At 65.9% G+C, this 57,671-nt stretch carries 44 protein-coding genes (1 of these 44 running past the window's edge); 32 read left to right on the top strand and 12 right to left on the bottom strand.

Annotated elements, in window-relative coordinates; translation table 11 throughout:
- The 4 genes from thrC to BMX93_RS07095 form a co-directional block, all read left to right on the top strand.
- Positions 1-676 carry the 3' portion of a threonine synthase gene (thrC, locus tag BMX93_RS07110; protein ID WP_091969514.1) on the top strand. 803 nt of this gene lie to the left of the window's left edge, so only the last 676 of its 1,479 coding nucleotides appear in the window; the start codon falls outside the window, past its left edge; the stop codon is at positions 674-676.
- Positions 673-1,794, top strand: a complete 1,122-nt coding sequence (locus tag BMX93_RS07105) for a 6-phosphofructokinase (RefSeq protein WP_091969512.1) — start codon at positions 673-675, stop codon at positions 1,792-1,794. The genes thrC and BMX93_RS07105 overlap by 4 nt, the downstream gene beginning before the upstream one ends.
- A gap of 7 nt (positions 1,795-1,801) precedes the next feature.
- Positions 1,802-2,542, top strand: coding sequence for an HAD family hydrolase (locus BMX93_RS07100; RefSeq protein ID WP_177170109.1), 741 nt, complete (start codon positions 1,802-1,804; stop codon positions 2,540-2,542).
- 117 nt (positions 2,543-2,659) lie between these two features.
- Positions 2,660-3,238: a P-loop NTPase family protein gene (locus BMX93_RS07095; protein WP_091969568.1), complete on the top strand. Its 579-nt coding sequence runs from the start codon at positions 2,660-2,662 to the stop codon at positions 3,236-3,238.
- Positions 3,239-3,296: 58 nt separating this feature from the next.
- Here BMX93_RS07095 and valS read toward each other — a convergent pair whose 3' ends face one another.
- Entirely contained in the window at positions 3,297-5,894 is a 2,598-nt protein-coding gene (gene valS / locus BMX93_RS07090; protein WP_245725777.1) for a valine--tRNA ligase, read from the bottom strand.
- A gap of 52 nt (positions 5,895-5,946) precedes the next feature.
- Positions 5,947-6,762 carry a DsbA family protein gene (locus BMX93_RS07085; RefSeq protein ID WP_091969505.1) on the bottom strand — a complete coding sequence of 272 codons (816 nt, stop codon included), beginning with the start codon at positions 6,760-6,762 and terminating at the stop codon, positions 5,947-5,949.
- Positions 6,763-6,954: 192 nt separating this feature from the next.
- Between BMX93_RS07085 and BMX93_RS07080 the strand changes: the two genes are divergently transcribed.
- The 4 genes from BMX93_RS07080 (at position 6,955) to BMX93_RS07065 (ending at position 12,306) form a co-directional block, all read left to right on the top strand.
- A complete protein-coding gene (locus BMX93_RS07080) occupies positions 6,955-8,409 on the top strand; it encodes a bifunctional folylpolyglutamate synthase/dihydrofolate synthase (RefSeq protein WP_245725776.1) in 1,455 nt (484 codons plus the stop codon).
- 89 nt (positions 8,410-8,498) lie between these two features.
- Positions 8,499-8,915 carry a nucleoside-diphosphate kinase gene (gene ndk, locus BMX93_RS07075; protein ID WP_091969503.1) on the top strand — a complete coding sequence of 139 codons (417 nt, stop codon included), beginning with the start codon at positions 8,499-8,501 and terminating at the stop codon, positions 8,913-8,915.
- Positions 8,916-9,106: 191 nt separating this feature from the next.
- Positions 9,107-10,366 carry a CPBP family intramembrane glutamic endopeptidase gene (locus BMX93_RS07070; protein ID WP_177170108.1) on the top strand — a complete coding sequence of 420 codons (1,260 nt, stop codon included), beginning with the start codon at positions 9,107-9,109 and terminating at the stop codon, positions 10,364-10,366.
- Positions 10,363-12,306: a TIGR03960 family B12-binding radical SAM protein gene (locus BMX93_RS07065; RefSeq protein ID WP_091969499.1), complete on the top strand. Its 1,944-nt coding sequence runs from the start codon at positions 10,363-10,365 to the stop codon at positions 12,304-12,306. The genes BMX93_RS07070 and BMX93_RS07065 overlap by 4 nt, the downstream gene beginning before the upstream one ends.
- Positions 12,307-12,334: 28 nt before the next feature.
- On the opposite strand, the gene BMX93_RS07060 is transcribed toward BMX93_RS07065, so the two are convergent.
- Positions 12,335-13,429: a calcium:cation antiporter gene (locus BMX93_RS07060; protein WP_342735561.1), complete on the bottom strand. Its 1,095-nt coding sequence runs from the start codon at positions 13,427-13,429 to the stop codon at positions 12,335-12,337.
- Positions 13,426-14,655 carry a TerC family protein gene (locus tag BMX93_RS07055; RefSeq protein WP_091969484.1) on the bottom strand — a complete coding sequence of 410 codons (1,230 nt, stop codon included), beginning with the start codon at positions 14,653-14,655 and terminating at the stop codon, positions 13,426-13,428. The genes BMX93_RS07060 and BMX93_RS07055 overlap by 4 nt, the downstream gene beginning before the upstream one ends.
- Positions 14,656-14,757: 102 nt before the next feature.
- Between BMX93_RS07055 and BMX93_RS07050 the strand changes: the two genes are divergently transcribed.
- The 11 genes from BMX93_RS07050 (at position 14,758) to BMX93_RS07000 (ending at position 26,225) form a co-directional block, all read left to right on the top strand.
- Positions 14,758-15,234 (top strand): MarR family winged helix-turn-helix transcriptional regulator, encoded by a 477-nt coding sequence (locus BMX93_RS07050; protein WP_091969482.1) that lies wholly within the window; start codon positions 14,758-14,760, stop codon positions 15,232-15,234.
- Positions 15,235-15,243: 9 nt separating this feature from the next.
- Complete coding sequence (locus BMX93_RS07045; RefSeq protein ID WP_091969479.1) at positions 15,244-16,062, top strand: TIGR03936 family radical SAM-associated protein; 819 nt, start codon at positions 15,244-15,246, stop codon at positions 16,060-16,062.
- Positions 16,063-16,303: 241 nt separating this feature from the next.
- The gene (locus BMX93_RS07040) at positions 16,304-19,162 is read left to right on the top strand and encodes an Rne/Rng family ribonuclease (protein WP_091969477.1); all 2,859 of its coding nucleotides are present in this window, start codon (positions 16,304-16,306) and stop codon (positions 19,160-19,162) included.
- Positions 19,163-19,469: 307 nt separating this feature from the next.
- Positions 19,470-19,778 carry a 50S ribosomal protein L21 gene (gene rplU / locus BMX93_RS07035; RefSeq protein WP_091969475.1) on the top strand — a complete coding sequence of 103 codons (309 nt, stop codon included), beginning with the start codon at positions 19,470-19,472 and terminating at the stop codon, positions 19,776-19,778.
- A gap of 10 nt (positions 19,779-19,788) precedes the next feature.
- Entirely contained in the window at positions 19,789-20,076 is a 288-nt protein-coding gene (rpmA, locus tag BMX93_RS07030; protein ID WP_091969473.1) for a 50S ribosomal protein L27, read from the top strand.
- Between the two features lie 209 nt (positions 20,077-20,285).
- Positions 20,286-21,929 (top strand): GTPase ObgE, encoded by a 1,644-nt coding sequence (obgE, locus tag BMX93_RS07025; protein WP_091969471.1) that lies wholly within the window; start codon positions 20,286-20,288, stop codon positions 21,927-21,929.
- Complete coding sequence (gene proB, locus BMX93_RS07020; protein WP_425438769.1) at positions 21,913-23,076, top strand: glutamate 5-kinase; 1,164 nt, start codon at positions 21,913-21,915, stop codon at positions 23,074-23,076. Before obgE ends, proB begins: the two co-directional genes overlap by 17 nt.
- A 52-nt stretch (positions 23,077-23,128) precedes the next feature.
- Positions 23,129-24,370 (top strand): glutamate-5-semialdehyde dehydrogenase, encoded by a 1,242-nt coding sequence (locus tag BMX93_RS07015; protein WP_091969468.1) that lies wholly within the window; start codon positions 23,129-23,131, stop codon positions 24,368-24,370.
- Positions 24,371-24,415: 45 nt separating this feature from the next.
- Positions 24,416-25,216 (top strand): nicotinate-nucleotide adenylyltransferase, encoded by an 801-nt coding sequence (nadD, locus tag BMX93_RS07010; RefSeq protein WP_281245648.1) that lies wholly within the window; start codon positions 24,416-24,418, stop codon positions 25,214-25,216.
- Positions 25,216-25,596 carry a ribosome silencing factor gene (gene rsfS / locus BMX93_RS07005; protein ID WP_091969466.1) on the top strand — a complete coding sequence of 127 codons (381 nt, stop codon included), beginning with the start codon at positions 25,216-25,218 and terminating at the stop codon, positions 25,594-25,596. Before nadD ends, rsfS begins: the two co-directional genes overlap by 1 nt.
- Positions 25,593-26,225: a histidine phosphatase family protein gene (locus BMX93_RS07000; RefSeq protein WP_218139258.1), complete on the top strand. Its 633-nt coding sequence runs from the start codon at positions 25,593-25,595 to the stop codon at positions 26,223-26,225. The genes rsfS and BMX93_RS07000 overlap by 4 nt, the downstream gene beginning before the upstream one ends.
- Positions 26,226-26,237: 12 nt before the next feature.
- Here BMX93_RS07000 and BMX93_RS06995 read toward each other — a convergent pair whose 3' ends face one another.
- The 4 genes from BMX93_RS06995 to BMX93_RS06980 form a co-directional block, all read right to left on the bottom strand.
- Positions 26,238-27,077, bottom strand: a complete 840-nt coding sequence (locus BMX93_RS06995) for a transglutaminase family protein (RefSeq protein WP_091969464.1) — start codon at positions 27,075-27,077, stop codon at positions 26,238-26,240.
- Between the two features lie 3 nt (positions 27,078-27,080).
- Positions 27,081-28,004: an alpha-E domain-containing protein gene (locus BMX93_RS06990; RefSeq protein WP_218139257.1), complete on the bottom strand. Its 924-nt coding sequence runs from the start codon at positions 28,002-28,004 to the stop codon at positions 27,081-27,083.
- Entirely contained in the window at positions 28,001-29,590 is a 1,590-nt protein-coding gene (locus BMX93_RS06985) for a circularly permuted type 2 ATP-grasp protein (protein ID WP_091969561.1), read from the bottom strand. Before BMX93_RS06985 ends, BMX93_RS06990 begins: the two co-directional genes overlap by 4 nt.
- Positions 29,591-29,782: 192 nt before the next feature.
- Entirely contained in the window at positions 29,783-31,567 is a 1,785-nt protein-coding gene (locus BMX93_RS06980) for an SLC13 family permease (protein ID WP_091969463.1), read from the bottom strand.
- Positions 31,568-31,898: 331 nt separating this feature from the next.
- On the opposite strand from BMX93_RS06980, the gene BMX93_RS06975 reads away from it, so the two are divergent.
- Together BMX93_RS06975 and BMX93_RS06970 are read left to right on the top strand one after the other, a co-directional pair.
- Positions 31,899-33,314 carry an MFS transporter gene (locus tag BMX93_RS06975; protein WP_245725775.1) on the top strand — a complete coding sequence of 472 codons (1,416 nt, stop codon included), beginning with the start codon at positions 31,899-31,901 and terminating at the stop codon, positions 33,312-33,314.
- A 148-nt stretch (positions 33,315-33,462) separates the two neighbouring features.
- Positions 33,463-34,200: an HAD-IIA family hydrolase gene (locus BMX93_RS06970; protein WP_218139260.1), complete on the top strand. Its 738-nt coding sequence runs from the start codon at positions 33,463-33,465 to the stop codon at positions 34,198-34,200.
- An 86-nt stretch (positions 34,201-34,286) separates the two neighbouring features.
- Here the strand turns inward: BMX93_RS06970 and BMX93_RS06965 are convergent, their stop codons facing one another.
- Together BMX93_RS06965 and BMX93_RS06960 are read right to left on the bottom strand one after the other, a co-directional pair.
- A complete protein-coding gene (locus BMX93_RS06965; protein WP_091969447.1) occupies positions 34,287-36,833 on the bottom strand; it encodes a glycogen/starch/alpha-glucan phosphorylase in 2,547 nt (848 codons plus the stop codon).
- A gap of 108 nt (positions 36,834-36,941) precedes the next feature.
- On the bottom strand, positions 36,942-37,721 hold the full coding sequence (locus BMX93_RS06960; protein WP_218139256.1) for an SDR family NAD(P)-dependent oxidoreductase: 780 nt from the start codon (positions 37,719-37,721) through the stop codon (positions 36,942-36,944).
- Between the two features lie 236 nt (positions 37,722-37,957).
- On the opposite strand from BMX93_RS06960, the gene ppk2 reads away from it, so the two are divergent.
- Positions 37,958-38,878: a polyphosphate kinase 2 gene (gene ppk2, locus BMX93_RS06955; RefSeq protein ID WP_091969445.1), complete on the top strand. Its 921-nt coding sequence runs from the start codon at positions 37,958-37,960 to the stop codon at positions 38,876-38,878.
- A 4-nt stretch (positions 38,879-38,882) separates the two neighbouring features.
- Here the strand turns inward: ppk2 and BMX93_RS06950 are convergent, their stop codons facing one another.
- Complete coding sequence (locus tag BMX93_RS06950) at positions 38,883-39,869, bottom strand: LysR family transcriptional regulator (RefSeq protein ID WP_091969443.1); 987 nt, start codon at positions 39,867-39,869, stop codon at positions 38,883-38,885.
- Between the two features lie 65 nt (positions 39,870-39,934).
- Here BMX93_RS06950 and BMX93_RS06945 point away from each other — a divergent pair, with 65 nt between their 5' ends.
- The 8 genes from BMX93_RS06945 (at position 39,935) to BMX93_RS06910 (ending at position 50,775) form a co-directional block, all read left to right on the top strand.
- Positions 39,935-40,426 carry a CidA/LrgA family protein gene (locus BMX93_RS06945; protein WP_091969441.1) on the top strand — a complete coding sequence of 164 codons (492 nt, stop codon included), beginning with the start codon at positions 39,935-39,937 and terminating at the stop codon, positions 40,424-40,426.
- Positions 40,427-40,431: 5 nt separating this feature from the next.
- A complete protein-coding gene (locus BMX93_RS06940; RefSeq protein WP_218139254.1) occupies positions 40,432-41,121 on the top strand; it encodes an LrgB family protein in 690 nt (229 codons plus the stop codon).
- A 448-nt stretch (positions 41,122-41,569) separates the two neighbouring features.
- Positions 41,570-42,481, top strand: coding sequence for an ABC transporter permease (locus BMX93_RS06935; protein ID WP_218139253.1), 912 nt, complete (start codon positions 41,570-41,572; stop codon positions 42,479-42,481).
- 9 nt (positions 42,482-42,490) lie between these two features.
- Complete coding sequence (locus tag BMX93_RS06930; protein ID WP_218139252.1) at positions 42,491-43,513, top strand: carbohydrate ABC transporter permease; 1,023 nt, start codon at positions 42,491-42,493, stop codon at positions 43,511-43,513.
- A gap of 47 nt (positions 43,514-43,560) precedes the next feature.
- Entirely contained in the window at positions 43,561-45,309 is a 1,749-nt protein-coding gene (locus tag BMX93_RS06925; protein WP_091969435.1) for an extracellular solute-binding protein, read from the top strand.
- A gap of 82 nt (positions 45,310-45,391) precedes the next feature.
- On the top strand, positions 45,392-46,036 hold the full coding sequence (locus tag BMX93_RS06920; protein ID WP_091969433.1) for a YesL family protein: 645 nt from the start codon (positions 45,392-45,394) through the stop codon (positions 46,034-46,036).
- A 97-nt stretch (positions 46,037-46,133) separates the two neighbouring features.
- Positions 46,134-49,625, top strand: a complete 3,492-nt coding sequence (locus BMX93_RS06915; RefSeq protein WP_091969431.1) for a hypothetical protein — start codon at positions 46,134-46,136, stop codon at positions 49,623-49,625.
- A 64-nt stretch (positions 49,626-49,689) separates the two neighbouring features.
- On the top strand, positions 49,690-50,775 hold the full coding sequence (locus BMX93_RS06910; RefSeq protein WP_091969429.1) for a LacI family DNA-binding transcriptional regulator: 1,086 nt from the start codon (positions 49,690-49,692) through the stop codon (positions 50,773-50,775).
- Positions 50,776-50,943: 168 nt separating this feature from the next.
- Here the strand turns inward: BMX93_RS06910 and BMX93_RS06905 are convergent, their stop codons facing one another.
- Positions 50,944-54,228, bottom strand: coding sequence for a carbohydrate binding domain-containing protein (locus BMX93_RS06905; protein WP_143052842.1), 3,285 nt, complete (start codon positions 54,226-54,228; stop codon positions 50,944-50,946).
- A 493-nt stretch (positions 54,229-54,721) separates the two neighbouring features.
- Here BMX93_RS06905 and BMX93_RS06900 point away from each other — a divergent pair, with 493 nt between their 5' ends.
- Both BMX93_RS06900 and BMX93_RS06895 read left to right on the top strand, forming a co-directional pair.
- Positions 54,722-56,794 carry an MDR family MFS transporter gene (locus tag BMX93_RS06900; protein WP_218139251.1) on the top strand — a complete coding sequence of 691 codons (2,073 nt, stop codon included), beginning with the start codon at positions 54,722-54,724 and terminating at the stop codon, positions 56,792-56,794.
- A gap of 7 nt (positions 56,795-56,801) precedes the next feature.
- Positions 56,802-57,470 carry a TetR/AcrR family transcriptional regulator gene (locus BMX93_RS06895; protein WP_091969554.1) on the top strand — a complete coding sequence of 223 codons (669 nt, stop codon included), beginning with the start codon at positions 56,802-56,804 and terminating at the stop codon, positions 57,468-57,470.
- Positions 57,471-57,671 lie beyond the last annotated feature (201 nt).

Raw genomic sequence — 57,671 nt, 5'->3', positions numbered from 1 at the left:
CATCTGCGCAGGCCACATCGCCCGCTCGATGGGTCTGCCGATCCGTCATCTCGTGCTCGCCACCAACGAGAACGACGTGCTCGACGAGTTCCTGCACACCGGTGTCTACCGGGTGCGTTCGGCGGCCCAGACGCTGGCCACCTCGAGTCCGTCGATGGACATCTCCAAGGCATCCAATGTCGAGCGGTTCATTGCTGACCTGTTCGGACGCGACGGCGCGAGGGTGCGCGAGCTGTTCGGGCAGGTGAGCACCGCCGGGCAATTCGACATCTCCAAGACCTCGCAGTTCGCCCAGATCGGGCCCGAATACGGCTTCGTCTCGGGCCATTCCCACCACGCCGACCGCCTCGCCGCCATCGGACGGCTGTGGCGAGAGCACCACATCCTCATCGATCCGCATACCGCCGATGCTGTGCACGTAGCCCGCCAGCATCTGGACGGCGAGCCGATGATCGTGCTCGAGACCGCACTTCCCGTGAAGTTCGCCACGACGATCCAGGAAGCCACCGGCGAGCTGCCACCGGTACCAGCTCGCTTCGCCGGCATCGAGGGTGCCGCGCGCCACAGCGTGCGCCTGGGCGCCGACGCCGAGGAGCTCAAGGCCCTGGTGGTGCGCCGTGCCCGTCGCCAGCCTGCAATGCACGCATCAGCGACAAGCCCAGGAGGGAACTCATGACCACACGTGTCGGGATACTCACCGCCGGCGGTGACTCCCCGGGCCTCAATGCGGCGATCCGTGGCTTCGGCAAGGCGGCCATCGGCACCTACGGCATGGAGCTCATCGGCTTCCGCGACGGGATGCGCGGGCTTGCCGAAAACCGCTACATCCCGCTCGATTCCCAGGCGCTGTCGGGCATCCTCACTGTCGGCGGCACCATTCTCGGCACGAGCCGCGACAAGGTGCACAAGATGGTCGTCGATGGTGCCGTGAAGGACATGATTCCCACCATCAAGAAGAACTACGAGAAGGACCGCCTCGATGCGCTGGTCTGTCTGGGTGGGGGAGGCACCGCCAAGAACGCCAAGCGCCTGGCGGACGCCGGCATGAACGTCATCACCTTGCCCAAGACGATCGACAACGACCTCGTGGGAACAGACCAGACCTTCGGTTTCGCCACCGCTCTTGAGATCGCCACGGAGGCCATTGACCGGCTGCACTCCACGGCGCACAGCCATCACCGCATCATCCTTACCGAGATCATGGGGCATCGGGCCGGATGGCTCGCGCTGGGCGCCGGCATCGCCGGAGGCGCCGACGTGATCCTGCTTCCCGAGGTGCCCTACAACGTGGAGTCCATCGCCGAGACCATCAAGCGTCGTCGCTCCCATGGCAGCAATTTCTCGGTCATCGCGGTTGCCGAGGGAGCACGCGACGAGCGGGACGCTGCCCAGCTGGCTGCCGCCGATGCTCTGGTGCGAGAAGCCGGCTCCCCGGAGGCGCGCGATGCCGCCAAGGCACACCGGGCGAACGTCGAGGCCTCGCACCGGGCGCACACCTTCACGCTGGCCGGTGAGCTCGAGAAGGCCACGGGGCTTGAATCGCGCGTCACGATCCTGGGCTATGTGCAGCGCGGCGGGACTCCTTCGGGACGCGATCGGATGCTGGCCACCGTGCTGGGCACGGCGGGGGCAGATTTGGTGGCCAAGGGCGTTTTCGGCGTCATGGTCGCCAGCCGCGGTGAGGGTGCTGAGCCCGTTCCCCTCGAGGAGGTGGCGGGCAAGATCCGTTATGTGCCGATCGACCATCCGTGGATCAGGGCAGCCAAAGAAGTCGGAACCGGCTTCGGGGACTGAGGTGGGCGTGCTCCTGCGCGTCCGTGCATGCGTCCTCGACATGGACGACACGGTCAACCGTACGAGTGAGGCGATGGACATCGGCTTGCGGGCCGGGGTCGAGGCGCTGTGGCCCGCGCTGTCCAGCCCCCTGCGCACCGAGGCGGTGCGCCGCTATGTCGTTGACGAGGCCGGGTGGTTCGAGCGCTTCTCGACCGGTCGCATCGGCTTCCGGGAGATGCGCCGTGGACGACTGGACGCGCTTGCAGCCGAATTGGGCACTGAGGTGGACGACTCGCAGTTCGGCTGTTTCGAACAGGTCTACCGTGACGCTTTCGAGCGCAGCTGCCGCGCCTATGAGGATGCGCTGCGTCTCATCGGGCAGGCCAGCGCGGCGGGCGTGCCGATAGCGGTGCTGTCGAACTCGGCCGAGCACATGACCCGGATGAAGGTGAACCGGCTCGGCCTTCAGGACAGTTTCGCGGCGGTCTTCTCCTGCGACCAGCTACCTGCCGGCAAGCCGGATCCGGGCGCCTACCGGGCTGTCTGCCAGACCCTGGGCTGCGATCCTGGCGAGGTGGGCTATGTGGACGACCTGTACCGCGATGCCCGGGGAGCCAGCCTGGCCGGGCTCAGCGCGATATGGGTGGACCGGCGCGCCGAGGGCCGGCGTGCCGGTGACGACGGGCAGGGATCGGTGATCCGGGTGACCAGCCTTGACGAGATCGGGCTTGAGCGCGGCCCGGCCTGCCGGGCAGAGGCTGGCTGACCCGAACAGACCCGGTGCCCAGGGGCGCCGCCGGGTGGACCGGTGCCCAGGGGCGCCGCCGGGTGGACCGGCGCCCAGGGGCGCCGTTGGGTGGACGGGCGTGCCAGAATGGGCGTCGTGCCTGCCGCCCGTGGTGACGATGTGCTGTCCGCGCGACGCATCCTGTTCTACGGCGTGAGTGGCGCGGGAAAGTCCACTGCTGCCATGAGGCTGGGCGCCCTGCTCGGTCTGCCGGTGCACCTGGTCGACGAGGAGATCGGCTGGCTGCCGGGGCGGCAGGCGCGCGACGAGGCCGACCAGCGAGAGATCGCCGCCCGGATCGTCGCTGGGGACCGGTGGATCCTCGACTCCGCCTACAGCGGCTACCGTGACGAGGTCCACTCCCGGGCGGAGCTCGTGATCGCGCTGGACTATCCGCGCTGGTTGAGCCTGGGCCGTCTGATGAGCCGCACCGTCGCCAGGGTGCGCGACGGTGTCCAGATCTGCAATGGCAACCGCGAGACCCTGGCACAGGCACTCGGCTCCGACTCGATCATCCGGTGGCACTTCCGTAGCTTCGCCCGCAAGCGGGCCCAGATGCGCGGCTGGCACGAGGCCACCGAGGGCACCCCCGTGCTCTTGCTCGGTCATCCTCGCGAATTCGATGCCCTGTGTGACCGAGCCCGCGCGATGCAGGAGATGCGGGACCGACGGTAGGGCGGCCGCGAACTGCCGCGGCGAGGCGCACGCGCCGGCGCCCTCACCACGGCGACGCTCAGTGCTTGACCCGAACCGGCGCGTCGCCCAGGGTGATGTCCGCGCCGATCTCATCGGCGCCAGGTTCCCACGCGATGTCGGCGCTGATGTGGCCCACCGCACGCAGATCTGCCTCGACGGCCCTCAGGTGGTCGAGTGCCGAGGCCGGCCCGTGGATCGTGATCGAGGTCACCGGGGTCTTCATGGAGACCTTGGCGTCCGACTTCGCGCCCCGGACCAGGATCAGTGCTGCCGCCACGTCGGTGACCAGCTCGGGGTCGCCGCCGGCGGGCAGCTCGCCGACGACCGGCCACCCGGCAGTGTGAACCGAACCCTCATGCCACCAGCTCCACACCTCCTCGGTGACGAAGGGCAGATAGGGAGCCAGCAGTCTCAGCAGCACCGACAGCGCCAGCTGGAGGCTGGCATTGGCCGATGCCGCGCCCTGGGGGCCATTGGCGCCGTAGGCGCGCTCCTTGACCAGTTCCAGGTAGTCGTCGCAGAAGCTCCAGAAGTACTCCTCGGTGACCTCGAGGGCGCTCGTGTAGTCGTAGCGGTCCAGCGCCTCGGTGGCGCGAACGATCACCGAGCGCAGGGCAGCCAGCTCGGCAAGGTCGACATCGTCCGCGATGGCCTCGGGACCGGTGGGCGCGCCCATCCCGAGCACGAACTTGCTCGCATTGAGCACCTTCATGGCCAGTCGCCGGCCCACCTTCATCTGTCGTTCGTCGAAGGGGGAGTCCATTCCGGGTCGGGCCATTGCTGCCCTCCAGCGCACCGCATCGGCACCGTACCGTTCGAGGATGTCGGTGGGCACCACGACATTGCCCTTCGACTTGCTCATCTTCTTGCGGTCGGGATCGGTGACGAAGCCCGAGATCGTGGCACGCTTCCAGGGCAGCTCGCCGAACTCGAAGTGGGCCCGCACCACCCGGCTGAACAGCCAGGTGCGGATGATGTCGTGCGCCTGGGGGGCCAGGTTCATCGGGAAGGTGAGGCCGAACAGCTCGGGATCGCGTTGCCAGCCGCAGACGATCTCGGGGCTCAGGGAGCTCGTCGCCCAGGTGTCCATCACGTCGGGGTCGGCCATGAAGCCACCGGGCACGCCGCGTTGCTCCGGGCCGAATCCAGCCGGGCAGTCCGTGCTCGGATCAACCGGCAGGGTGGCCGGATCAGCCACCAGCGGGTGCGCGTAGTCCGGCTCGCCGGCCTGGTCGAGCGGGTACCACAACGGGAAGGGGATACCGAAGAAGCGCTGGCGGCTGATCAGCCAGTCGCCGTTGAGCCCCTCCACCCAGTTCGAGTAGCGGTAACGCATGTGCTCGGGCACGAAATCGAGCTGCTCGCCTCGCTCCAGGAGGGCCCTCTTCAGCTCGTCGTCGCGTCCGCCGTTGCGGATGTACCACTGGCGCGTCGAGACGATCTCGAGAGGCTTGTCGCCCTTCTCGTAAAAGTTCGCCATGCGCTGGGTGGGCCTGGGTTCGCCGTCCATCTCACCGGTCTCGCGCAGCTTGGTGACCATCGCCTCGCGTGCCGAGAACGTCGTCTTTCCGGCAAGGTGCTCCATATACCAGGAGGCATCGGGCAGCCAGGAAGGCGGCTCGCCCAGCAGCCGGCCGTCGCGCCCGATCACCGTGCGGGTCGGCAGTCGCAGCTCACGCCACCACTGCACGTCGGTGAGATCGCCGAAGGTGCAGCACATCGCGATACCGGCACCCTTGTCCATCTCGGCTGCCGGGTGCGCCAACACCGGCACCTCGACTCCGAAGAACGGCGTCCTCACAGATGTGCCGAACAATGGCTTGTAGCGCTCGTCGTCGGGATGGGCGATGAGCGCGCAGCAGCTGACCAGAAGCTCGGGACGCGTCGTCTCGATGAACACGTCTTGCCCATCCGGGCGGTGGAAGGCGAGCCGGTGATAGGCCCCGGGGTAGTCGCGGGCCTCGAGCTCGGCCTGGGCCACTGCGGTCTGGAAGGTGACATCCCACATCGTGGGAGCCTGGCTCATGTAGGCCTCGCCCCGCTCGAGATTGTGCAGGAAGGCCAGCTGGGAGATCCGCTGGGTCTCTGCGCCGATCGTCGTGTACAGCTGCGACCAGTCCACTGACAGGCCCACCTGGCGCCACAGGTGCTCGAAGGCCTTCTCGTCGATGCGCGTCAGCTCGTGACACAGCTCCACGAAGTTGCGGCGGCTGATCGGCAGCTGCCTCTTGGGATTCGGCTTCGCCGGCGGGGTGAAGTCCGGGTCATAGGGGATGGACGGATCGCAGCGCACCCCGTAGAAGTTCTGCACCCGCCGCTCGGTGGGCAGCCCGTTGTCGTCCCATCCCATCGGGTAGAAGATCTGCTTGCCCAGCATTCGCTGGTAGCGGGCAATGACATCGGTGTGGGTGTAGCTGAAGACGTGGCCCACGTGCAGTGCACCGGAGACGGTGGGGGGCGGGGTGTCGATGCTGAACACCTGGTGGCGGGCCTGGGGCCGGCGGAAGGCGTAGACCTGCGCATCCTCCCAGGCCGCGGACCACTTCTCCTCCAGACCCTCCAGTACTGGCCTCGCGGGTACCTGCCACTCGGATGAGGGAGCAGGAACGGTGTTCGAGGCAGCTGCGAGAGTCATGGCCCACATCCTATCGAGCGGCGTGGGGGTGGATTCGCCGCTCATGGTGCGCTCAGGCGGCGGAGTTGATCACCGACATCACGTAGTCGGCGGTGGGGTTCTGCTGGCTGAACTGGACGGTCTTGCCGTTCACCACGAAGGTGGGCGTGGAGTTGTATCCGGCCTTTGCCGCAGCGTTGTCGACGCCGGTCGTGAACTCGGCCGTCTGGTTCTGGTCATAGCAGGACTGGAAGGAGGTGAGGGCGTCCCCGGTGATCCCGGCCTGCTCGGCGAAGGTGATGCGCAGCTGCTCCTGGGTATAGCCCTGTCCCTCAGTCTTCGGCTGGTTCGCGTACACCGCGTCGTGGTATTGGGAGAACTTCCCCACAGTGTCCGCGCAGCCGGCAGCCCTGGCGGCCTGGACCGAGGAGCTGTTGTTGAAATTCTGGTCGAGGAAGTAGCGCATCCGGTACTCGAGCTGGATCTTGCCGCCCCTGGCCAGTGATTCGAAGACCGGACCGTAGATCGTCTCGTACTGCTTGCAGACCGGGCACTGGAAGTCCTCGATGCTCACCAGGACCGGGGCCTGCTTGTTGGTGCCGATGGTCGCCATGATGCCGGTCTTGTCCGAAGTCGCGTTGGGCGGCACGATCTGCGTCCCGGTCGTGGTGGAGCCGGGCTTCGACGAGGAACCGCCGATGACGCCGGTGGCGCCAAGAACCACCAGGGCGACGATGGCGGCTGCGACGATCCCCGCGATGACGATGACGATCCTGCGGATGCGGCGCTGGCGGGCTGCTGCCAGCGCCTGGGCCTGCCGCAGCGCCTCGCGCCTGCTGGCAGAGACCTTGCTTCCGGTGCCGTTGTTCGGGGCCTTCTTCGAAGCCATGGCCAACCTTCCGGTTTGTGGTGTGCTGCTGCACAGCAGCATCGATCGGATTCGTCCTGTGGCGGACGATGCGGCTCGTGCATCCAGGGCGCCAGGCCCCGGCAACGTGCCGGATTCTAGTCGACCAGCTTTTCATTTCGTTTTCAACATCTTGACGAGCTCGGGTAGCGCTGCCTCGGTAGGCTTGTGCCGATGTCCACCATGCGAATTCCCGAATCCATCACCGGCTCGGCCGGTGCGCCCAGCGGGGCCCATCGCCGTATCGTCGAGCAGATCTGCAGCCGATGGCCCGAGAACCGTCCCGGACCGTCCTTGGAGCGCATCTCAGCGCTGTGCGAGCTGCTGGGTTCGCCCCAGCATGCCGCTCCGGTCATCCAGATCACGGGCACGAACGGCAAGGGGAGCACGGCCATCATCATCGACTCCCTGCTGCGCGCCATGGGCTTGCGCACCGGACGCTTCACCTCACCGCATCTGCAGGACATCAGCGAACGCATCTGCATCGACGGCCGGCCCATCAGCTCTGCCCGATTCGACGACATCTGGCATCAAATCGAACCGATGGTGGCCATGGTCGATGAGCAACAACTCGGCGGGATCGCGATGACCTTCTTCGAGGTGATGACGGGCATGGCCTTTGCCGCCTTCGCCGATGCCCCGGTCGACGTCATGGTCATGGAGGTCGGCATGGGAGGGCGCTGGGACGCCACCAATGTGGCAGACGCCTCAGTGGCGGTGGTGGGTCCGGTCGGGCTGGACCACATGGAGTACCTGGGTGACACGATCGCCCAGATCGCTGCCGAGAAGGCAGGGATCATCAAGGCGGGTTCGATCGCGGTTCTTGCGGACCAGGAGCCGCAGGCTGCCATGGTGCTCCAGGAACGCTGCCTCGAGGTGGGCGTGCCCATGGTGCGTGAAGGTGTTGACTTCGGGCTGCTCGACCGTCAGCTGGCGGTCGGCGGGCAGCTCGTGCAGATCCAGACGGCCTCGGGGCCGATCGCCGATCTGCACCTGCCGCTGTACGGAGCGCACATGGCCCACAATGCGGCGGTCTCGGTCGCCGCGGTGGAGGCGTTCCTCGGAGGCAAGGGTCTCGAACCCAAGCTCATCGAGACCGGCTTCGCCCAGGTGAAGGCCCCGGCACGTCTGGAGACCGTGCACCGCGAACCCACGGTCGTGCTCGACACCTGCCACAACCCGCAAGGTGCCCAGGCGACGATGGCCGCGCTGAGCGAGGCATTCGACATCAATCCCCTGGTGGGCGTGGTGGCGATGATGTCCGACAAGCAGGTGGACGCCGTCCTCGGCATCTTCGAGGAGTCGATGGACTCCATTGTCGTCACCAAGGTTTCGGACAGTCCCCGGGCGATGCCTGTCGACGAGCTCGCCGAGATTGCCGAGGACATCTTCGGCAGCGCGCGGGTGCACCGCGCCCAGGACGTGGCCACCGCCCTGGACGCCGCCATGAACCTTGCGCAAGCTGGCGGCGAGCGGGGCGGGGTACTCGTCGCGGGCTCGGTCTGGCTCGCGGGGCAGGCACGCGAACTGCTGGGGGTCACCGGCGACCAGCGGTCGGCAGATCCGCTGCAGTTCAGCGTCGCAGATGCGCCCGAGCCCCCGGCGGATGCCGGGCCGGGACGAAACTGACCCAACAGTGCCCCCTTGGCGTCCATTTGCCGCAATTGGGGCATCCACGGGCAGGAAAAGCACGCAGTGCCTCGGGATACAGTGGCCTCGTGTCAGATGTTCAGCGCGCACTCGTCCTCGCCAAGCCCGATGCCGTGAGGCGCCACCTCGTCGGCAGGATCATCGCCCGGTACGAGGCGAAGGGTCTCGACGTGATTGCCCTGGAATTGCGCCGGGTCAGCGTCACGCTGGCCTCCCAGCACTACGCCGAGCATGTGGAGCGTCCCTTCTACCAAAGCCTCATCGACTTCATCACCTCCGGTCCGCTCGTGGCCATGGTGATCGAGGGCGAGCACGCGATCGAGGCCGTACGCGCCATCAACGGCGCAACCGACGGCGTGAAAGCTGCCCCGGGCACCCTCCGAGGCGACTTCTGCGTGAGCAACCAGCAGAATCTCGTGCACGCCTCGGACTCGCCCGCCTCGGCAGCGCGTGAGATCGCCTTGTGGTTCCCGGACCTGCGATGACCGGAGCCCCGCCCGAGCCCTGGCCGGCCCAGCCCGGATGGCCCGCTCGACCTCATGCCGATCAGGAGGGCATCCCCCCTGCCCAAGGGCCGGGCAGCTGGGCCGCCGCGGCGCGGCCTCGTCGGCCGAGGCCCTCGCTGCCGGTGGTGGCGACGAGATATCACGGATTCTGGCGGACACCCCGTTGGGCATTGTGGAAGCCGCTACTCGGTCTCGCGATCGGAGTGGGCGGCTATTTCGCGCTCAGTCTCATCATGTCCATTGCCGCGCTCATTATCGATGCGGCCACGGGGCGCGTGGGAATCGCCGAGCACGCCGAGCAGCTCGAGCAGGGTGGCGGGCTGACCCCGAGCCTGTTCACACTCAACAATCTCTCCCTGGCGGCATGCATTCTGCTCGCTTGGGCGGTCGGCGCCTTGCACGGACAGCGTCCGGGCTGGATGAGCAGCGTGCTGGGGCGTTTCCGCTGGCGCTGGTTCTTCGGCTGCATCGGCTGGCTCGCACCGCTGTGGGTCATCATGTCCGTGGTCAGTTCGTTCCTCCCGGGCTCGGCCGGTGACGCCACGACGCTGAGGGTCACCAAGGACACCGGTGTCATGATCGCCGCCGTGCTGCTCACCACACCGCTGCAATGCGTCGGCGAGGAGTTCGGGTTCCGCGGTCTGCTCAACCGGGCGGTCGCAAGCTTCGTCCCGCAGTCGAGCAAGCTCACCTCCATCATCTCCGCGCTGCTCGGCGGAGCAGTCAGCTCGTTCGCCTTCATGCTCGCCCACAGCGCCCAGGATCCCTGGCTCAATGTCTACTACTTCTGCTTCGGGGCGACAGCCTGCTATCTGTGCTACGAGTCGGGCGGCCTGGAGGCATCGAGCGCCATGCACGTCGTCAACAATCTGTCGAGTATGCTCTTCCTGCCCTTCACCGATTTCAGCCGGATGTTCGACCGCTCGGCCGGCACCGCAAGCCCGTGGATACTCGTCCAGCTCGTCGTCGTCGCCGCAGGTGCGCTGATCATTACCTGGCGGGCCCGCCGCCGCGGCATCGTATCGAGCGCGGCACCGGCTGGGCAGCCATTCGCTGTCACCGAGCCTGCGGCGAGCCGGACAACCGAGCCTGCGGCGAGCCGGACAACCGAGCCTGCGGCGAGCCGGACAACCGAGCCTGCGGCGAGCTGGACAACCGAGCCTGCGGCGGCCCGCAGGCAGCTGGCAGACGGTGCCCCAGGAACTGGACCCGAGCCCAAGGCGGCTGTGCCCTCGGCACCCACCGGGAGGTACGCAGTGCCGCCCACGGCGCAGGACGCAGTGCCGCCCACGGCGCAGGCGGGCGTCGTTCCCGACGGTCAGCGTCCGATCTGGCAGCCCAGCGCACCACCCATGGGAACCCCCTGGGACGAGCACGGCCGCCCGGTGAACGAGGGCACCGGCCAGGATCCGCTCCGCGAGCAGCGATGAGCGGCGCGACGCGGCCGGAACCGGGTTCGCAGTTCGCTGAACTGGAGCCGCTCTTGGCGCGCGTGTCCACCCCAGTGCAGTATGTGGGCGGCGAGATCAACTCGCGTCTGCGTCCCTGGCACGAGGTCCAGGTGCATTGGGTGCTGTGCTATCCCGACGCCTACGCGGTCGGCGCGCCGAACCAGGGCCTCGCGGTGCTCTACGAGATCATCAATGAGCTGAGCTGGGCCAGTGCGGAACGCAGCTTCGCCATCTGGCCCGATCTGGCCGGCCTCATGCGCGATGCCGGCGTGCACCAATTCACGCTCGAGAGCCATCGCCCGATCGGTGGCTACGACGTCATCGGCTTCGGGCTGTCCACCGAACTCGACTTCACCAATCTCCTGGAGATCCTCGACCTGGCCGGAGTAGCGCTGCACAGCGCCGAACGCACCGAGAACGATCCGCTGGTCGTGGTGGGAGGACACTGTGCGTTCAATCCCGAACCGATCGCCGATTTCGTCGATGTCGTGGTGCTCGGTGATGGGGAGCAGGCCGCCATCGCGCTGAGCGAGCTGCTGCGCGACTGGCGGGCGGCAGGCTGTCCCGGAGGACGAGACGGCCTGCTCGATGCGCTGGCCCAGCGCGGGGACTTCTATGTGCCGCGTTTCTACGAGGTCCGGTACGGCTCGGATCACCAGATCGAAAGGGTTGCCGCCATCCGGCCCGGGCTGCCTGCCGCCGTCCGGCGCTGGGTCCTCACCGAACTCGACGAGTGGCCCTATCCCAAGGCGCCGATCGTCCCGCTGGCCGAGACGGTGCACGAGCGCTACTCGGTGGAGATCTTCCGGGGCTGCAGCCGCGGATGCCGGTTCTGCCAGGCCGGCATGATCACGCGTCCGGTCCGAGAACGCTCGCTCGACACGATCCGCTCGATGGTCGATGCAGGGCGGTCTGCCACCGGGCTGGCTGAGGTAGGCCTGCTCAGCCTGTCGAGCGCTGACCACAGCCAGATCGGGCCGCTGGCCAGTACGTTGGCACAGGATCTGGACGGGAGCAATGTCTCGCTCAGTATCCCCAGCACCAGGGTGGACGCCTTCAGCGTCGAGCTGGCCCGCGAACTGTCCCGCAATGGACGTCGCAGTGGCCTGACGATCGCCCCGGAGGCCGGCAGTGAACGGCTGCGCGCCGTGATCAACAAGAACATCACGGAGCAGGACCTCATGGCGACGGTCTCGGCCGCCTTCGGACAGGGCTGGCGCTCGGTCAAGATGTACTTCATGTGCGGCCTGCCCACCGAGACCGATGACGATGTGCTCGCCATCGGCGAGCTGGCCAAACGCGTCGTGCGCACCGGTCGCCAGATCAGCGGCAGCCGCGACATCCGCTGCACGGTCAGCATCGGTGGTTTCGTGCCGAAGGCGCACACTCCCTTCCAGTGGGCCGGCCAGGCGCCCGCCGATCTCGTCGACCACCGGATCGGCCTCCTGCGCGACTGCGTGCGGAGCGATCCCACATGTCGCCATGCCATCGCCGTGCGTTACGCGGACGGTGGTCCGGGCGTGATCGAGGGCCTGCTGGCGCGCGGCGATCGTCGGGTGGGCCGGGTCGTCGAGGCTGCCTGGCGGGCCGGTGCCCGCTTCGACGCCTGGAGCGAGTACTTCGACCAGGATCGCTGGATGCAATGCGCCGCTCATGAACTCGGCGCCCAGGGCGTCGACGTCGAGTGGTACACCACCCGGGCCCGCACGCAGTTCGAGGTGCTGCCATGGGACCATCTGGACGCCGGGTTGGACCGAGGTTGGCTGTGGGACGAGTACCGCGCCGCCCAGTCAGCCACCCAGCTGGCGGACTGCCGATGGGACGAGTGCTCCGACTGCGGCGTATGCCCCCACCTGGGAGTCGACATCGGGCTGGCCAGCTCCGCCGGCTCACTGCCCTTGAGCGCCGTCCGGCGCTGATCGTCCGGGCGGCGTCCGTGCGGTCAGGTCAGGGGTTGGCTGCCAGGAAGATGAATGCCGAGAGCATGACGAGGTGCACCCCACCCTGGAGCCGGGTGGCACGCCCGGGCAGGACGGTGAGGATGGCGATGACGATCGAGAGGCACAGGAGCACGATCTGCAGGGGGCTGAGTCCTAGCTGGAGCTCGCCCGGGAACCAGATCATCGCCACGGCAAGGGTGGGGATCGTCAGGCCGAGGCTGGCGGTGGCCGAGCCGAGCGCCAGGTTGAGGCTCACCTGCAGACGGTCGTTGCGGGCCGCCCTGATCGCGGCCAGCGTCTCGGGAGCGAGCACCATGAAGGCGATGATGACGCCTACGAAGCTGTTGGGCAGTCCGACCGCGGTGACTCCGAGCTCGATCGTGTGGGAGAGCAGCTTGGCCAGCCCCACCACGCTGATGAGGCCGATGAGCAGCAGCACAAGGCTCTTGATGGTGGAGCGCAGTGTCGGATTGTGGTTGGCCGGGGTTGTGTGGATCGTCCGTCCCTTCATGTCCACCGGAAGGAAGAAGCTGCGGTGGCGGCCCGTCTGGGCCGAGACGAACATGGCGTACAGGACCAGCGAGGAGATGCCGGCGAAGGCGAGCTGACTCGGCGTGAAGACCGGGTTCGGGTTGCTCACCGTATAGCTGGGCAGCACGAGGCAGATTCCCGACAAGGCCGCCACGGTGGCCAGTGCCCCGGTGCTGCCCCGGGCACTGAACCGGGCGATGCCGTCGGTGCTGGAACTGATGACCAGGCATATGCCGATGATGCCGTTGACGGTGATCATCACAGCCGCGAAGACCGTGTCGCGCGCCAGCGTCTCCGAGCTGTTGCCCCCGGCCATGAGGGTGAGGATGAGCCCCACCTCGATCACTGTCACCGCCACGGCGAGCACCAGTGACCCGAATGGTTCGCCCACCTTCTCGGCGACCACCTCGGCGTGATGGACGGCGGAGAGTACCGCGGCGACCAGTAGCGCGAACAGCAGGATCGACACGAAGGTCGGCGGATGCCAGTTCCAGGTGATGAGCAGCGCGACGAAGGCGACGAGGGGTGCGACATTCGTCCAGCGGATCTGTCGCAGGACGAGTGCGCTCACGATCGGCCTCCCGTACTGTCGAGAACGCCCGAGCCTCCGGCGCCACGCCATTGGGCATGCATGGAGTGGGCCAGGTCGACCGAGGCCATCAACTCGGTCTCAGTATGCAGCGTGGCGCGATATTTCGGGGCCAGCGCGTCCACCTTCGCGATCGCCGAGACCAGGTGCTCATAGATCTGCTCACGCTTTTCCGGATCGGACTCGTAGTCGAGGTCGAGGTATTGCGCGGTGAGGTGACGCATTCCGGTGATCGCTGCCTGCGCCTTGCCGGCCGGACTGAGCAGGGACGCGACGACGGTGACGGCCAGCACGGCGACGATCACTGCCAGGGAGAAGAAGGTGCTGACCTCCACCACATGCACCGGCTCCCCGTCGTTGATGAAGGGCACCGTGTTCTCGTGAAGGGCGTGGAGGATGAGTTTCACGCCGATGAATCCGAGGATCGCGGCAAGCCCGTAGGACAGATAGATGAGCCGGTCCAGCAGGCCGTCGATGAGGAAGAACAGCTGGCGCAATCCCATGAGCGAGAAGGCCGTGGCCGTGAACACGATGAAGATGCTCTGGGTCAGGCCGAAGATGGCGGGAATCGAGTCGAGCGCGAACAGGATGTCGGTGCCACCGATGGCGGCCATCACGAGCACCATCGGGGTCATCATCCGGCGCGTGCCCACTGTCGTGACCAGCCTGTCCTCGTCGTAGTGCTCGGAGGTGTGCAAGACGCGCCGCGCCAGGCGGATCATGATGTTGTCGGCCTCGTCCCCGTGGTGTTCCTCGTCCTCGGGCTTGATGGTGTGACCGGCGGTGAGGAGCAGCACAAGCCCGAAGAAGTAGAAGACCCACGAGAAGCGATTGATCAACGCCGCTCCGACGAGGATGAATCCGCTGCGCGCGATGAGGGAGAAGACGATGCCGAACAGGAGCACCTTCTGCTGGGCTGCTCGTGGCACCTTGAAGCTCGTCATGATGATGAGGAAGACAAATAGGTTGTCGACGCTCAGTGCCTTCTCGGTGATGTATCCCGCGAAGTACTCCCCACCCATGTCGGTGCCGCCGAAGATCGTGACGAGCACGCCGAACAGCAGGGCCAGGCCCACATAGATGCCGGACCAGATCGCGGCTTCCCTGAGCCCGGGAGAGTGGGCCTTGCGTACGTGGGCGAAGTAATCGAAGGCCAGGAGTCCGATGATGACGGCGAGGGTCACGATCCAGACGAGAGGTGGGACCACAGGGGGAGCCTTTCGGAGTGGACAGCGGTGCGGAATACTTCGATACTACAAACCATTCAATACCCTCGACATGATGTGGTCCAAGAAGCCACGGGAGGTTGCATGCCGGAATCGCAGCAGGTGCATGGTCGCGCCATGGAGTTGGCCCGCATGCTGACCCGACCCGCCACCCGCAGCTGGCTCCAGGGCGGACGTCATCGGGAATTCTCCGTGGCCGATATGTGGCTGCTGCTGCATCTGCTCGAGACTGGACCGCTCGCGATGAGCGATCTGGCCCACTGGCAGCAGGTCAACAGATCGACGATGAGTGTCCAGGTCTTCCACCTGGAGAGCCGAGGGCTGCTCGTGCGCACCCCGGATCCCGGCGACCACCGCGTCGTGGTGGTTCATCTCACGGCGGAAGGCAGGGCGGCTGCCCGCGAGATGGCGGACTCGATGGGCCGCTCCTTCGGTGCGGCGATGAGCCGGTGGACGCCCGCCGAGATCACCGCGCTGGAGGATCTGCTCAGTCGGCTCATCGGCGATCTGGATGCCGCCCGGGCCCGAGGCGGCGCGCCCGGGGAGGGGTCGACGCCCTAGCATCGGGATATGACCGGGCGCGAACCACCCCGCCAGCCGCCGGCAGTGCAGCATCTGCGGCTGTGCTATTCGAAGCTGGGCCCGGCCCGGTTCGCCAGTCCTCGTGATTTCGCCCGCGCTTTCGAGCGGGCGCTGCGCCGTGCCGGAGTGCCGATGGCCTATTCGTCGGGATTCTCGCCACACCCGAGGATCAGCTATGCCAATCCCGCCCCGACTTCGGCACAGTCCTTTGCCGAATACCTCGACATCGCGCTGGCCGAGCCCAGTGATCCGCGGGAGATCGCCGCGCGGCTCGACGAAGCACTCCCGCAGGGTTTCCGGATCAGCCACATCGTGGAGACTCGGCGCCCGAAGCTTGCCGAGCTGCTGGAGGCCTCCCGGTGGTGGATCGCACTGGGCGATCTCGACGAGGCTCTGCTTCGTGCCGCAGTCGCCCGTCTGCTGGACGCGCCCGCGGTGCGGGCCCAGCGGGTCGGGCGGTCCGGCGGGCGCGTCGTGGACGTACGCCCGGCAATCCTCGCGATGTCGGTGAACCAATGGCCCGCACAGTGGACATCGGCTCCTCAGGGGCCTGCGGTGGCGGTGACTCTTCGCCATCTCGTGCCCCTGGTGCGTCCCGACGACATCGTGGCAGCGCTGCGGGTGCTCTGTCCGGGGCTGGGCGGCGACCATCCGGGTCTGTTCACCCGTGAATCTCAGGGACCGCTGGCCGGTGACGGGGTCATAGCCGATCCGCTCGCCGATCCGCGCGCTGACTGTGCAACGCTGGCTCCTGATGGCCCCGAGATGTCCGATACCTCCGGGACCTGTCGCACCCGCGGAATCTAGGTCCACGCCGCGCGAATCGCCCTGCCTCGGCGCGTGAGGCGCGAGCGGACCCGCAGTGCTGTGTCATACTTGCCAGTGGGTAAGGACCTTCATCCGGGGTCCGAACTCGCAGAACCTTGGTGTCCTCACCGCGACGAGAAATCGACCGCGGGGGACCGCCAGGCGCCTGCGGAATCCGCCAGCTTTTGTCGCACTGATCTGCGACTGACCTGCACCCATTGAGGTGCAAGAGGAGCACCACATGCTCGATGAAGCCACGTCCACGTCCTCCAGCGAACCCGATGACGGGTTGCCCCGACCGCCGCGCGGGCGACGCGCCGCCAGTAGGCCGGCGGGACCGCCGGAGGTCTTCGCGGGGCCGTCGGGCACGCGCCCGATTCTCGATGCCCCCGCGGGGCGCCACGGCGAGATCACCGCAGGTGAGTCCGCGCCCGGTCTGGGGAGCCTCGACGAGGATGCGGGGACGAATCCGACCGCCGGCACAACCCAGACCGACACCGCTGCGACCAGCACCCCCGATGCTTCCACGGACGCCGGCGCCGCGCTGGCCGAGCCCACCCGAGCGGGCCTGACGGCCCACGAGGCGGAGCCCGAGCCGGTGACGGACGACGAGACCCACGCCGGGACCACGGCGGATGCCGAGACCCACGACGAGACCCACGCCGGGACCACGGCGGATGCCGAGGTGGTGACCGACGACGGGCCGTCCTCCCAGCCAGTGTCCGGCGAACACGCCTCCAGCGACTCGGCCGGGGGATCTGTCGACGAACCGGCGGGCGAGCGGGCCGGTGACAGTGCCGTCGAGGAGGATCCGGTGGCGGCGGCGATCGCCGCCGTGATGCGCGAGGTCGGCCCGAAGAGGACCCGCACCCGCAAGGCCGCCAGGACCACTGCCGTGCGGACCTCAGCTCACGGTGAGCCGGCCAACGCGGTCGCTTTGTCCGAGGAGCCCCAGGGGCAGGAGAACTCGAAGGAACCGGACGAGCCCGAGGCCGCACGGCCCAAGCGCCGGCGCGGCCAGCGCCGCCGCGTCGAGCCCGCACCCGAGGCCGAGTCCATGCGCAGCGCCCCGGCGGAGGATGTGGACTCCGCGATCGCGGAAGCGGAGAAGAGCGTCCGGAGCCGAGGCCGTCGGCGCAAGACCGTCCAGCCCGGCTCCCCGGCGCAAGCCGATGAGGCAGACATCCCGGCCGACAAGGAGGCAGTGCTGGAATCGCTCGTCGCGGCGATTTCCGGCGACGAGACACCTGCCGTCTCGCGGCCGGCGGACGAGGAGACTCCCGAGGAGACCGAGGAAGGCCCTGAGGAGACCGAGGAGGAGGAATCCGAGCCGGACTCCGAGGACGCCGATTCCACCCCCCGACGCCGCCACCGTCGTCGCGGCGGACGCCGCCGCCGGCGAGGCGCGGATGTGGGGGATGAGGAATCCGAGGACGAGCAGCCTGGCTCGGACAAGGACGAGACGGACGAAACCGAGGAGGCGGACCCCGCGGACCAGGGCGACAACGCCGAATCGGCCGGCTCGCAGCACCGTCGTCGTCGCCGTCGTCGCCGCCACTCCGATGAGACCACGGGAGCCGAGGAGGACGGTTCGGACAGCCTGGCCCCCCGATTGCACGAATCGGGCCACAACCTGGCCGACGAGGTGACCGGTATCGAAGGGTCGACACGGCTGGAGGCCAAGCGGCAGCGCCGTAAGCAGGGCCGGGCGGCCGGTCGCCGTCGTGCACCGATCCTCACCGAGGCCGAGTTCCTGGCCCGTCGGGAGTCCGTCGACCGCAAGATGATCATCCGCCAGCGCGAGGACTACACCCAGCTGGCCGTCCTCGAGGACGGTGTCCTCGTGGAGCACTATGTCGACCGCAAGGCGTCCACCTCGTTGATCGGCAACATCTACCTCGGCAAGGTGCAGAACGTGCTGCCCAGCATGGAGGCTGCCTTCATCGACATCGGGCGTGGACGCAATGCCGTGCTCTATGCCGGCGAGGTGAATTGGGATGCCATGGAGAATCCGGGCGGTGCCCACACCATCCAGTCGGCACTGACCCCCGGGCAGACACTGCTGGTACAGGTGAGCAAGGATCCGATCGGCGCCAAGGGCGCCCGTCTCACCGCGCACATCTCACTGCCGGGGCGCTATGTCGTCTACTCTCCCGACGGGCATCTGTCGGGGATCAGTCGCAAGCTGTCCGATGCCGAGCGCCACCGCCTCAAGAGCATCGTCAACGGGGCGGTCGACGAGTCGGCCTCGGTCATCGTGCGCACGGCCGCGGAGGGTGCCACCGAGGAGGCGCTGCACCAAGACGTCGAGCGGCTCAAGGCCCAGTGGGCGGTCATCCAGAAGAAGGCCTCCTCGGGCAACGCCCCCCAGCAGCTCTATGCCGAGCCGGATCTCACCTTGAGGATCGTGCGCGATCTGTTCACCGAGGATTTCAGTGAACTCGTCGTGGCCGGCAATGGTGGCCCCGAGGATGCCTTCGAGACCATCGACGGCTATGTCGAGCACGTGGCCGGTTCGCTGCGTGAGCGCCTGCATCGCTGGGATCCCGAGAAGGGGGATCCTTTCTCGGAGTACCGCATCGACGAGCAGATCTCCAAGGCGCTGGAGCGCAAGGTCTTCCTTCCCTCCGGCGGTTCGCTGGTCATCGACCGCACCGAGGCGATGAATGTCATCGACGTCAACACCGGAAAGTTCATCGGCTCGGGTGGCAATCTCGAGGAAACCGTGACGAAGAACAACCTGGAGGCGGCCGAGGAGATCGTGCGCCAGATGAGGTTGCGTGACCTGGGCGGCATCATCGTCGTCGATTTCATCGACATGGTGCTTCCCGCCAACCGTGAACTGTTGCTGCGCCGCCTTGTGGAGTGCCTGGGGCGCGACCGGACCCGCCATCAGGTGAGCGAGGTGACCTCGCTCGGGCTGGTGCAGATGACGCGCAAGCGGATCGGCACCGGGCTTGCCGAGGCGTTCACCGAGGAGTGCGAGGCCTGTGGCGGTCGCGGATACGTGCGACACGACGAGCCGGTCGAATCACAGGCGCCGGCCGACGGCGGTGACCGTCATCGCAAGGGTTCACACCGCTCGCGTGGCGGGAAGTAGCCCGGGTGCCCAGCGGTGGAGGCCGCGCCGCAGTTTGACCACGACCGGACCGAGACGGTAATCTTGCCCCTCGGTGCGTTCGCCAACACGGGGTCTTTCGACCCCGCACGGAGTGGACGCGGGACCGGTGCCATCGGCGGATTCGGCGAATCAGTTCGCTGATACTGCCTGGCAGATGCAGGCAGGTCGGCTGAGCCGATTGCAGGAATGATGTCGGCGTGGCCGGCACAGGATCAGGATGTCGGCTGTGCCGGCAGGAACCGAGCGAAGCCGCCGAAGGCGGTTCGGAAGAGGGAGTGGGTCAGTCATGTACGCGATCGTGCGCAGTGGCGGCCGCCAGCACAAGGTGGCAGTGGGCGACGTCGTGGAGATCGACAAGATCTCCGACGAGGTCGGCAGCAGTGTGGCGCTCGAGCCGGTGCTCGTGGTGGACGGCAAGGAGATCACCACCGACAAGGATGCTCTTGGCAAGGTCTCGGTGACAGCTGAGATCCTCGGCCCGTCCAAGGGCCCGAAGATCCATATCCTGAGGTTCAAGAACAAGACCGGTCATCGGCGTCACCAGGGACATCGTCAGCACTACACCCGGGTCAAAGTCACCGGAATCAACGCCTGAGGAGATACAGATGGCACACAAGAAGGCTGGTTCCAGCTCCCGCAACGGCCGCGACTCGAATGCCCAGCGCCTCGGAGTGAAGCGTTTCGGCGGTCAGCAGGTCAACGCCGGTGAGATTCTCGTCCGTCAGCGTGGTACGCACTTCCATCCCGGCGAGGGTGTCGGGCGGGGTTCGGACGACACGCTTTTCGCTCTCGTGGAGGGCAAGGTGGAGTTCGGAGTGAAGCGCGGGCGCCGAGTCGTGAACATCGACCCCACGCCCTCGCAGGAGCCGAAGACCGCGGAGCTCACCGCCTGACTCCCGATCACGGCATCGTGACCGTGACAGGTCGAGATGCCTGATCACGGCATACCCATCCATCGTACGGGGGGCCGGTCTTGCGACCGGCCCCTCGCGCTGTCCGCAGGTCGAGCCTGCTCCACAGCTGCGCTTCGCCGGGCACGGGAAAACTAGGATGGCACCACCGCATCGAGATGGCACCACCGCATCGAGCAGAAAGTCACCCTATGGCCATTCCTACATTCGTCGATCGCGTCCGTCTGCGCGTCAGCGCCGGTGACGGGGGAAACGGATGCGCCTCGGTGCACCGTGAGAAGTTCAAGCCGCTCGGCGGCCCCGACGGTGGCAACGGCGGGCGGGGTGGATCCGTCGTGCTGCGCGTCGATCCCAATGTGAACTCGCTGGTCGACTACCACCGCATCTCCGAGCGCAAGGCCGCCAATGGCCAGCCCGGCCGCGGCGACCATCAAGCGGGTTCGGCGGGCGACGATGTCGTCCTGCCGGTGCCCGAGGGCACCGTGGTGAGCGATATCGAGACCGGCGAGGTACTGGCCGATCTCACTGGCGCCGTCATCGAGGTCGTGGTCGCCCAGGGTGGCAATGGCGGTCTGGGCAACGAGGCACTCGCCTCGAAGGCGCGCAAGGCACCCGGGTTCGCGCTGCTCGGCGAAGAGGGTGAGAGTCGCGAGATCCAGCTCGAACTCAAGGTGGTGGCCGACGTCGGGCTGGTCGGGTTCCCCTCCGCCGGAAAATCCAGCATCATCGCCGCCATCAGCTCCGCCAAGCCTCGCATCGCCGACTACCCGTTCACCACCCTGGTGCCGAACCTCGGGGTCGTGAAGGCAGGCGATGTCACCTTCACCGTGGCCGACGTGCCGGGCCTCATCGAGGGTGCCTCGCTGGGTCGAGGGCTGGGCCACGACTTCCTGCGCCACATCGAGCGTTGCCGGGCGATAGTCCACGTCATCGATGCAGCCACCTACGAGCCGGGCCGCGATCCGTTGAGCGATCTGGACACCATCGAGGCCGAGTTGACGGCTCACGGCGGACTTGCGGACCGGCCCCGGCTGGTGGCCCTCAACAAGATCGACGTGCCTGACGCCCGCACGATCGCCGACATGGCCCGCCCCCAGCTCGAGGAGCGGGGATATCTGGTCTTCGAGACCTCGGCGAAGACCTCTGAGGGTCTCAACGCGCTGGTTTTCGCGATGGCTGGCCTGGTCAGCGAGCAGCGTGCCGCCCAGCCCCAGCCCGAGGAGGGCCACGTCGTCGTGCGACCCCAGCCGGTTGCCTCGTCGCAGGGCTTCACCATCCGCAAGATGGGCGACGGAGCGGGCGGCTTCGTCTGGCGGGTGCGCGGCGAGAAGCCAGAACGCTGGGTGCGTCAAACGGATTTCAGCAATGACGAGGCAGTCGGCTATCTAGCCGATCGCCTCAATCGCCTCGGCGTTGAGGACGAGCTGTTGAGCCTGGGTGCCCGGGCCCATGATGCAGTGGCCATCGGTGCCGGCGAGCATCCGGTTGTCTTCGACTTCGCGCCGCAGGTCGACGTAGGTGCCGAACTGCTCTCGCGGCGCGGCGAGGACCAGCGGCTGCTCGAGGAGCGGGCGTCGGTGCGCAGGCGCCGCGAACGCGATGCGGCGTACCACGCCGAGCGCTCGGAGATGATGGGTGACGACCGCACCGCCGACTGGCGCCGGGTGCGCGCCGAACACCTCGATGCCATCCGGGCGCAATCCGCAGACCGGCCGGGATCGGCCGAAGACGGGTCCGCTGACGAGGGTGAGGGTGTCGAGGTGGAGTGGACCTTCCATGATCCCGCCGACGAGCTGGAGGAGTACAGCGGAGCCGACCGTGACGACGAGCGCTGAACCCTCGATCGAATCCGAGGAGCAGGTGCGGGCGGCCATCGGCAATGCTCGGCGCATCGTGGTGAAGATCGGCTCGTCCTCGTTGTCCAGCGCCACCAAGGGCTTGGACGACGAGCGTCTCGACGAGCTCGTCGGCACGCTCTCGACCGCTCACGAAGGCGGACGCGATATCGTGCTCATCAGCTCCGGGGCGATCGCTGCCGGGCTGCGCCCGCTGGGCCTGAGCCGCCGGCCCCGCGACCTCGCCCATCAGCAGGCCGCCGCGGCGGTGGGCCAGGGTTTGCTCATGGAGCACTACGCGCAGGGCTTCGCCCGGCGAGGTATCCGGGTCGGGCAGGTGCTGCTCACCGTCGATGACGTGACTCGTCAGTCGAACTACCGCAATGCGCTGCGGACCTTCGGCACGCTGCTGCGGATGGGCGTCCTGCCCATTGTCAACGAGAACGACACGGTGGCCACCCACGAGATTCGCTTCGGCGACAATGACCGGCTCGCGGCACTCGTCGCGCAACTGGTTCGAGCCGATGCCATGGTGCTGCTCAGCGATGTCGACGCGCTGTACACCGCCCACCCCGACGACCCCGACGCGGTGCGGATCGGCTTCGTCCCCGACGTGGAGAATCTCCATGTGGACACCCATCGCCTTGGCAGCGCCGGGGTCGGCAGCGGTGGCATGACCACGAAGATCCAGGCCGCCCGAATCGCCGCGTGCGCCGGCATCCCGGTCATGATGGCCAAGGCCAAGGACGCCGCCAAGGCGCTGGCAGGCATCGATGGTGGCACCGTTTTCGCCCCTATCGACCACCGCCGGCCCAGACGGCTGCTGTGGCTTGCCTTCGCGTCCGAGGCACGAGGGCGGATTGTCCTCGATGCCGGGGCGGTGCGCGCCATCACCGGACGTCATGCCTCCCTGCTCGCAGCCGGCATCACCGGGATAAGCGGAGAATTCGCGGCGGGCGATCCGGTGGAGCTCGCTGCCGGCGACGGCAGCGTCATCGCGCGGGGCATCGTGAACTTCTCCAGCGAGGAGCTGCCGGCCATGTTTGGGCGCAATTCGGCAGAACTGGCCGCCGAGCTGGGGGTGGAGTACGAGCGGGAGGTCATCCACCGCGACATGCTCGTGCTCATGAACCACACCGGCATGTGAGTCGCCATCCGCCGAGGAGGAGCCTGTGGCGGCCGGATTGTAGGCTGGGCTGGTGCAGGTAACCGAGATCACTCCCCGCGCCCGTGCTGCGGCACGCATCCTCGCCGGTTCGGCGCGCCAGCTCAAGGACGCCGCTCTGGTATCGATGGCGCAGGCGTTGTTGGCCAACACGGACGCCGTGCTGGGCGCCAACAGACTCGATGTGGAGCGGGCACGGCAGTCGGGCACACCGGAGGCCATGATCGATCGGCTCAGCCTCAGCGCCGAACGGATCGCCGGCATGGCGAAGGGCCTGCGCGATCTCGCGGCTCTGGCCGACCCGGTGGGCCAGGTGGTCCGTGGCTGGGATCTGCCCAATGGCGTGCATGTCGATCAGCGTCGAGTTCCCTTCGGCGTGGTGGGAATCATCTATGAGGCCAGGCCCAATGTCACTGCGGATGCGGCCGGGATCTGCCTGAAGTCGGGCAACGCCACGCTGCTGCGGGGCAGTTCAAGCGCGCTGGAATCGAACCGAGCCGTCGTCACGGCCCTGCGCTGTGGCCTGGAGGACGCCGGGCTGCCTTCCGACGCGGTGAACCTCGTTGAGGGTGGGCATGAGACGACCCAGCAGATGATGGCGGCCCGGGGTCAGATCGATGTGCTCATTCCGCGTGGCGGTGCGGGACTGATCCGCACCGTCGTCGAGGACTCGCAGGTGCCGGTGATCGAGACGGGCACCGGTAACTGCCACCTGTTCGTGGATGCCAGTGCCGATCGGGCGCTGGCCCTGCGAGTGATCCTCAACGCCAAGACCCAGCGTCCCAGCGTGTGCAATGCCCTGGAGACACTGCTCGTGCACCGCCAGATCGCCGCGAGCTTCCTGCCAGCGGCCGTTGATGCGCTGCGCGAGGCCGGCGTCACGGTGCACGGTGACGAGGCCAGCGTGGCGATGGACGAGCGCATCGTGCCGGCAGGCGAGCACGAGTACGAGGCCGAATACCTCTCCCTCGATCTCGCGTGCCGGGTGGTGGACGATCTCGACGCCGCAGTGGCGCACATCCGCAGATACTCCACTGGCCATTCGGAGACCATCATCACCAATGATTTGGCAAGCCAGCGTCGCTTCACCTCCGAGGTCGACGCGGCAGCCGTGCTCGTCAACACCTCAAGCCGCTTCGTGGACGGCGGCGAGTTCGGCTTCGGTGCCGAGATCGGCATCTCCACCCAGAAACTGCATGCCCGCGGCCCCATGGGCCTGACAGAGATGACAACGACGAAGTATGTCCTGACCGGCGAGGGCCAGGTGCGCGCGTGAGCTCGCCCTCGGCACTGCAGGCTCGTCTTTCGATAGGCTGAACGCATGCCCGAACAAGCCCCTCCGCCGCTCGGCTCCGGTCAGGGTGGGTCCGGAGGCGATGAGCACTCGGGCCTGGATCTGGGACTGGCTCGCACGAACACCTGGCGGCGCTACCGGCTCGGCGTGATGGGCGGCACCTTCGACCCGATCCATCACGGCCACCTGGTGGCGGCCAGTGAGGTGGCTGCCCGCTTCGATCTCGACGAGGTGGTTTTCGTGCCCACCGGCGTTCCCTGGCAGAAGGCCGGCCGGCGGGTCAGCAAGGGGGAGGACCGTTATCTCATGACGGTCATCGCGACGGCCTCGAACCCCCAGTTCACCGTGAGCCGGGTCGACATCGACCGGGCGGGCAACACCTATACCGTCGACACGCTGCGCGACATCAGGGCCGAACGCGGCGGCAACCTGGACCTGTACTTCATCACCGGAGCCGATGCGCTGCGCTCGATCCTCACCTGGCGTGGTGCCGATGAGCTGTTCGACCTGGCGCACTTCGTCGGGGTCACCCGACCGGGCGTGAACCTGCACCGCAGCGATCTCTCCCACCTGCCCTCGGACAAGGTGACCTTGCTCGAGGTGCCTGCCCTGGCGATCTCTTCCACCGAGTGCCGTACCCGGGTCGCAGCGGGCCTGCCGCTGTGGTATCTGGTGCCCGACGGGGTCGTGCAGTATGTCGCCAAGCGGGGCCTGTACACCGAGGCAAATGAATCCCAGATCCTGCGGCCCGATCCGGTCCCTCAGGGCACGGTTGACGCACGCAGTGAGCGGCCCGCTGGTTCGCTGCAGAAGGAGGAGAATCGCTGATGGCGGCCACGGAGCACGCCTTGGAGATCACCCGGGTGGCAGCCCAGGCGGCGTCGGACAAGCTGGCAGTGGACATCGTGGGGCGCGATGTGAGCGAGCAACTCGCCATCGCCGACACCTTCCTCATCGTCTCGGGGCGAGGCGAGCGCCAGGTGGGGGCCATCGTCGACGCCATCGAGGATGCCCTGCTGGATGTGGGGGAGCACACGCTGCGCCGGGAGGGCCACGGCGCGAATCGCTGGGTGCTGCTCGACTACGGCGATCTGGTGGTCCACGTCTTCCACATCGAGGACCGGGCCAGCTACGGACTGGAAAGGCTCTGGCGCGACTGTCCCGAGCTGCAATTACCCGTTATCGACCACGAGGAGGGTGCCTCGTGAGCGCACCGACACGCCTGGTGCTGTGGCGTCACGGCCAGACAGACTGGAATCTGGCCAGCCGCTTCCAGGGACAGACCGATGTGCCGCTGAACTTCACCGGCATCAACCAGGCGCGCGAGGCGGCACCCAAGGTGGCTGCCCTGCATCCCGATGCCATCGTCAGTTCCCCGCTGCAGCGCACCACGACTACTGCCGACGCGCTGGCCGAGCTCACCGGGCTCGCGGTGGCCACCGACGAGCGGCTCATGGAGATCGACGTCGGCAGCTGGGCGGGACGGACCTTCGCCGATATCGCCGCCGAGGGCGGCATCGACCCGCGTGACTCCAGCCTGGTCGACAGGCGCTATTCGCCCACCGGCGAGACGCGCACCGAGGTCGGCCGGCGGGTGGGTGCCGCCTTGCGAGAGATCGCGTCGGCCCATCCCGGCCAGACAGTGGTCATTGTGAGTCACGGCGTGTCGATCCGGATGGGTGCCGCGGCGCTGTGCGGGCTGAGCTACGCCCAGGCCCACGAACGGGGCTCCATCAAGAACTGCTCGTGGACCATCCTCGAACCCCGTCAGGGGCGCTGGCGGATCGTCGCCTGGAATCTCAGCGCCTTCGAGGACGGCCCCGACACGGACTACTGAGCTCCCGACCGATCACGCGAGTCGGGTCATCCGCACTTCGACGAACATCTGCGAGCTGGCCCTGCCCCGGAACATGCCCTTCAGGGGAGGCACATCGCGGTAGTCGCGCCCCACCCCGACCTGCACATGGGACTCGGTGGGGACGGTGTCGTTCGTCGGGTCGAAACCCACCCACGCGCCGTTCCACCACTCCACCCAGGCATGGGACTCCCCGACCACCTCGGTGCCGATCGGCGCGTCCTCGCTGCCCATCACATAGCCAGACACGTACCGGCAGGGGATCGCCAGGTGGCGCAGCGCACCGATCGTCAGATGGGCGTAGTCCTGGCAGACTCCCTTGTGGGTGGCCCATGCCTCGGCCGCGGTGGTGTTGACCGTCGTCGTTCCGGAGGCATAGTGCAATGACCGGTTCACGAGCTCGGCGACACCGCGGCCGCACTCGTCCACGGTGACGGCGTGCGCGGCGATCTCCTCGGCCTTGCTCGCCAGCTCGGGGCCAGGATCGACCAGGGGGGTGATCGTCAGGTACTCGTTCCAGCGATCGCGGACGGATTCGAGGTCCTCGCGGCGAAGAGAACTGGAGACGGGAGGCCGGCGCGTCACATCGAGCGAGGTCTCCACCCGGATCGTCATGACATCGTGGGGCTCATGGAGTTCGAAGGAGGTCACCTGAGTGCCCCAGTAGTCGATGCTGGAGTACGACCACGGGGTGGGGGAGATGAGCACCGAACGTTCCCGGATGAGCTGTTCGGGGGTGTACCTCGGCTGCATCCGGATCTCGTTGAAGGAGTCGCTGACCGGTTCCGAGTAGCGGTAGCCAGTGGTGTGGACGATCCGCAGCGTGGTGGTCATCGCTCACCTCTCCTTCCACTCGGGAGCCAGGGCGCCCTCGAAGTAGCGGGTGGTCAAGGCCTGGGTGGCCTGTTTGCACACATCGGTGAGGCGTGTCGTGGTGGCACCCAGGGTGGCCATCACGTCGTGCTCGGCATCGTATTCCACATTCGCGCACGCCCGCCCGAGCAGCCGTTGCGCGTCGTCCTCGAATCCTGAGCGCAGCACAGTAGGGTCCAGCGCCGCCAATGACTCCTGTGCCCGGCCCAGGCAGTGCACGACCGAGCGGGGGAAGAGCCGGTCGCGCATGAGGAAATCCACCGCGGCAGCGAGCGTGTCCTCGCGTCCCCGGGTGACGACGAAGGCCTGCTGGGCCCCGCAGGCGCGCAGCACCACATTGTGGGTTGCTGGCCGTGGTGGCGCTACGACCGTCGCATAGAGGATCCGGCTCGTCATATCGGTCCGCTCGATATAGCGTCCGGCGGCGAGGAAGTACCAGGCCTGGTCGCGGGTCATGGTGTCCGAGAGGGTGCCGACGATCATCGACGTGAAATCGCGTACCTCGCGGCAGGCCTCGGCTGGGCGGAGGTGATCCAGACCCCCGAACTGGATCACTCGCCAGGAACGGTTGATGGCCTCCCAGGTGGAGGTGGAGAGGATCTCGCGGCATCGGCGAGCGCTCTCGCGGCAGTTCGCGAAGGTCGTGACGATCGACAGCGGCGACTTCGGGTTGAGCCCGAGGGTCTCCCAGACATCCTCGAAGGTGAGGCAGTCCAGCGGCTGGGCCCCCATGGCCCGGCACAGCGACGAGCCGAAGTTCATGCCATGGGGCCCGGTCGCCGTCGATCCCAGATCGAGGTGGACCTCCAGGACCCGGGCCTGGTCGCTGGCCCTCTCGACATAGCGCCCGATCCAGAACAGCGACTCGGCGATCCTGCTGAGCATCATGGGGCACCCACCTCAGTCCTGACCTGTTGTTGCTGCTGTTGTTGCTGCTGTTGGTGTTCGGCCTCGTCGGGTGCCTCATCGCTGTGGGAGACCTCGGGCTGGCCAGGTGCGCGCTCCTCGTGGGATTCGGCTGGCACCGGCTCGTTGCCCCAGGCATCTGCGTTGAGCACCCAGGTGTCCTTCGAGCCGCCACCCTGGGAGGAGTTCACGATGAACTGGCCTTCCTTCAGGGCTACCCGTGTCAGGCCGCCCGGCAGCACCCACATGTCCTCACCGTCATTGACGACGAAGGGTCGCAGGTCCACATGACGGGGGCGCAGCACACCATCGGCCATGGTCGGCACCGTGGAGAGCTGGACGAGTGGCTGGGCGATCCACCCACGCGGCGACTCCAGCACCTTCGTGCGCACCGCATCGATCTCCCGGCGGCTGCACTGCGGGCCTATCACGATGCCCTTGCCGCCCGAGCCGTCCACCGGCTTGACGACCAGCTCATCGAGGCGATCGACGACCTCCGCCAGATGCTCCGGCTCCTCCAGACGCCAGGTACGCACATTGGGCAGGATCGGATCCTCATGGAGGTAGTAGCGGATCATGTCGGGCACATAGGAGTAGACGAGCTTGTCGTCGGCCACACCGTTTCCGATGGAGTTCGCGATGGTCACATTGCCGTTGGCCTGCGCGGACAGCAGTCCCGCGCAGCCGAGCACCGAATCGGTGCGGAACTGCACGGGGTCGAGGAAGTCGTCGTCCACCCGGCGATAGATGACGTCGACGCGCTGGAGACCGTCGGTGGTGCGCAGGTACACGGTGCCATGCCGGGCCACGAGATCACGGCCTTCGACCAGCGGAACGCCCATCGTGCGTGCCAGCAGGGTGTGCTCGAAATAGGCCGAGTTGTGCACTCCTGGGGTGAGCACGACGATATTGGGGTCCGGCACGCCCGCAGGGGCGGCCTTGACCAAGGCGGCCCGCAACCGGGCGGGGTAGTCGTCCACGCGCCGAACGCCATATCGCCCCATCACCTCGGGCAGGGCGGCTGCCGTGGCCTGCCGGTTGGTCAGCACATAGGAGACCCCCGAGGGGATCCGGACATTGTCCTCCAGGATCCGCCACACCCCCTGGCCGTCGCGGATGCAGTCGATTCCAGCCACGTGGATCCGTACTCCATTGACAGGTGTCTGACCGGAGATGGCGCGGACGAAGTGCGCGGACGTGGTCACCAGGGCCCTGGGCATGACGCCGTCGTCGAAGATCTTGCCTGGACCGTACACATCGGCGAGAAAGTGCTCGAGCACCCGGACACGCTGCTTGAGCCCGGATTCGATGTGGCCCCATTGGGCGACATCGATGATCCGGGGCACGATGTCGACGGGAAAGGGTTCCTCCTGACCGCTGAAGTCGAAGGTGACTCCGGTGTCCAGATAGCGCGAGGCGAGATAGCCGGCGCGCTGGCGGACCTCGTCGGCGCCCTGTTCGTCGAAACCCTTCGCGAGTTCGCCATAGAGCTCTCGGACCCCCTCGGGGCCGACCATCTCATCAAAGGTCTTTTCCGCGACGGGATAGCCACTGAGCAAGGAACTCATGCCCGCAATGTATTGGCCGAGATTCCCGTAGTGTTTCGACCAGATGTCGAATGTGAAAAACGACCGGTGCGACGAGCCGAGGGTGGGCGAGCCGCCCACGGCCGCGCTCAACCGGGGCTGCGGTCACCTCGCGAGATGCCAGCGCATCTGGTCAGGGCTGCGGTGGGGCAGGTGGCTCGCCACCTGTGGGGCTCACCACACCATGGGGACGACAAGGATGCCCACCGCCGCCCAGACGACCATCGTCACTGCGCCGAACTTCCAGTAGTCACCGAAGTGGTAGCCGGCTGCTGCCCCCACCATCATATTGGCGGGCGTGGCGATCGGGGTGAGGACCGAGGCTCCCGAAGCCACCGCGAGCGACATGAGCATGAGGCGCGGATCGGTTCCGGTCGTCTGGGAAATGGCCGTGACGATAGGCAGCATCACCAGGGCGGTCGCAGTATTGGAGATCACCTGGCCCAGCGCGGCCGTCACCACGAACAGTACGGCGAGGATCTCGATCAACCCACCGGAGCGGGCGAACCGGACGACCAGGTGCGCCACGATATCGGCTGCCCCCGAGACCCTGATAGCCACCGACAAGGAGATGAGGCCGCCGATGAGCACCACCGTCTGCCAGGAGATCGCACGATATGCCTCCGGCACGCTCACCACCCCGGTGAGCACGAGGGCACAGGCGGCAAGCAGCCCGGCTACCGCCGGTGCCACATAGCCGCTTGCCAGCAGGATGACCATCCCCGCGGTGATAGCGGCGGTCCAGCGGGCATTGCGGCCCATCGGGGCGATCTGGCGGCGGACCTCCTCGGGGGAATCGATGAGGAGGACCTCCTCGTCGTCCTCGAGCCGGAAGATCGCGGGCCACGAGCCGTGCAGCAGCAGGGCATCCCCCACCCGCAGCCGCACCGGCGTTGTGCCGCTGGCCTTCTCGCGGCGCCGAACGGACAGCACCGTGGTCCCGCCACGCTGCATGCCGGTGACGAACAACTGGCCGATCAGCGGCGAACGCGGCGGCACGATCACCTCGGCGAGCCCGACATGCTCATGGATCAGCTGGGACTTGTCCTGGCGGGTCAGCGGCGCCATCTCGATGCTCAGACCCATTGACTCGGCCAGCCGCCGGACCTCGTCGCCGGGTCCAGTGGCCAGCAGGATGTCGCCGGGTTGCAGCACCTCGTCGGTGCCGCGGATCTCCTCGGCCCTCGATTGCGCCGCATACACCCGCACAGATGCAGTACGCAGGCCCTCGACGGTCAGTCCTCGCTGTGTGCTCTCCTTCACCAAGAGGTGGAAGAAGCCCTGTTCGATCTCGTACTCGTCGAGCAGGGTGTCCAGGTGGGCCCCGAAATCCTTGCTTATGGACGCATCGCGGCTGGTGGGGATGAGCCTGCCGCAGACGATCGCCACGAGAACTGTGCCTGCCACCAGGATGATCCCGGCCCTCGCGAACTCGAAGAAGCCGAAACCGGCACCACTGACCTCGCGGGCGGTCTCGGAGACCATGACATTAACGGCGGAGCCGCTGAGGGTCAGCAGGGCGCCGGCGCTGGCGGCGAAGGCAACTGGCATGAGCAGCGCCGCGGGTCGCTGATGCGAGGACCGTGCGGCGGCCAGGGTGATGGGGATCATCGCGGCCGCCGCGCCATTGGGCGAGATGAGGGCGCTGAGCATGGCGGTGACCACCATGACCGCCACGAGGAGGCGAACATGCCCGCCGCCGGCTCTCCCTGTGATCTGGCGGCCTGCCCAGGCGGTGATCCCGGACTTCTCGAGGCCCTCGCTCACCACGAAGAGGGTGGCGATGAAGATGACGGCCGGATCGCCGAAGCCGGCCAGCGCAGTGGGCAGATCGATGATGCCCAGGGCGGGCAGTGCAAGTGCAGTGAGGATCGCGACCACCCCGACCGGAAGTCGGTTGGAGATGAACAGCGCCACACTGACCGCAAGGACGATCAGCGTTGTCACCGAGTCGGCCATCTCAGCTCCCGATTCACTGTGGCTGATCCGCACATGCAGTGCCCCATACGCCGTGCCATCACCCGCGGTGCGAGCGCCCTCGTCGCTCGCACACGAGGCGGCGTCAGCGTAACACCGGCCGAAGCAAGAAGCCCCCCTGCGAGAGACGACAGCATGCGAGACGACAGCATGCGAGACGACAGCGGGTGTGCCGTGACGGAGGGCACGCAGGGCACGGACTACTCTCGGTGCGTTGCCGGTGCGTGGAGACAGCTGCGGTACAGGTAGGTGCGGAAGGTCGTGGGATGACAGCTCTTGAGCTCAGCGGTCGATGTCGAGCGGAAGGCCGGTCGTGAGCGGTGGCGCCGGGCCCGGCTCACGTCCCAGTGGCGAGTCGCCTGCCGGTCGTCCCCGCATCGGGGTGCTGCGTCCCTGGCTGGTGCTCGCCATCTGTTGCATGTCCCTGTTCATCGTGGGCATGGACAACACGATCGTCAATGTGGCCCTCCCGTCGATCCAGCGCGAGCTGGGTGCCGGTGTCAGCGAGCTGCAGTGGGTCGTGGACGCCTATCTGCTCGTGCTCGCCTCGCTGCTGATCTTCTCCGGCTCTCTGGGGGACCGCCTGGGACGAGCGAGGGTCTTCCGCTATGGGCTGGCGCTGTTCGCCCTGGCCTCCTTGTCGTGCGGTCTGGCGCCCAATACCGGCATTCTCGTGCTGTGCCGGGCGCTGCAAGGGGTGGGCGGCTCGATGCTCAACCCGGTGGCGCTGTCCATCATCCGCGAGACCTTCGAGGATCCCAGGCGCCGGGCCCAGGCGATCGGTGTGTGGGGCGGGGTGATCGGCATCTCAATGGGTGTCGGCCCGGTGCTGGGCGGCTTCCTGGTGCAGTTCGTCACCTGGCGGGCCGTCTTCTACATCAATGTGCCGATCGCCCTGCTCGCCATTGTTCTCACCATCGCATTCGTGCCCGACTCGCGTGCGCGCCACGCTCGCCGCGCCGACCCGGTGGGCCAGATGCTTGTCTTCCTCACCCTCGTCGCCCTGACCTTCGGGGTCATCGAGGCGCCGCGGCTGGGCGGCGCTTCGATGGTCATCCTCGGCGCGTTCGCCATCGCGCTGATCTGCGGTGTGGCACTGGTGCGCTGGGAGCTGCGCCGTGACGAGCCACTCATCGAGATGCGGGTCTTTCGCAGTCCCGATTTCGCCGCCGCGACAGCAATCGCTGTACTGGCCTTCTACGCTCTGGGCGCCTATATGTTCCTGCTCACCTTGTATCTCCAGGACACCCGGCACTACAGCGCCGTGCAGGCTGGGCTCTTCCTGCTGCCCAATGCCCTCGTCATGCTCTTTGCCGCCCCCCTGTCGGGGCGGCTGGTCGGCGCCCTCGGCCCCCGCCCCTCGCTGCTCATCGGCGGGATCAGCCTGACCTTGGCCTCGCTCATGCTCACCCGGTTGGGGGTGGGCACGGGCGACTGGTGGATTCTGGCGGCCGGAGCCCTCATGGGGCTCGGCTCCGGCTCGGTGAACGCGCCGATCACCAATACCGCTGTCTCGGGTCTGCCAGCGTCCCAGGCAGGTGTGGCGGCTGCCATCGCGTCGGCGAGCAGACAGGTCGGCTCGGTGCTGGGCGTCGCGGTGGCCGGCATGTTGGCAACCAATACTGCCCATGCCCTGGGCACCGACCAGGGAGCCTGGCTGACGCTTGTCGGATGCGGCATCGCCGTCGTCGCGGTGACCATCCTCACGGTGCGCCACCGCAGGCAATGAGGCCCTGAGGTCCCAGACAGCTGAGGAGCGGGCCTGCTGGTGAGAGCCGGTGACCACGCGGCGGGAAGGGATTGCCCTGAGGCGGGCGTGCGTGCGGGATACTTGGTGTGTGGTAGACCGATCCGAGATTGAATGCTGGCTCACCGATATGGACGGCGTCCTGGTGTGGGAATCCCAGGCCCTCCCGGGCGCAGGCGAACTCATCGAGCAATGGAAGTCGCGAGGACAGCGTTTCCTCGTGCTCACGAACAACTCGATGTTCACTCCCCGCGACCTGTCCGCTCGGCTCCATCAGGCGGGTATTCAGGTGCCCGAGGACCTCATCTGGACGTCTGCGCTGGCGACGGCTCGCTTCTTGCAGACCCAGCGTCCCGGTGGCCGGGCCTATGTCATCGGTGAGTCCGGTCTCACCACGGCCCTGCACGAGGCGGGTTATATCCTCACCGACATCGATCCGGACTATGTCGTGCTCGGCGAGACGCGGTACTACTCCTTCGAGGCCATCACGAAGGCGATCCGTCTCGTGCTCGGGGGTGCCCGCCTCATCGCCACGAATCCGGATGCGACCGGGCCCAGTGCCGAGGGGCCGGTGCCGTCCACGGGAGCTATCGGTGCGCTCATCTCCAAGGCGACCGGCTTCGAGCCCTATTGGGTCGGCAAGCCGAATCCCATGATGTTCCGGCTGGCGATGTCGAAGGTGGGTGCGCACTCGGAGACCACCGGGATGATCGGCGACCGGATGAACACGGACGTCATCGCGGGTATCGAGGCCGGAGTCCATACCGTGCTGGTGCGCACCGGGATCTCCGACGACGCCGAGATCGCGAAATACCCCTTCCGACCCAACGAGATCCTCGATTCAGTACGAGACCTTCTCGACCAGTGAACGCGGGGCCACCGCCGTCCAGGGGTGGCCCCACCGTCGCTGCTCGTGCCGTTGGCCATCGTGCTGCGAGCGCGCAGCGCTGTTCGTCAGATGGCGCTGGCGTGCCAGATCTCGCGGAGGTAGTCGCCCATCGCACGATCTGAAGAGAAGAATCCGCAGCGAGCCACGTTGAGAATCGCCTTCTTGGTCCATTCCTCCTCGTCGGCGAACGCCTCCCGGACCCTCAGCTGGGCCTCCATATAGGACTGGAAGTCGGCGAGCACCATGAATCGGTCCTCGTTGAGCAGGCTCGACACGATGGGCGCGAAGGCCTCGCGGTTGCCGTTCGAGAAGATCCCAGAGCTGATGAGGTCGAGGGCCGCGCGCAGCTGCGGATTCGACTCGTAGTACTGACGCGGCCGGTACCCCGAATCGCGCAGCGCCGCCACTTCCGGCTCGCTCAGGCCGAACAGGAAGAAGTTCTCGTCGCCCACCAGGCGCCGGATCTCGACATTCGCGCCATCATCGGTGCCGATGGTGAGGGCCCCGTTGAGCGCCAGTTTCATGTTCCCGGTGCCCGAGGCCTCGAGCCCGGCCAATGAGATCTGCTCGGAGAGGTCCGCCGCTGGGATCAGCCTCTCCGCGAGCGTCACATTGTAGTTGGCTGGGAAGGCGATCTTGAGCCTGCCCTCGAGCCGCGGATCGGTGTTGATCACCGATCCCACCGCATTGATGAGGTGGATGATCTCCTTGGCCATCCAATATCCGGGGGCTGCCTTGGCGCCGAAGATGACCGTGCGAGGCTGCAGCTGCGAGGCGGTGATCTCACCGGAGAGTACCTGTTCGTACAGGCTCACGACGTGCAGCAGCTTGAGCGTCTGCCGCTTGTACTCGTGCAGGCGCTTGATCATGATGTCCACCAGATGCCCCGGGGGCAACTCGATGCCGTCGCGAGCCCGAAGAATGTCGGAGGCGTGAACCTTCGCCTTCTGCTTCACCTCGCGGAATGCCCGGCGGAAGTCGGGATCCTGGGCGTAGGGCTCGAGCTCGGCCAGGCGCTCCAGGTCGGTCACCCAGCCCACGCCCAGGGTGTCGCTGATCAGCTCGGACAGCCACGGGTTGGCCAGGCAGATGAACCTGCGCGGGGTGATCCCGTTGGTGACATTGGTGAACTTCTCGGGCCACAGCTCGTCGAAATCGTGCAGCACCTTGTCCGCCAGGAGCTGGGAGTGCAACTCGGCGACACCGTTCACCTTCGTGCCCGCCACGGTGGCCAGGAAGGCCATCCGGACCGAGCTGTTCGGGTCATCGCTGATGATGGACATATTGCGCACGCGCTGCTCGTCGCCCGGGAAACTTGCCCGCACCTCGTCGAGGAAGTCCGCATTGATGCGCCGGATGATCTCCAGATGACGCGGGAGCAGGCGTCCCAGGAGCTCGGTGGGCCACACCTCGAGAGCCTCGGGAAGCAGGGTGTGGCAGGTATAGGCGAAGCACTGCTTGGTGATCTGCCAGGCCTCGTCCCACTCGAAATGGCGCTCGTCGACCAGGATGCGCATCAATTCGGGCACTGCAATGACCGGATGGGTGTCGTTGAGCTGGAAAATGATGCGCTCGGGCAGCTGGTGAAGATCGAAATCCGGGCCCAGCACGCGTTCGATGAAATCGCGGATCGAGCAGGCGACGAAGAAGTACTGCTGCTGCAGGCGCAGCTCGCGGCCCTGTGGCGTGGAGTCCTCCGGGTAGAGCACCTTGGTGATGTTCTCGGCGAAGGTCTGGGCGCGCACCGCCTCGGGATAGTCACCCGAGTTGAACAAGGCCAGGTCGAAGGCGTTGGTGGCCTTGGCGCTCCACAACCGCAAGGTGTTCACCTTGCCGTTGTGATATCCCGGGACCATGTAGTTGTAGGGAACGCCCACGACATTCCAGTCGGGGACCCAGCGGGTGCGCTGCACACCGCCGTCGTCATAGGTTTCGGTATGTCCACCGAAGTTCACCTGCACGGAGGCCTCGGGGTGCGGGAACTCCCAGGGATTGCCCAGCGCGAGCCAGGGGTCCGGCTGCTCCACCTGGCGGCCGTCGACGAAGCTCTGCTTGAAGATGCCGTATTCGTAGCGGATCCCGTAGCCGATGCAGGGAATGCCCATTGTCGCCAGCGAGTCGACGAAACAGGCGGCCAGCCGGCCCAGGCCGCCATTGCCCAGTCCGGGTTCGACTTCCTGGGCCCGCAGCCTGGCCAGATCGAGCCCGCACCCCCTCATGGCCTCCTCGGCGACCTCGCCCAGGTCGGTGGCGAGCAGCGCATTGCCGAGCTGGCGTCCCAGCAGGTACTCGGCGGACAAATATCCGATGGCCTTCGAGCCGCTCTCGGCGTAGTGCCGTGAGGTCTCGAGCCAGCGGGTCATGAGATACTGGCGGACCGTGCGGGCCAGGGCGAGGTACTGGTCGTTGACGGTCGAACGCGACAGCGTGACTCCCTGACCGGTGTTCAGCTCCTGGAGGAAGACTTTCACGAAGGCGTCGACGGAGTGCTGCGGTGTGGCCACCGGAGCCTTCGCCAGTGCGTGCGTGGGTGGAGAGCTGGGCCCGATGTGATCGATTTCGGTGTCGGGGCTCTCATCGGCTGGTACAGGCAGGACGACATCAGCGCTCATGATTCACACGCTAATCGACATCCGCGGACCATGACGAATGTCCGTCCAGTAGATCCTGTTCAGTGCGTGGACATGTTCTGATCAGGTGAGACATCCCGCGATCATGGCTCAGCGCGGCCGGGAGATCTGGCGTTCGACGACGGCCATCACGAGACGGGTGGGCAGGAATCTCACGAGTGCGCTCTGGATGCGGTTGAACGCTCCGACCACTGCCGTGGGGCGCGGGGCACCATGAGCCAGCTCGGCGAAGGTCAGGTCGACGACCTGCTGCGCGGTGACCCGCTGTCCCAGCGCCGCGGAGTAGGAGCCGGCGAGCTCGAAGAACTCGGTGTTCGCGGGGCCAGGTGCGACAGTGAGCACCCGAATGCCGCTGCCCTTGGCTTCTCGCCACAGCGCCTCGGTCAACGCGCGTACATAGGCCTTCGTTGCCGCGTACACCGCGAAGCCCGGGAGCGGCTGAAAGGACGCCGTGCTCGAGACGTTGACAATGATGGCGTCCTCGCTGCCGGCCAGCTGAGGCCACAGCAGTCTCGTGAGCATCGTCAGGGCCGTGACATTCACCGCGATCTGCTGCTCGATCCGCTGTGGATCGGTCTGCCCGAAGGCAGCCACGCTGCCCAGGCCCGCATTGTTCACGAGGGCCGAGATGCGCAGTTCGCGCCGGGCGAGTTCGTCGACCAGCTGCTGGGCTGCCCCGGGCTGCGAGAGGTCTGCGGGCAGGACGAGCGCGTTCGCTCCGCGCGTACCCAGCTTTTCGGCCAATCTCTCCAGTCGCTCTGCCCGCCGGGCGACCAGGATCACGTCATAGCCTTCCTCGGTGAAGCGGTGCGCGAAGCGTTCCCCGAAGCCGGAACTGGCACCGGTGATGAGGGCTAGTGGACGTGACATGTGAACTCCGATTCCGAGGCGCCGCGCGCCGGGTATGGGCATGGGGGGACCGCGTGGGGCGAGGACACCGAACCCGGGCCGGGCAGCTGGCCGGCCGTACCACTGTGATGCTAGAGCTCCTCGCCTGCCCAGAGGATGCCTCACCGGCCGGCAGATTCACTGCCCGTTTGCCCTGCCGACACCCTCTCGACAGTGCCTGGCAGTAGTCTCCCACGCAACGACGGAGGAGGGCACCGGTGTCAGAGCTCGAGGATGTCCAGCCAGCGGTGGACGAGAACCTACGGGAATTCATCGATCGCCTCGTTGCCCAGGGCTACACGGTCGTCGACGGCGATTCCCCCGATCCTCAGCTCATCGATCCCGGCGGCCGGGCCGTGGAGACCTGGAGCGAGAACTACCCCTACCCCAGGTTGCTCGATCGCGAGGTCTACGAGCACGAGAAATACCTCCTGCAGATCGAGATGCTCAAGCTGCAGTACTGGTGCGAGGACAACGGGCGGCGCGTGGTCGTCATCTTCGAGGGCCGCGACGCGGCGGGTAAGGGAGGCACGATCAAGCGGTTCACCGAACACCTCAACCCTCGCGGCGCGCGGGTGGTGGCGCTGGCCAAGCCCACGAGCGTCGAGCAGGGCCAGTGGTACTTCCAGCGCTATGTGGAGCATCTGCCCACCTGCGGGGAGATCGTGTTGTTCGACCGGTCCTGGTACAACCGTGCCGGGGTGGAGCGGGTGATGGGTTTTTGCAGCGATGAGGAGTACGGGGTCTTCATGAAGCAGGTGCCCGAGTTCGAGAGGATGCTCGTCGACTCGGGCATCCATCTCACGAAGTTCTGGTTCTCGGTCACCCAGCGCGAGCAGCGCACCCGCTTCGCCATCCGCCAGATCGACCCGGTGCGCCGCTGGAAGCTCTCGGCGATGGATCTGGAGTCCCTGGGGCGCTGGGACGCGTACACCCGGGCGAAGGAAGCGATGTTCACCGCCACCGACACCGATCACGCCCCGTGGATCACGGTGCGCAGCAATGACAAGAAGCGGGCGCGGCTCAACGCCATGCGCTACTTCTTGAGCCAGTTCGACTATGAGGGCAAGGACGAGCAGGTCGTCACTGCGCCCGATCCGCTCATCGTGAAGCGTGCCCGCGACACGATCGGCGATTGAGCGATCAGGGACGGATCTCGCCGGGTGAAGCGCTGAGCTCGGTGCCGACCGCTCGGCCGCCATGATCTGCCGCCCGTTCGGGGCGGATCGTCCCCGCGCACGGTGAGCTCTCGTCGGCAGCCCGCTCGCGCACTATGGCGATCCAGGCCTTGGCGGCGGGGGAGAGATGGGCGCCTTCGCGCCATACCAGATGGATGCCCCACTCCAGATGCTCATCGAGCGGCACAGCCACGACATCGGCCAGCGGATGATTGTCGAGCACGAGCTCGGGCAGCAGCGTCACTCCCATCCCCGCCTCGACGAGATCGATGAGGAAGTCGGCCTGCGTGCTGCGGGTAGTGGTGCGCGGGATGATCTGGGCGCGGCTGAGGGCATCGGCGACGATCTGGTTGAGGGCGAAATCCTGGCTCAGGAGCAGGAAGGACTCGTGAGCCAGATCGCGCAGATGCAGGGACGCGTGCCTCGCCAGCGGGTGGTCGCGCCGGATGAGGACGACCAGGGGCTGGCTGTCCACCAGCATGCTGGTGACGCCCTCGGTGTGCTGGGCAATCGTCGCGGCGATTTCGACCTCACCCGAGGCAACGCCCTCCAGGAGGCGCTGGCTGCCGTGCTCGGTCAGTTCCACATCGATGCCCGGGTAGCGCTGGCGGAAGGTGGCCAGGCTGTGCGCGAAGAGCGGGCCGGCGCCGACGCGCGGCAGACCCAGTCGAAGGGTCCCGCGTCGCAGGCCGCGCAGGTCGTCGAGTTCCTCCTCGAGACTCTGGCGCTCGAGCATCATCCGCAGAGCGCGCCGGTAGACCAGTTCGCCGGCCTGGCTCAGCCGGCGACGGTGATGGGCATCGCGTTCCAGGAGGGTGAAACCGCACTCGGATTCCAGGCCTTTCACGGCCTTGCTCACCGCCGACTGGCTGACCCCACAGGCTTGCGCTGCCTCGGTGAAGCCACCGTGTCGCACGATCTCGACGAACAGGCGCAACGCCTTGTATTCCATGATGGAATCGATCCTATCAACGTGATTTCATTCCGGGATGGTCCCTGCCTATCCTCTACCAAGTGATGAATCCGCACGTCAACCCGAAGTTCACCCCCCACTCCCTGCTCAGGAAGAGCGCCCTCGTCCAGTTCGTTCTCCTCTCGCTGTTGTGGGCCCTGGGCTGCCGGATTGCCAGCTCAACGGGAGCGCCCGTCCCCGGTGCGGTGATCGGTTTGGCGCTGGCCTTGCTCTTGCTCGCCACGAGGGTTCTCGTGCTTCCCGATATCGAGCGAGCCTCGGGCTGGCTGATCTCCGAGATGCTGCTGTTCTTCGTGCCAACGGTGGTGGCCCTCATCGTTCACCCCGAGCTTCTGGGTTGGCTCGGGCTCAAGGTGCTGGTGGTCATCCTCGCGAGCACGATCTCGGTGATGGTCGTCACTTCAGCGGCCATCGAACTGATGTCGCGGCTGCTGTCCCATCCCGGAACGCGCGCTGCTTCCCACCCACTTGCGCACGCGCGAATTGCCTTTGCCGGTCTCGTGCACTCGAGGGCCCGCGGGCTGCGCCACCTGTGAGGGAAGTGAGCCCCGTGCTGTCCGCCATCATCTGGTCAGTTCTCACGATTGTCATCTACCTGGTCAGCAAGAAGGTGCACGCTCACTGGACCTCGGCGTGGACTATGCCGCTGCTCATCACTCCGGCCGTGCTCATCGTCCTGGTGCTGGTCTTCAATGTGAAGTACACCACGTTCCACCACGACACGAGCTGGCTCGTGACACTGCTCGGCCCCACGACGGTCGCCTTCGCCGTTCCGATCTGGCGACAGCGCCATCTCATCCGCACCCATTGGGCGGTGCTGCTCGTCGGCGTCCTGGTGGGCAGCGGCGTCGCGATCGGCTCGAGCTTCCTGCTCGCAACGGTGCTCGGTATCCGCGGGGCGCTGCGGCTGAGTCTCCTGCCGCGCTCGATCAGCACCCCCTTCGCGATGACGATGTCGACCGATATCGGCGGGAACTCCGATCTCACGTCGGTGTTCGTCGTGCTCACCGGCATCCTGGGCGTCATCGTAGGCGAGGCCTTGCTCACCTATCTGCCGCTGCGCACCGAGTTGTCGAAGGGCATGATGCTCGGCATGGGTGCTCACGGCATGGGCACCGCCAAGGCCCAGGAGGTGGGCACCACCGAAGGCGCCATCGCGGGCCTGGCGATGGTGCTCAGCGGCGTCATGAATGTGCTGCTCGCCCCGGTCCTCGCCCTCATGGTGGGCTGACCCACTCGCTCTGGCGTTCCTCGGGCAGGCGCAAGCTCGGCCCCGCGCGCCGATTTCTCGCCCTCTCGCGCAGGCCTCAGGCGGTCGCGAATGAGAGCTCTTCCGGAACAGGGTTGTTTTGGCACTGGGTTGTTTCGGCACTGGGCTGTATCGGTACTGGGCACGGCATCCGGGCCGGCTTTCAAGAGGGCGGGTGTCCGTACCGGACCGCTGCGAACCCGGCGCTGACGCCAGCCGCGGCGGCTCCCACAGCGCTCCCAGATCGATGGATCAACCCTGTTGACGTTTCGCGAAGAGCGGAGCTAGAGTACGCTTGCAACTAGTTACAGAGATCACGAAGGCGTGAATCGAAGTCGACGAACCTCCCTTCGTGATGTGCTTGCTCAGCTGCAATCCCGAATGGTCGGTAATGTTGCCGTGCCCATTGTTCGCGACGAGGAGGACTCGGGTGAAGAAAGCACTATCCACACCCAACAAGTTATTGCTCATGGTGTCACCGTTCGTCGTCTTCGCGTTCGTGTTCCACTATTTGCCGCTGGCCGGTTGGTACTTCGCGTTCGTCGATTACCAACCCGGTTCCTCGCCCACCGAGATGCCCTTTGTGGGCCTCAAGTGGTTCCGAGCCCTCATCTCCTCTCAGGAGCAGGTGCACACCATCCTTCGGGTATTGGCGAACACCTTGGGCATGAGCTTCCTCGGCATCGCATCGAGTATCCTTCCGCTGATCTTTGCCATCTTCCTCTACGAGCTGCGTTCCTCGAAATTGCGCCGTTTCGTGCAGACCGTATCGACCGCCCCCAACTTCGTGAGCTGGGTGCTGGTCTACGCCCTGGTGTTCGCCTTCCTATCGGTCGACAACGGGGTCGTCAACAATGTGCTGACACGGATGGGCGTCATCAGTGCCCCCATCAACTTCCTCATCAGTAGCGATCACCTGTGGATAAAGATGACCCTGCTCGGCATCTGGAAGGGCCTGGGCTGGAGCGCCATCATGTATCTTGCGGCCATCAACGGCATTGACCAGGAGCAGTACGAGGCGGCCGCCATCGACGGTGCGGGCCGTTTCAAGCAGACCCTTCATGTGACCGTCCCTGGGCTCATGCCAACATTCTTCGTGTTGTTGCTGCTGGCCATCGCGAACATCATCAACACCGGCATGGATCAATACTTCGTGTTCTCGAATGCCATGACAGCCGACAGCATCGAGGTGCTCGATCTCTATACGTACAACACCGGTATTGTGTCGGGGAACTTCTCCTTCGCCACCGTGGTGAGCATTCTCAAGACAGTTGTCAGCCTGGCTCTGCTGTTCAGCGTGAACCGAATCTCCAAGTCCGTTCGCGGCGAGTCGATCTTCTGAGGACCTATCGTGACCATCCCAACGACTACTTCGGCTGTTCCGCCGATCCAAAATGCCGACAAGCTGCTCGTCGCCTCTGAGCCGGCCAAGAAGGCGCGCCACCGTCTGCGCCGCGCACCCCGGCACATCGCTCCGATGGAGCAGCGGTCCACCGGGGAGAAGGTCTTCCAGGTCTTCAATGTGGTGGTGCTGGTGTTGTTTGCCTTCGTCTGCCTGTACCCCTTCTATTACATCTTCATCAACACCATCAGCAGCAACCAGTTGAGTGCCAGCGGAAAGATCCTCTTCTGGCCCCGCGAGATCCACTTCACGAACTATGCAGAGATCTTCCAGATCCCCGACATCTGGCATGCGTTCTTGGTGAGCATCGAACGCACCGTGATCGGCACCGGCTTGACCGTCATCTGCTCGGCGTTCCTGGGCTTCATGATGACCCAGCGCAAGATGCGTTATCGCACGTTCGTCTACCGGTTCTTTGTGGCCACTATGTATGTCAGCGCTGGCGTGGTTCCGGTATATTTGCTGTTCAATTACATCGGCCTGCTGGACAACTTCTTGGTCTATGTCCTGCCGGGGATGGTCTCGGCGTTCTATATCGTGCTCGTCAAGACCTTTATTGAGTCGAGCATTCCCGAGACACTGCAGGAAGCTGCCGAGATCGATGGTGCCGGCACGATGTCGCTGTTCTTCCGGATCATGTTGCCCCTCATGGGGCCGATTCTGGCCACGCTGGCCATCTTCACGGCGGTCGGCCAGTGGAACAGTTTCATGGACACCGTCATCTATGTCACCAGAAGCGATCTGCAGACCTTGCAGTACATTCTGTACCGCTATCTGACGCAGTCCACCGCATTGGCGAACTCCATCAATGCCGGGGGTGGCAGCATGACCGAGATCAGCAACACCACGCAGACTGCCCAGTCGGTGCAGCTCACCGTGACGATGGTGGCGGTGCTCCCCATCTTCATGGTCTACCCATTCATGCAGAGGTATTTCGTCAAGGGCATCACCATTGGAGCGGTCAAAGGCTGACCGCCTCCGCAGCAAACAATTCAGCAGGGTTGAACAAGGGAGAAGACATGCAATCGAACGGAACCGCCACCCCCGGTGCCACCGGGATCCGGCTTGGCCGCCGCGGGCTGCTCAAGATCTGTGGTGGCGTGGCCGCCGGCGCGCTGGCCAGCCCATTGCTTTCCGCCTGCGGAAAGTCCGCGTCCTCAGCCTCGTCGGGTGGTGGCGGAGCAACCGCTGAGGTCAGTATTTTCACCGAATCAGCCACCTATGAGGGAAAGCTCGACGGATACGTCGGCAAGTGGTTCAAGGACAAGGTGAATACCGAGGTGAGCGTGGTTCCGAACAGCGTGGGCGGCACCAGCCGGTTCGCCACCAGGCTGTCCACCGGCAACCTGGGAGATCTCATCGTCTTCACCGGTGTCGACGATCTCAAGCAGGCGCTCAATGCGAATCTCCTCCTCGACCTCTCGACGAAGGAGAAGGAGCTCCCGAATCTCTTCCGCTTCAAGGACGCCATTGCCAGGGTCAAGAAGGTCTACGACGGCAAGGTGATGGCCATGCCTAGCGCGGTCTGCCTCGACAGCGTGATCTCGAAGACCGATCCCGTGGTCGTGCCCTCCATGCGCTACGACTACTACAAGGAATTGGGATCGCCGGCCATCAAGGACTACTGGAGCTATGCCCAGGTGGCCGAGCAGATGGTGGCAGCGCACCCCACCACGGAGAATGGATCCAAGTTCTATGGGCTCTCGCTGTTCTCCCAGTGGGACAGCACCAACGCCACCCAGCTGCGCACCATCTCGCAATCCATGGGGTGGACAGGCAATGACGGGGTGAACGCCTACAAGTTCATCGACATCGATCCGCTCGGCAAGCGGACCCAGGTGCTCATCGAGGAGGGCAGCATCTATCTGCAGTCGCTGAAGTGGGCCAACGGCTTCTACAGGAAGGGCCTGCTCGACCCCGACTCGGCCACCCAGACCTGGGATGACTATCTCAAGAAGGCACAGAAGGGCCAGTCCGCCTTGTGGGTCTTCGGCTACACCGGCGATCTCAACTTCAACCCGGCAAACCCCGATCTCACCGCAGCGGGCAAGGGCTACAAGAGGATCAGCAATGATTCGATGAAAGCCGCCGATCCGATGACCTCGACCTTCGGCAGCTCCTGGTACTGGGCCGTCACGAAGAAGGCGAAGGATCTCGATGGCACGCTGAAGCTGCTGAACTTCCTGTATTCCGACGAGGGTGGCTTCGGCTTCGAGATGGGCCCCGAGGGAGTGCTGTGGAAGCGCAATTCCGAGGGGATCCCCACTCTTACCGAGCTGGGCAAGCAGGACTGGTCTGCTGCCATTCCCGCCGACCTCGGGGGCGGCAAGAAGTCAGACACCTTCAAATCACGGGTCAACGGTCCCACGCTCGACCAGGCATGGCCGAACCCCACCTACAAGATCCCCGCCAACTACCAGGTGTGGACCGACTACCTCACATCGAATGCCTCGGCGCTCGACAAGCAGTGGACGCAGGACCACGGAGGCGCCCTCAACATGAAGGAATTGCTCGTCAAGAACAACCAGCTTGCCGCATTCAAGCCGAAGGATGTGCCGGCGGTTTCCTACGACGACCAGCTCAAGGTGGTCGCCAACCAGGTGGGCAATGCGATCAAGCAGTACTCCTGGAAGATGATCTACGCGAGCGACGATGCCACCTTCGATTCCTTGAAGAACGAGATGGTCTCCAAGGCCCAGGGTCTCGGCCTGGACAAGTGCGTCGACTTCGAGAAGAAGACCGCGCAGACCTTCTTCGACGCCAGCTGATCGATGCGGTGACGGATGCGGCGCGGCAGCCGCATCCGTCACCACAACACATGTCCCATCGTCTCCCAGGAGTGGCGACACCATGAATCCCAAGACAGCTCAGAAGATCTATGAAATCACCCTCATGGCGAGCAGATTGGTCATGATGAATCTGCTGTGGATCGTGTTCGTGCTCTTGGGCGGCGTGGTGTTCGGCATTGTTCCCGCGACCGTCGTCGTCGTGAGCATCTTCCGGGACGATCGGGTCAAGGACGACGAGTTTAGCTGGGTCCGGCTGGCCTGGCAGCGTTACTTTCCTGCTGTGCGACGTTTCGCGGGTGTGTCGGTGATCTTCTCGGTGCTGCTCATCGGGGCCATTCTTGCCCACCAGTTGCCTGGCGTGCACGACCTCATTCCGGCGTGGCTGGCGCTGCTCGTCGTCGTCCTGCTCACCTGCCTCTTCCTGCCGTATCTGGCTGTCAACGACGCTCATTTCACCATCGACCGGATATCTCTCGTCAAGAATTCTCTGCTGTTGCCGATCCTGTGGCCTCTCACCTCGATCCGGCTCGTACTCACCGAGGCGGCCATGATCCTGCTGTGCTGGCTCGTACCGGGCCTGCTGCCATTCGTTGCTGTCTCGGTTCCGCTCTATCTCGCCACCTGGCTGCTCACGGCCCGCTGGGACCGTCAGCTTGCCCGCAGCCAGCCCGATCGATCCCTGTCTCGGCCAGTCGGGGCGAGCTGAGCCCTCCCGCGGGCCCAGCAGTTTCCACCGATGCGTCGGTGCCGGCTTCCCCTCCGCCCGATCCGGCGAAGGCACCTGTCTTTCAAGGAGTAGACCCATGAAGTCCCTGCCCGAACACGTCATCGTCGATGCCACCGCATGGCATCAGACCGAGGTCGAGGGCGGTGTCCGATTCACCCACCCGAATCCGCACGGCAAGGATCACTGGGATCGGTGGGGGTTCTTCGAGTCGAATGACCACAGTGTTGACCTGACCGACTGGTACGGTCTGCGCGTCGTGGCCGATGGCTTCTACGGCGTCGTCGAGGCAACCATCACCCTGGTCGCCACGCTCAACCGGTTCCCGCGGCCCGAGGCGCTCGTGGAGACCACGGCGCGCGTGCTCCTGAGCAGCGGCGAACCGAGCTTCGTGTCATTCGATGCCTTCGATGTCGACGAGGCAAACCAGGTGTTCTTCCGCGGAGTCCTCGCAGTCGAGATCCGCTCGGCACGCCGGCCTCACATCGCAGCGCTGGATTTCGTGGCGGGCCGCGAGCTCGCCGTGGCGGCACCAGTCCTCGGTAAGCCGATACCTGCCGGTGGCCGCGCCGAGTATGCGGTTGAGCTGTGCAATGTCACCCAATCCTCGATCCGGGTGACGGCACGCATCGAACGCCGCGGCTGGGAGACCTTGCATGCACTCCTGCTCGGCACCGACGGGCAGGAGTGCGGGCCGGTGATCGTGCTCTCGCCTGGTGAGCGCCGCGAGCTGCAGGTGGCGGTCAGCGACGATCCGCGAGTCCCGGAATGGGGCTGGGAGGAGCAGGTACTCCTCGTGTCGTCCGAGCACGGCGCGCCGGTCAGGCTCCGTTTCGTGACCACCCGGCACAGCGAGGACTACACGACCACGCTGCGCGAGGCCGACATCGACGAGGTCCGGTACAACATCGAGCACTACGAGTGGGCACGGCAGTCCTTCGCGCGCCGGCGCAGGCAGGCGCAGGAGTGGATCGTACCGACCGTGGACCCATCCCTGGGATATCTCTTCGTGACACGGAATGCCGAGGAGGCCGACAACTGCGCCCTCGTGTATCTGGTGACCGGGGAGATGCACTTTGCCGAGAAGGTCGCTGCGTTCATGAGGGAGTTCAGCGACCCCGAGCGCGGTTATGGGACAGTGCCCAGGGCCGGGAACCAAGAATTGGTGCACGAAGGACTGTTCTTCTTGCATACGGCCTACGCCTTCGATCACATCAAGCGCACCGGTCTGCTCAGCGCGGAAGAAGTGACTCGCACCCAGGAGGCCTTCCGGTTCTTCATGGAGATCATCCGCAAGGAGACCATGCGGGGCAAGATCTCCAATTGGAACCTCTCGGAGCTGGTGGGCGCGGTGGCCTGCGCTGCCGCAATGGAGGATCTCAGTGAGATCGGCTACTTCCTGACCTGTCCGAGCGGGATCCACGATCACATCTCCAAGGGCATCGTGGACGACGGCTGGTGGTTCGAGGCCTCCATCGGCTACAACCTGTTGGCGATGGGGCTTTTCCTTCAGGTGGCCAGCGTTGTCGACAAGTGGGGGTTCGGCTTGGCGCAGCTGGAGTTGCCTGCCAGCTATGCTCGGACCACCTCGGTGGACGAGGCACTCATCGCGTCCGACGACCGTATCGACGGCCTCTCGACGCAGATCTGGGGACCCTCCACCCGCAGTACGCGCTCGATACGGATGCTCGTCGACAGCATGATCCCGTTCTTCGACGACCAGGGCGTGGTCTTCGGGATGAACGATGCCGCCGAAATGCGCGCACCTGCGTGCTTCTTCATGGAGCCGCGCTATGACCTTGCGTATCGCACCTATCGCAATCCGAGCCTGATCCCCTTCTTGAGAGCCGTCGCGCCCGATGAGCGTGACCCCTACTACGGGGTGGGGGAGCTGCCTGCCGTTTCTGACCCCGATCTGCAGATCTTCCGGGACAATGCCCGCGCCGACGTGGCGGGCATCACCCTGCTGCGCTCCAAGGTGGCCGGTCGATCCTTGGACGAGGAATACCAGGTGACGGTGAAGACGGGAATCCTGGGCGGGGCGCACGGCCATTACGACCGTCTGGCGCTCAACTCGATCCGTCGCTTCGGGAAGAACTTCTACAATCCCGAGAGCATCTGGTACGCCTACCACACCTTCATGTACAAGTTCTATGTCCAGAATTCGATCACGCACAACATGACGACTGTCGACCTCAAGCAGCAGGATCCAGCCGAATCGCATCTGCTGGCGATGGGCTCTGCAGACCACCTGCAGTTCGCCGTTCATGAGATCACCACGAGATGGTGCAATCCGCCCTATGGCGGCTGGATCGTCAAGCAGGGTGAGACCTTCGCCGAGCGCTGCTGGGCCGAGGGACGCAGCCTGGAACTGCCGGACCAGCAGCCTGAATACACCCGGCGCAGCGGATTCACCGAGCCGATCGTCCAGCGGCGGGCGACGCTCCTCACCGATGACTACATCGTGGTCCTCGACCACCTCGAGGCCACTGAACGCCACCAATTCGACTGCCTGTTCCATGTCAGCGGCCTGCATTCACTGACAGTTCCCGGGTCCGGTGAGGTCGAGCGGCTGTCGCCGGATCCGGCCGACAGCGACCACTTTGCGTTCAGCCGCTCATCGGCACTGCGCTACCTGGGCCATGAGCCCACCCTCGATCCGTCGCCGCTGAGCAGCGGCCAGTTCGTCACCGACTGCCACCGATTCCGCGGTGAGGGAGTGGTGAGCGCCCACTTCGAGGTGGACATGTCCGAATTGAGCGATCTGGGCTGGTTCGCGAAGATCAGGAGCTCCTACAACAGGCCAGGCCTGTTGAAGATGGACATCCATTCGGTCAGCCCGTCTTCCCGCGAGCTCCTCGTAGGATGCGATCCCGAGTACTACCAGACCCAGCAGCAGCTGCACTATACCGTGATGGCGGGAGGCACCACGGTCCGGGAGGGACGGCTCGGACCGTGGATCTTCGGACGCCATGATCTCGATATCGCAGTGGACGGGGTGGACTCGCTTGTCCTGCGGACCCAGTCGACACCGGTGCAGCCGGAGTACGACGCAGCGCCCATGGAGCCCATCCCCTGCGTGTTCTGGGGCAATGGCATCGTCACCACCCGGGACGGACGGCAGATTGGCCTGGGCGAGCTGCCGGTCGAGTACAGCAATGTCGTGCCGGTGCCGGTGCCCGACCGCGACTACGAACAAGGCCCGGTGAAGCTGGAGATGAGGGTGATGCAGCACAGCCTGCCCGGTACGCCGGCCGATCTGGCAGCTGCCGGCGAGCTGAAGGTCGATCTGCGGGGTCTGGACGCCGTGGCGCTGAGGGTGAGCATCGGCGGGGACTATCCGGTCGGCGACGAAAGCACTCGTCGCAGGACACTCGACATCCGTGAGAACGGAACAGCAGCCGACTTTGCCACCGTTGTCGAACAGTACGACGATGAACCCGTGATCCGCTCGATCGTGCCCGAGGAGTCCGGTATGGTCATCGAGCTGGTGAACGGCCGAAGGCAGCGGTTGACGGTGAGCGACCTCACGCTCGCCGATGCACGATTCACTCTCGAGGAGCTGAGCTGAATGCCATCACGACAACCGCTCTTGACCGCTCGGCGGCCCAGGCCCGGGTACTGAGGCCGCGACCATGGCTGTGACGGCGGTGAGCGGAGCGGACGGCAGTCAGCGCCGACCTGGACCGACGAAGGTCGATCAGGTGAACCTCCGCGATGTCGCGAAGCGAGCCGGGGTGTCGGTGGCGACGGCATCGCGGGTGCTGGCGGACAGTCCCCATGTGAGCGACGGCACGCGTCAGCGCGTGATGAAGGCGGCCGAGCAGCTGGGCTATGTGCGCAATGGCCTGGTCCGGGCCATGACCGGACACGGGCCGAGGACGATCGCGCTGATCTTCGAGCGCATGATCGGAACCTCGTTCGCCCAGTTGGCAGGAGGCGCCGAGCAGGTGGCGGGCGCCCGCGGGCATCTGCTGTTCATCTCCAGCACCGAGGGCTCCCTTGAGCGGGAGTCGAGGCTCATCTCGGTGCTCGCCGAACAGCGGGTTGCCGCCGTGCTCATGGTGGGCGCCACCCGCAGCAGCGGCTCGTTCGAGCGCACCTTGGGCCGCTACTGCGAGGAGCTCGCGTCTGTCGGCGCGCCGCTCATTCTGTGCGGACGCCGCCCCATTGCAACGCGCCCCGAGATCGTCAGCGTCGACTACGACCATGCCGGCGGGATCGCCCGTGCTGTCGACCATCTCGTCGCCCAGGGGCATCGGCGCATCGGCTATCTCGGCGAGGGCGTCGGCACGACGACCAGTGAGGTGCGGCTCAGTGGATACCGGGCCGCAATGCGCAGCCATGGGCTTCGACCTCACGACGAGCTGATCGTCACTGCCGGCAACTCGGCCGAGGAGGGTGCAGTGGCAATGAATGCATTCCTCGACAGCGGCGTCGAGGCGACGGCATTCGTCTCCATGACCGACAATCTGGCGGTCGGCGTCTACCGCGCTGCCCGCTGCCATGGGCTGCGCATCGGGCACGATCTCTCCGTCGTCGGCTTCGACGCGAACCCGCTCACCGGGGATCTGACGCCTGGGCTCACCAGCGTGCGAGCGCCCTTCCGCCTGGTGGGGCAGCGGGCCGTGGAGATCGCTCTGGGAATACGGCCCAAGGAGAATGTCGTTTTCCCGACCGAGCTGGTGGCCGGGGGGTCGGTGGGGAGCCTGGCGGGCTGAAGCCCCGGAATCCCAGGATTCACAGCCCCGCGGGGCTCTTGCTCACCTCACGCGGATGCCCATGGGGCAGTGTGTCGCCGCCCGCTCGCTGTCTTCCCTGGAGATGGCGCGACAAGGCACGGCAGGGCCCTCGCCACCTCCGGTGACGAGGGCCCTGCCGATCGCCGATCACTCGGTATCGGTACCGTCGTCCGGCCCGGTGCCAGCGTTCCGGTTCCTGCGCGCGACGATCCACCCACCAGCCGCGGCGGAGAGCACCGCGGCCACGCCAAGAAGTCCGCCGACGCCGCTGCCACCCGTGAGCGGCAGACCGAGCACCGAGGAAGTCTTCGAGGCAGACCCGCTCGGCTTCGCCACCGATCCGGGCGCACTCGGGCTTGACGGTACCGGCGACGAGGGCACTGCCGAGCTGCTGGGCGCCGACGGGCTCGGCGACGTGGCCGAGGCCGATGGTGAGGGGCTGGGCTGGGGCGACACCGGGTCCAAGTAGACGACCACGGTGGACATCGGGGGCACCGTGATGGGGCTTGACAGATCGACATGGTCACGCGTGCCGGTCAGTTGCTGGCCGTGGCGTCCCGCGGGGTCCGCCAGCTCGAAGCTTCGGTCCTTTGTCGTATTCATTCCCACCAGATAGCGCCCGTATTCCAGCCGATAGAAGGGTGCTATGCCGACGAGCACCTCCTCCACCCCCAGATCCCTCGAACCGAGTGCGGGATCCGCATCCGCCGGGATCTTCGCCAGGTGCATGACCTCGCCTGCATAGGCCTGATGCACCTGCGGGCCGGGCGCAGGCCACGAACCGCCCGGAACGCCGATGGGTTGTCCGCTGTTGTTGATCGCATAGTCCTGGGTGACCCAGTCCTGGATCGCGAAGGTCTCGTCGCTGAGGTCCCCCTCCACCGTCTCTCGAATCGTCGCGGTGCGCTGAGTGCTGGGTGTGAGGAGATGCACCCGTCCCCATCGGTTCACGGCCTGACGAGAACGCCAGTAGGGGGAGGCGAAGAGTATCTCCTGGCCATTCTTGAGGGCAAGCGCCCCCGCGACCTCGTCGGCGAAGACGAAGTCGTCGGCCTCCCAGTCGATGGGAAGCCTGCGGCCGGACTTGCCCTGCGCTTGGAACGCCGGAAGGTCCCTTGCGAGCAGCCGCAGGGCATTGAGTCCCACGCGTGTGCCGGTGTTCGTGAGGAGCAAGGACAACTGCGGGCCGAACTGACCGTCGTCGATCATCTCCTGGGCCCAGCCGGTGAGGTCGGGATCGTCGAAGGCTCCAGCTGTCATGAGGGGATTGCCATCCCACCACGTGCGGCTCGTGTATGTGGTGACACCCGGGTACACCTCGTTGCGCCAGCCGATCTCGGATTCGAGCCGGGAAATCCGGTTCCCGTCCGCGTCGAGATCGATATGGCGGAAATAACCGCGCGCCTTGCACATGGCAACCATCCGCTCGCGCAGCTCTGGGGCATCGAGGGCGCGGTACCCGCGGGTGACCGATTCGTACATCATGACCAGCCAGTCCTGGACCTCGCCATAGCTGCCAACGAAGCCCAGTTCCCTCGTGAGCCCCTTGGGAGAAACGACCACATAGTCCTCGCCGAGCGGCTTGGTCCGGGTTCCGTCGGGCAGCTCGGGGCCAAGCCACGGCTTGGACCCGATGCTCTCATAGAGCCACTCGCGAGCTCGTGCCTCGGGCCAGGCATTCTTGGGAGAGATGAGGGAGAGCCCACGATTCGCCTGGTAGATGCCAATGGCGGTGATCTGGGCCTGGTTGCTGTAGTGCCTCATGTTCTGCTTCCAGTAGTCCCTGCTGGACAGCAGCATGTCGGTATAGGCCGCCCGTCGGCTGATGGGGGCGGCCGAGGCCGGGGCGGGCGCCGTGACGCTGAGGTCGTCGAACCAGGCGGATTCCCCATTGTCAACACGCATCCACATCTGGAAGTTCGCGGCACCCTGAGGGACCGGGAAGCTCCCGGAGAGCTCCTGCCAGTCGGTGGTCCCCGTGGTCACATAGAAATTGTGGTCGGTGCCGACGACCTTGTTGGACGCATTGAAGAACAGCACATCGACTCGCGGGGTGGTTGCTTTGCCATCGGTCTTGACCCATGCGGTGAAGGAGAATTGGCCGCTGCCGACGAGCGTGGCACCGGCGGGCTGCACGACAAACATACCCTCGCTTCCCTTCGAGGTGAGCTTGATCGATGCCTGCCCGCTGTGCGCGACGGAGGTGTCGCGAGTGAACGTTCCATTCGGCGCCCAGCCAGGTGATTGCCAGCCTATCGGGGTGTCTCCGCCGCCCTCGAATCCGGCATTGACGAGCGTCGTATATCCGGGGGTGACATTGAGATCGAGCAGCGATGTGGGCTGCGATGCGGAGCTCGCATTGAGCTCCTCCCATCGATAGGCGAGCACGAGACCGACTCTCCCGAATCCCTGCCATTGCTGGTCGGAGTCCGTGAGGACCTTGGGGTCTGCCTTCCACGCGTTGTAGCGGCCGTCGATGGCCGCGCAGAGCGCCGTCAAGGCATCGGGGTTGTGGTAGGCGATGTTCTCCTCGTCCTGCCAGTCATAGGCCTCGGCGAGCTCATTGAAACCCCAGGCGTCCAGGGAGTAGGCGCCGCCTCCATAGACGAGCTGCTGGAGGTCGCCGAGAACGCGCGTGCGCACCTTGGCGAGCCAGTCTTTGTCGTCGTTGGCGCGGGTGCCGACCGTCGGAAGGCTGCCGAGCACATCCGTGCTCTCGGGCACGAACTGGGGCTCGGTATGGGAGTAGACGCGGTAGAGGGGCCGGGAGGGCGTGTTCATGTCATTCGCGAAGAAGGTCTTGGCATCCCCGTATTCCCAGATGCGGCCCATCGCGCGGATCTCGATGGCAAGCTCGTCCTTGCCGGCCGTGATGGCCTCTGGCAGCGGCAGTGTGTGCATGAAGAAGCGGCCCGGTGAGCGGGGATCGGGCCCGATCTGATCGAGGTTGTCGACCGGCCCCTCGTCGTACCAGCCGACCGCCTTGCCGTCCACGAAGAGCTGCAGGCGCCAGTCCTGGGTGTCGGTGCTGGTCGGGGTGAGCTTGGCCGCGGCGTCGCCTCCCCAGAGCTTGACCGTGACATAGGTGGTCTTCGTGGGGTCCACCGTGAGGGTGAAGCCGATTGTCCCGCCCCACCAGCTCGGCTGGGGCAGCGGATTGATGACGCGCGCCGGCTGGCCCAGCGCCCCGGTCACCGTGGCGGACAGCTCTTTCCCGGTGAAGGAGTGCGCGAGCTCCGAGGCGGCATCGCCGAAGGTGATCGTATCGAGGACCGCGGAGGCCGTGTCGCTCCCCGAGCTGTTCGAGGCGCTTGCCGAGGGGCTCGCACCGTCCGCGGACGCCGAGGCATCCCACACGACCTGGCTTGCCAGGACGGCAGACGACGCCATGGCGCCGGCGAGGACTCCCCGTCGGCTCACTTTCATTGTCATTGTTGCTCCCATCACATCGCTGTGTCAGCAGGATTGGTGAGCCAATTGCGATCCATCAATGACCGTAACTAGTTACACTGATCTGAATATTTATCAGCCCGTTTTCAGCCTGTCAATGCCCGAGGGCTTCCGTGAGGTTTTGCCGTATGCCCGGGGCGGGCGGGGTCCGGGATCCAGCAGACCTGCGATCCGTGGACCGGCCCGAGCCCGGCGGGGTCGTCGGCTCGGCGGGGCACCCTCTTCCCGCCTCCCTCCGCCTCACTGTGCCTGCCTGCATCTGTCTGTGTATGTCTCCACCTGCCTGTCCTCGTGGCGGCTCGCGAGGCCCTCCTCGGCTTCCTCGAGGGCGAAGTTGAATGGGTCAGTGCGGGTAGGTATGGTTGCATTGCTGCAAGATTTTCCTGCTGCAAGTTTCTCCCGCCAGCGTCGGCGCCCGGCGCTCAACCTCGGCGGTGGGCGCAAGGTTGACGGCTAATGACTCTCGGAGGGATGCATGTCAATCGCCACCGCACGCAGGGAGGCTCCCACGCCTCCCGAGGAGCACCAGCAGGTGATGAATCACCGGGAGATTCTCCTGGTCATCTACGGACTGATGGCCGGAATGTTCCTGTCGTCACTCGACCAGACCATTGTTGGTACGGCAATCCGCACGATCGGCGATGATCTGCACGGACTCGACCAGCAGGCCTGGGTGACCACCGCCTATTTGATCACGTCCACGATAACCGTCCCGATCTACGGCAAGGTCTCTGACCTATTTGGTCGCCGGCCGCTGTTCCTGTTCGGTATCACTGTTTTTGTCCTGGGCTCGCTGATGTCCTCGCTCTCCACCTCCATGCTCATGCTCGCGGGCTTCCGCGCCTTCCAGGGCATTGGGGCCGGCGCGCTCATGTCGTTGCCGCTCGCCATCATGGGCGACATACTCGCCCCTCGGGAGCGAGCCAAGTACCAAGGCTATTTCTTCGCGGTCTTCGGTGTCTCAACGGTCATCGGTCCGCTCATCGGTGGCGTGTTCGCGGATACGAACAGGATTCTCGGCATTGCCGGGTGGCGTTGGGTTTTCCTCGTCAACGTCCCGGTCGGAATCATTGCCTTCGCGATGGTCTTTGCTTTCCTGCACCTGCCGAAGGTGAACACCAACACGGCGCCGCGAATCGACTGGTTCGGTGCAGCCGCGGTGGTCATGGCTCTCGTCCCGCTGCTCGTCGTTGCAGAGCAAGGCAGGACCTGGGGCTGGGCTTCGGCCATCTCCATCACGTGTTATGTCATCGGTGTGCTCGGCGTCATCGCCTTCCTCGTCATCGAGCAGCGCATGGGTGATGATGCGATCGTCCCGTTGCGACTGTTCAGCTCTCACACCTTCTCGATGGCCACCATTCTCAGTGTGCTCGTTGGCTTCGGAATGTTTGGCGCCATGATGACGATTCCGCTCTACCTGCAGATCGTGGTGGGTCTGAACCCGACCGAATCGGGACTGGCCACCATCCCGTTGGTGATCGGCCTGATGATTGCCGCGTTGAGCGCTGGCCAGATCACGGCGCGAACAGGCCACTACCGGGTCTTCACGATCACCGGCACCATGAGCACTGCGCTCGGCTTCCTCCTTCTCACCTTCATGAAGTACGACACCCCGTTGTGGTATTTGATGCTGGGAATGTTTGTCATCGGTTTCGGCCTGGGCCAGCTCATGCAGACCCTGATCCTGGCGAGCCAGAATTCCGTTCCCCCTAAGGACATGGGGGTGGCCAGCAGCGCTGCCACCTTCTTCCGCCAGATCGGCGGCACGCTGGGCACCGCCATCATGCTGTCCGTGCTGTTCTCCTTGCTGCCCACCAATATCGTGCAGGGCATGACCAACCAGACCACGCTGAACGCAGCTCTGGACGCGTCACTGAACCCGAGTGTCGCCGGCGCACCGGGTAACCAGGCGATCATGAAGCAGCTGTGGACACCCATCATCAATCCGGTGAAGAGCACCATCCAGACCCAGCTCGACTCGGCGAGCAGTGCGGCCAAGCAGGCCGCTGACACAGCAGTGACGCAGAAGGTCACCGAGGCAGTCAACGCTCAGGTCGCGGCTGGCGAGATCACCCAGGCCGAGGCATCGGTGGCCATCACCCACGGGGTCGAGACTGCTCGCCCTGCGGCTGAGCAGCAGGCCTTGAGCGCGGCCGCGAGTCAGGCCCATGCCAATGTTGTCGGCGACACGCTGCAGGTGGACTGGTCGAATGAGACCCAGCGGGTGTTCTGGGTCGATCAGTTGACCCCCAAGCTTGCCCAGCAGATCAACCAGAATGCGTCGAAGCTGTCCAGCTCGTCGAGCTCGGCCACCAGCGACACGTCCTTCCTCACCGGCGCGGACCCCCGGCTCAGCAAGCCGTTCATGGTGGGCTTCACGCGCTCGTCGGTGACGATCTACTGGACCGGCTTCGGCGTCCTGATGCTGGCCTTCGCGCTGAGCTGGTTCTTCAAGGTACCGCCGCTGCGCAAGTTCTCGGCCCTTCAGGAGCAGGCTGATTCGGCTCTGGAGGCCGAACACCGCGGCTCCGGGGCAGCACAGGACTGAGGTGGCCATGGACGCCGATAAGGCTGAGGAGATCAAGCCCTGCGGTCTTCGCGAACGCAAGAAACAGCAGACCCGACGGGCGATCCACGGGGCTGCACTGCGTCTTCTGGACGAGGGTGGCCTGGAGAATGCGACGGTGGAGCGCATCTGCGACGCCGCCGATGTGTCCGCCCGGACCTTCTTCAATTACTACCCCTCGAAAGCGGCAGCGATCCTGGGCCTGCCCGACCGGGTGATCCCCCCCGAAGTCGCCGAACGATTCCGCAGAGCACAAGGTGAGCTGGTGCCGGCCTTGTGCGAGGTGGTCGTCGCAGCGACAAATCACAACGTGGACCGCAAGGGCATCAAGAGGGTCGTCGCCGAGCGGCCTGAGCTCGTGGCCGAGTTCACACGGTGGATCATGTCGGTGCGCGAGGAGTTCATCGCGCTTGCCCGTGAGCGCGCAGCCAGCGAAAGCGTGGCCTTCGGGGCCGCCTCCCTCGTGCTCGCCGGCTTCGGACTGGCTCTCCATACGCACCGCACGGACGACAACCCGATCGACGTGGCCTTGGCGCAGTCCATCGATACGGTGATCGCCACACGCAATGCCGTCCTGAGCCCTCTGCAGTCCCCGTCGAACCAGCTGACCGAACCTCCGGGGGAGGCGAACGCTCCGGTGAATTCCTCGGTGGAGTGATGACCGGGCACTGCTGAGCACCGTTGTGGTAGGAGTGGAGCGCCGGGGCGCCCCGGCGCTCCACGGGCGGGTGTCCGCACAGCACCCCGTGCCGATGCCCAATCATGGGCTCATCCCAATCGAGGGTGTAGTTGGGGTCTGAATCCGCCTGTCTCGAGCAGGCTTCTGGCGATGTAGTTGGTGAGGTTGCGGAAGCCCAGG

This window comes from Propionibacterium cyclohexanicum (assembly GCF_900111365.1).
Lineage (GTDB): Bacteria > Actinomycetota > Actinomycetes > Propionibacteriales > Propionibacteriaceae > Propionibacterium > Propionibacterium cyclohexanicum.
This window is presented reverse-complemented; position numbering and strand designations above follow the sequence as displayed.

What these genes read in the sequence shown, in the direction of transcription:
- BMX93_RS07105 (WP_091969512.1), top strand. Translation starts at nt 673, where the DNA reads ATGACCACACGTGTCGGGATACTCACCGCCGGCGGTGACTCCCCGGGC.
- valS (WP_245725777.1), bottom strand. Translation starts at nt 5,894, where the DNA reads ATGACTCTCGCAGCTGCCTCGAACACCGTTCCTGCTCCCTCATCCGAG.
- BMX93_RS07085 (WP_091969505.1), bottom strand. Translation starts at nt 6,762, where the DNA reads ATGGCTTCGAAGAAGGCCCCGAACAACGGCACCGGAAGCAAGGTCTCT.
- BMX93_RS07080 (WP_245725776.1), top strand. Translation starts at nt 6,955, where the DNA reads ATGTCCACCATGCGAATTCCCGAATCCATCACCGGCTCGGCCGGTGCG.
- BMX93_RS07065 (WP_091969499.1), top strand. Translation starts at nt 10,363, where the DNA reads ATGAGCGGCGCGACGCGGCCGGAACCGGGTTCGCAGTTCGCTGAACTG.
- BMX93_RS07050 (WP_091969482.1), top strand. Translation starts at nt 14,758, where the DNA reads ATGCCGGAATCGCAGCAGGTGCATGGTCGCGCCATGGAGTTGGCCCGC.
- BMX93_RS07045 (WP_091969479.1), top strand. Translation starts at nt 15,244, where the DNA reads ATGACCGGGCGCGAACCACCCCGCCAGCCGCCGGCAGTGCAGCATCTG.
- BMX93_RS07040 (WP_091969477.1), top strand. Translation starts at nt 16,304, where the DNA reads ATGCTCGATGAAGCCACGTCCACGTCCTCCAGCGAACCCGATGACGGG.
- rplU (WP_091969475.1), top strand. Translation starts at nt 19,470, where the DNA reads ATGTACGCGATCGTGCGCAGTGGCGGCCGCCAGCACAAGGTGGCAGTG.
- rpmA (WP_091969473.1), top strand. Translation starts at nt 19,789, where the DNA reads ATGGCACACAAGAAGGCTGGTTCCAGCTCCCGCAACGGCCGCGACTCG.
- obgE (WP_091969471.1), top strand. Translation starts at nt 20,286, where the DNA reads ATGGCCATTCCTACATTCGTCGATCGCGTCCGTCTGCGCGTCAGCGCC.
- nadD (WP_281245648.1), top strand. Translation starts at nt 24,416, where the DNA reads ATGCCCGAACAAGCCCCTCCGCCGCTCGGCTCCGGTCAGGGTGGGTCC.
- rsfS (WP_091969466.1), top strand. Translation starts at nt 25,216, where the DNA reads ATGGCGGCCACGGAGCACGCCTTGGAGATCACCCGGGTGGCAGCCCAG.
- BMX93_RS06995 (WP_091969464.1), bottom strand. Translation starts at nt 27,077, where the DNA reads ATGACCACCACGCTGCGGATCGTCCACACCACTGGCTACCGCTACTCG.
- BMX93_RS06990 (WP_218139257.1), bottom strand. Translation starts at nt 28,004, where the DNA reads ATGATGCTCAGCAGGATCGCCGAGTCGCTGTTCTGGATCGGGCGCTAT.
- BMX93_RS06985 (WP_091969561.1), bottom strand. Translation starts at nt 29,590, where the DNA reads ATGAGTTCCTTGCTCAGTGGCTATCCCGTCGCGGAAAAGACCTTTGAT.
- BMX93_RS06980 (WP_091969463.1), bottom strand. Translation starts at nt 31,567, where the DNA reads ATGGCCGACTCGGTGACAACGCTGATCGTCCTTGCGGTCAGTGTGGCG.
- BMX93_RS06970 (WP_218139260.1), top strand. Translation starts at nt 33,463, where the DNA reads ATGGACGGCGTCCTGGTGTGGGAATCCCAGGCCCTCCCGGGCGCAGGC.
- BMX93_RS06965 (WP_091969447.1), bottom strand. Translation starts at nt 36,833, where the DNA reads ATGAGCGCTGATGTCGTCCTGCCTGTACCAGCCGATGAGAGCCCCGAC.
- BMX93_RS06960 (WP_218139256.1), bottom strand. Translation starts at nt 37,721, where the DNA reads ATGTCACGTCCACTAGCCCTCATCACCGGTGCCAGTTCCGGCTTCGGG.
- BMX93_RS06950 (WP_091969443.1), bottom strand. Translation starts at nt 39,869, where the DNA reads ATGGAATACAAGGCGTTGCGCCTGTTCGTCGAGATCGTGCGACACGGT.
- BMX93_RS06945 (WP_091969441.1), top strand. Translation starts at nt 39,935, where the DNA reads ATGAATCCGCACGTCAACCCGAAGTTCACCCCCCACTCCCTGCTCAGG.
- BMX93_RS06925 (WP_091969435.1), top strand. Translation starts at nt 43,561, where the DNA reads ATGCAATCGAACGGAACCGCCACCCCCGGTGCCACCGGGATCCGGCTT.
- BMX93_RS06920 (WP_091969433.1), top strand. Translation starts at nt 45,392, where the DNA reads ATGAATCCCAAGACAGCTCAGAAGATCTATGAAATCACCCTCATGGCG.
- BMX93_RS06915 (WP_091969431.1), top strand. Translation starts at nt 46,134, where the DNA reads ATGAAGTCCCTGCCCGAACACGTCATCGTCGATGCCACCGCATGGCAT.
- BMX93_RS06910 (WP_091969429.1), top strand. Translation starts at nt 49,690, where the DNA reads ATGGCTGTGACGGCGGTGAGCGGAGCGGACGGCAGTCAGCGCCGACCT.
- BMX93_RS06905 (WP_143052842.1), bottom strand. Translation starts at nt 54,228, where the DNA reads ATGACAATGAAAGTGAGCCGACGGGGAGTCCTCGCCGGCGCCATGGCG.
- BMX93_RS06900 (WP_218139251.1), top strand. Translation starts at nt 54,722, where the DNA reads ATGTCAATCGCCACCGCACGCAGGGAGGCTCCCACGCCTCCCGAGGAG.
- BMX93_RS06895 (WP_091969554.1), top strand. Translation starts at nt 56,802, where the DNA reads ATGGACGCCGATAAGGCTGAGGAGATCAAGCCCTGCGGTCTTCGCGAA.